We start from the raw sequence: 47,674 nt of genomic DNA, 5'->3' as shown, positions 1-47,674 counted from the left end.
CCGGGTAATAAGGACGAATGCCCGGTATTGGGTCAGTGGCCGTCAACGAAAATGGCCACAGGTAAAGAGGGTGTCTTTACCTGTGGCCACTCCCGTTTCAGGTTGACCTTGTCCAAACGTCGTTTGGCTTTGGTGCTGGTTTGATGTTGGCCGCCTTTACGTAACAGCGGATGGTTGTGAAGTGTATTTCGCGGCCCGCTCAAGCGAGGCGGCCGCTTCTTTTTGGCCATGTCGTTCTCCTTTTAATGTCCTCTCCAAACGTTCCTTTACCGTTTGCAAAGTATGGCATCAACAATTGTCATAAATTAACCTCAATTCGTGGCCCTAGGCCGCGAAGGCTGCGCACTATTGCCTTAAGCGGCAAAGTTGTCAAGAAAAACGACCGGCCGCGCGCTAGGTTGACTCGGTGAAGGGCATTGCGTGCTCCGCGTGCCGGGGGTACGGTTTGGAACCATTCACGGTCAGGGGCGAGCAGGCGGCAATGACGGCCAAGTGGCGAACACTGCGCGATTCCGCTTCCGCCCGAGGCGAACGACGCACTGATCTGTTCGTTCGAGTGCACGTTCTGCCGTGATTGCGTCGAACGGTTTAACAAGGTGTGTCCAAATTGTGGCGGCGGATTTGTACCCAGGCCCATCTGACCGACGAACGACTCGAAGAACGGGAGTTGGTTTATCAATCACCCGGCGACAACCTGTATCACGCACAAACCGGTCGACGCTGACGATCACAACGTATTGCAAACTAAAATCGACGATCGACCTCCTGAGCGGCGTTTTGCCGCTATGAAAAGACCTTTCTTTATAGGTGAACGATGGCCATGACTTCCTATGGGCAATCCCTTGCGCTGGTACTGACCGGTTTCTTGCTCGGTGTCATCGTCGCAGGCGCGCGCGCGCCGACGGTTGATGTCGAGTCGAAGTCCATAGCGCGTTATCCTCACCACACGTTACTCGCCCACACGCCGGTCTGGGATATCCTGCTCGACGATAGACACCCCGAGTCGGGTATAGCGTTGGCTCAGGCGGGTGTCATTCGCATACGAGTAATCGATGATGTGTCATCGCTGCATGTGATGACGTATAAGTTCGATGATGCCGTTTGGCAGGGACGCTTACTGGATGTCGGCAATGACGGCAGTGTGGAAGTGGCCGATATCACAAATGGGCACTGTGAGGCGTTTTAGCTCAACCAATCGCGTTCAAACATTATTAAGGCGAAGTTTATGCACACCACTTACTCCTATTGGTTACTGTCGTTACTGTTGTTCCTGACAAGCTGTGGTTCCCCGGATACCGAGCCGGTTGCCGCCGACACGCCGGACGATGAGGCGATGCGCGAACTCACGCATGAATTTCGTCAGCGTGTCGAGCAGGTGGCCGACGGGGTATGGGTTGCGGTGGGATTTGGGCTGGCCAACTCCATTTTGATCGAAGGGACCGATGGGCTAATCGTGATCGACACGATGGAGACGCTCGAGGCCGGCCTTGAGGTCGCCAATCGCTTTCGTGCGTTGAGCGATAAGCCCCTCGCGGCAATTATTTATACCCACAACCACGCCGATCATGTTTTTGGCGCGCAGTCGTTTGTTGATGTATTGGCGCATCCGGGCCGCCCTGTCGAGGTATTTGGCCACGAGACTACTGCCTATTACGTGCATCGTATCGTGAGTGAGTTTCGGCCGATTATCAGCGCGCGCTCCTATCGCATGTTTGGCACGAAGCTTGATCGTGGCGCACAGAACGACGGTATTGGGATTAGTCTGCGCATTAATGAGGAGAGTGACTTTGGCTTTATCGAACCCACGCGTACGTTCAGCGATACGTTGCTGGCGACCGTGGCGGGGCTAGAGATTCGTCTTCTGCATGCGCCGGGTGAAACCAATGATCAACTATTTGTTTGGATTGAATCTATGGGCTTGCTGGCGGTCGGTGACAACTTATATCGCGCGTTCCCGAATCTCTACACGATTCGCGGCACGCCGCATCGCTCGGTCAAGCAATGGGCGAATAGCCTAGACCTGGCGCGCTCGCTGCCCGTGGATCTGTTAGTGCCCAGTCACGGTAGTGCGATTAAAGGGCGCGAACACAGTTTGCAGATTCTGACGGATTATCGCGACGCGATTCGTTTTGTGTACGATCAAACCGTGCGCTACATGAACCAGGGCTATACGCCCGATGAAGCGGTCGCCGCAATCGAACTACCCCCTCATTTGGCTAAGTCGCCGTATCTGCGAGAGCTCTATGGCAAGATCGAATGGTCAGTCAAAGCCGTTTATGCCGGTAACTTGGGTTGGTTTGATGGTAACCCCTCAACGCTGCGGCCCCTGCCACCCCTTGAACGTGCGCAACACGTTCAGGCGCTTGCCGGTGGTTTTGATGCGCTGACGACGGCACTGGCCAACGCCGATGAGCGCGGGGAACACCAATGGGTGCTGGAGCTCAGCGATCATGTGCTGCGCCTCGATCCGACTCACGAGGCTGCCCGGTCAGCACGCGTTCGGGCGTTGATCGCACGCGGGCAGAATGCCTCCAATCCCAATGAGCGCCAGTACTATCTGAGTAGCGCACTGGAGCTGCGTGACGGCGTTCGCTTCACGCCGCTCGATACGTCCTCTGAAGTGCTGCTCGCCCAACTACCAATGACGACGCTGTTTGACTCACTGAGCGTCAACTTGCGCGCTGAGGACGTGCTGGAGACCGAAATCAAAGTAAACCTATTTTTTACCGACACGGAACAGTGGTGGTCGTTATGGGTGCGGCGAGGAGTACTCGAAGTGAAAAAAAGTGCGTTGGAGGGAGCTGACATTGAGGTTCACACCGACGAAATGTCGCTTAAGCGATTATTGGGCGGCAAACGCAATGTGGTGGCAGCACTCGCAACCGATTTTGATTTTCCAGTGGGCAATGCACTGGCGTTTGGATCGTTTCTAAAGCTGTTCGCGCCGGAACGTAAAGCGCCTGAGCCAGCCCCGTTTGCCGCTAACTGACCCGTTTTCACGTCCGATCACTGTAGGATGGAATCAACCTCACGCAAGGGAGCACAGAAATGAAATACGCAAGCATCGTCGACACCATTGGCCGCACGCCGGTGGTCCGACTCAATCACATGGCGCCCGACCACGTCGATCTTTACGTCAAGGTGGAATCGTTCAATCCGATGGCGTCGGTCAAGGATCGCCTCGCCATTGCGATCATTAAAGACGCCGAGGCAAGAGGTGTGCTGACACCCGGACAGACGGTGGTCGAAGCCACCTCCGGAAACACCGGCATTGCATTGGCTATGGTGTGTGCAGCGAGGGGCTACCCGTTTGTCGCCGTTATGGCGGAATCGTTCTCGGTTGAACGGCGTCGTATTATGCGTGCGCTGGGCGCCAAGGTGATTCTCACTCCGGCCGCCGAGCGCGGCTCGGGTATGGTTAGAAAGGCACGGGAACTGGCGGAACAGCACGGCTGGTATTGGGCTGAGCAGTTTGATAATCCGGCGAATCCCGCGTACCACGCGAGCACGACGGGGCCTGAGATTCTCAGTGATTTTGCCGGTGAACGTCTCGATTACTTTGTGAGCGGTTGGGGTACTGGGGGTACGGTGAGTGGCGCCGGCGCGGCACTCAAAGCAGCTCGACCGTCGATTCAGATTGTGGCTACTGAGCCGGAGGGGGCCGCTATGCTGTCAGGCAACGAATGGCAGCCGCACAAAATCCAAGGCTGGACGCCGGATTTTTTGCCGTCTGTGCTTGATCGTTCGGTGGTCGATTCGATTGTGTTGGTCGGTGATGACGAGTCTCGCGATACATCGCTCGAACTGGGGCGACGTGAGGGGATCTTAGTGGGCGTTTCGGCTGGGGGCACATTGTGCGCCGCGCTCAAGGTGGCTAACGATGCGCCGGAAGGAAGCGTGATTGTGGCGATGTTGCCCGATACCGGGGAGCGGTATATGAGCACGTTTTTGTTCGAAGATATCGCGGAGGGATCCGACGACGAGTGGCTCGCGTCCCTCTAGCCGATCGTTATACAGGTGGTTGACGCCCCGTACGGCCATGAGCGCAACGAGCGTTGTCGTCGCTGGACGGGGTGTCAGCGGTCGGCGAGTAGCGTCTGCAGCGACTGCCCGATCAATTCGAATCGCCAGGATTCGAGCAGTGGGCTGGGTTCGCCCCGCACAAGGTGTGTTACATCTTTGCGGGTGCCTAACAGCGACGGGCTGATGTCCGCTTGTTGAGCGGCCTCTCGCAGTGTTCCCATGCACAGTTTTATGCGGCGCATTTCTTCCGGATCGTTGCCGGTAAACGGCGGTTCAATCGGATCATCAAGCGCCTGTTGTAAGACCGCAAACAGGTCGTCACTGTGCTGACGCAAGTAGCGTTGCCGCGCATCCAATAGCTGCGTCAGCGTTTCAGGTGAGTCCGGTTCATGCAATGCGAGCGTCACGAGGTCTTCGTCACTCATAATCCATTTGCGCGGCTTGTCTTTGTTCCAAGCCTGCTCTTCGCGCCACGCCGCGAGGCGCTTCATGCCACGACGTTGTGACCGACTCAAAGGGCGTGTGCCTTTGACGCGCGTCCAGGCTGTGCCCGGATCGTGGGAGTACAGCGCGGGATTACCGAGTTGGTCGCATTCCTGCTGGTGCCAGGCGAGCCGATCGGTATCGATGAGGCGCTGCTTGAGCGGGGCGAGGAGCTTGAGAAGATAGCGCACATCATCCTCGGCATAACGCACTTGCGCTTCGGTGAGTGGGCGCTGAGCCCAATTGGTGCGTGTCTCGCCTTTGTCAAGCTCCACGTCGAGTACATTCTGGACCAGTCCCGAATAACTCACTTGATCGCCTAGCCCCGTCAGGCCGGCGGCAACTTGAGTGTCGAACAATGGCGTTAGCATGGTGCCGGTGGTCTGAAACAGTGCCTCGATGTCTTGACGTGCTGAGTGGATCACAATCTCCACGCCATTCAGCGCGGTCATTAAGTCGGTCAAATCGTCGAACGCCAGAGGGTCTACGCAGTAGATGTCATCGTGTACCGCGATTTGAATCAGGCAGAGTTGCGGACGAAAGGTGCGCTGGCGTATGAACTCGGTGTCGATGGCCGCATGCGTTGCCGTGCGAATGTGTTCGCAGACTTCGTCGAGTGTTTGGGGTGTATCAATAAGTGCGTTTGGCATGGGGTGATCGCGGCAGCAACGTGCGACCGAGCTTAGCACGATTTGGCCTGCCCATCGCTCGCGTTATACTCGTGACTGAACCATTTGGCTTCGACCGAAGTCGGCTAAACGCGAAGGAACGATCGTGCATATTCACATCCTGGGCATCTGCGGCACATTTATGGGTGGCGTGGCTCGCCTGGCCATCGAAGCGGGCCACACCGTCAGCGGCGCGGATGCCAACGTGTATCCGCCCATGAGCACGCAGCTAGCTGAGCTGGGCATTGACATTGATCCACTCGACGAGCGGTCGCAGTTCGCTCGCCCGATCGATCAGGTGGTGGTCGGCAATGCGATGACGCGTGGTTATCCCGCGGTGGAGTTCTTGCTTAACAGCGGATTGCCTTATCTGTCGGGACCGCAGTGGCTGGCGGAGAACGTATTAGTGGGTCGCCATGTGCTCGCGGTTGCGGGCACGCACGGCAAGACCACCACAACCTCAATGTTAGCGTGGATTCTTGAACACAGCGGCCACGCGCCAGGATTCTTGATTGGCGGTGTACCGACCAATTTCAATGAATCCGCGCGCAGCGGTACCGGCGATTGTTTTGTGGTGGAGGCGGACGAATACGACAGTGCGTTTTTCGATAAACGTTCGAAGTTTGTGCACTACCGGCCTCATACGCTGATTCTCAACAACCTCGAGTTCGATCACGCCGATATCTTTCACTCGCTCGCCGATATTCAGCGTCAGTTTCATCACGTGATTCGCACCGTTCCATCCGAGGGATTGGTGTTGTCACACGCGGGTGACAAGGCGCTTGAAGCGGTGCTTGAAATGGGATGTTGGAGTCAACTTCAGCGTTTTGGGCTGGATGCGCCCGAGGCAGATTGGCGCATTGATGGCAATCGACTGATACGGGGGGCCGAGAATCATGGTTGGTGCGCACCCATGCCGGGCCGACATAACAGTGGCAACGCGTTGGCCGCCGTTGCCGCGGCGCATCGCGTGGGTGTGTCGATTGAACAGTCTATCCAGGCACTGAGTCAGTTCGAAGGGGTCGCTAGGCGTCTCCAAGTACGCGGCCAAGTACAGGGTGTCACGGTCATCGATGACTTTGCTCATCATCCGACGGCAATTCGAGCCACGTTGGAGGGTGTGCGTACCCGTTATCCGACTGCGCGTCTAGTGGCGGTGCTCGAGCCTCGATCGAACACAATGAAGACGCACGTCGATACGGTGGGGCTCTCCGCTGCGCTTGCGCAGGCCGATGTCACCGCGTTGCTGGCACCCGAGGATTTGCAGTGGGATGTACCGCCGGTTCTGGCTCCGTTAGAGCATGCGGTGAGCGCGGCAACGGTCAGCGCCTTGCTTGACGCCTTACTTGACACAGTCAACGCCGGTGACGTTGTGGTGATAATGAGCAACGGTTCATTCGGCGGACTGCATGACCGACTGCTTGACGGCCTACGCGACCTTAGCGCTTGATCGCGCGCACTGGCGTCGCCTAATTTTGCGCAATGGCCGTGTACATTCAGCCACATGGCGCACGGTGCCACGCGCAACTGTTAATTAGTGTCATACTGCGCACTCACCGTAACAAAGGGTCCCGTGCACACTCCGATAGACCGCTATCCCGGTCTGGTTTTTGACGCATAACGCCAGGTTAACGTAATGAGTTATATGGAAATTCCACTGTTTCCGTTGTCCACCGTGCTGACGCCCGGTGGTCCGCTCTTGCTGCGCATCTTTGAGCCTCGCTATCTGGAGATGGTGGGTAAGTGCTTGTCTTCCGACTCTGGTTTTGGTGTGAGTCTTATTCAGGAGGGCAGCGAAACCGCCACGGACAAAGTTCATGCAATCGGCACATTTGCTAAAATCGCGGATTGGTACCAATATGATGATGGCCTTCTCGGCATTACCGCGATAGGCTTACAGCGTTTCAGGCTAGTCGATACTTCTGTTAAAAATAACGGCTTGCTTGTCGGCCAAGTGACCTTACTCAACCGCGAACCGGCTGTGCCGGTGCCGGCCCAGTATCGTCACCTTGCCGAAATAGTCGAACGCATTCTTGGGGAAACGGGTTCCCATTACGAACTGATTGAGCGCGACTTTGCCAACGCGTCGTGGGTCGGATACCGACTCATGGAATTTTTGCCTCTAACAAACGAGCAAAAGCAATTTGGCTTGGAAATTTGCGACCCCATTGAGCGACTTGAATTGTTGGTCGGTGTGGTAGAGAAAATGGACGATCGAGCATGAGTGATTTTAACAGTGGCGCCGTGCGCCGCTTCATTGACGATTCGGCGGCTTCCGTTATTTTTGACGATTCGCCATCACAGGGTGCGCCGGCCAATGACCTGCGCGTGCGCAAAGTCGAGTTAGTTGTGCGATGTCAAGAGCTCGCTCGTTTCTTGCGCGGTTTCGACGAGACGCATTGGGCAGTCTGGCTCGATGAATGCGTCACCGCGATTCGCAAAGACAGTCGTATCGGTGCCGAGGAGCTGCTCGAAGGTTATAGCGGCATCGGATCGATCAGCGACGTGTATCTTTGCCCTGAGGCGGGCCATCGGCTCGATGCGCGGGACGAAGTCGCCATCAACGAGCAATATTTGCTCATGCTCTCCAAAGTGAACAACCTCGCGCGCGAAATCGCCCTTTGGTAAGTGATCCGGTGGTATGCCCGATCGTCTCGGGGATTCACGCGCAACCCACAACGCTGTACAGAACAGTCGCCGGCTAGCCCGAAGTCGGGCTCCTTTAGCCTAAGACAAATAGCCCTTTTTCTTTGCGTTCAGTGCAAACCACACGAGAAACACGCAAATCGCGATAACCACAATGGGCATCACCATCGCGCTTTGACCCAATACGTCGAACGTATTGCTCATGAAAAAACTGTGATAGTGCTGCGCGAGTACGCCAATCAGCGAAACAATCAGCAACGGAATCGACCACGATTTTTTTAGCACAAGACCCAGCGCGCCGAGCGTTCCGCCAATGACGGCGCTGCCAAACGCGACATTGAGCCATCCGGGCGCATTGAGATAGAGCGCCTGCCGCGCCTCGGGCATGGCCGCGATGATGTCAGGCGTGATCAGTAGATGTGCCACAAAGGCGAGTAACCCTAGGATGTTCCAAATCAACGCGACGATCGCGATGACCTTGTAGGATGTCGGTGCGGCTTCTGCGTTCATGTGCTGTTCTCCCTAGCGTCGTATAGCGGTGGGTATCATTCTGTCCGAGTAGGAGCTCTCCTGCAGGGCGTGGCGTCGAGGCTTAATTTATCTCGCCGAATACGGCCCGGGCGGCTTTGATGGTTTCATCAACATCGGCATCGGTGTGAGCCGCACTGATAAAACCCGCTTCATAGGCCGATGGCGCAAAATAGTGACCGCGCTCGAGCATGCCGCGAAAGAATTGTTTAAATTGGTCAATGTTGCACGCCGTGACCTGCGCGTAGGAGTCGATCGCCTCGTCAGAAGAGAAAAACACGCCAAACATGCCGCCCAAACAATGAGCCTGTAGCGCGACTCCCTGATCTTTGGCGGCCTGCATCAGGCCTTCGGTTAGCCGCCGGGCTTTCTGCTCCAACGCGGTGTAAAAATCGGGCGCCTGTATGTGGGTGAGTGTTTCGATCCCAGCCGCCATGCCAAGCGGGTTACCCGAGAGCGTACCGGCTTGATACACCGGCCCAAGCGGCGCGATGTGCTCCATGATATCCCGCCGCCCACCAAACGCACCGACGGGCATACCACCACCCACTACCTTGCCCAGCGTGGTGAGATCGGGAGTTATCCCAAACACGGATTGCGCGCCACCGAGCGCAACGCGAAAGCCGGTCATCACTTCATCAAAAATCAAGATACTGCCATGGGTGTCACACAGCTCGCGCATCGCCGTAAGAAAAGCAGGCTTTGGCATCACCATGTTCATATTGCCCGCGATCGGCTCAACGATGACACAGGCAATCTGGCTGCCGTACTCGTCGAACACGGCGCGTAAACTGTCCACATCATTAAAGTCCGCGGTGAGTGTGTCCTGCGCGGCGCCGGCGGGCACGCCCGCCGATCCGGGGATGCCCAGCGTGAGTGCGCCGGAGCCTGCTTTGATTAACAGCGCGTCGGCGTGGCCGTGATAGCAGCCGGTAAATTTGAGCAGAAGGGGCCGACCCGTAAAACCTCTGGCGAGACGGATGGCGCTCATCGTTGCCTCTGTGCCCGAGCTCACCATACGCACGCGTTCAATCGACGGCACGAGCGTGCAAATGAGTTTTGCCAACTCGGTTTCCTGCACGGTTGGCGCGCCAAAGCTCAGTCCACTCTCGGCAGCGGACTGCACGCGTGACACCACGCGCTCATCGGCATGACCGAGAATCATCGGCCCCCATGAACCGACGTAGTCGGTAAATTCGCGACCGTCCTGCGAGCGCACTTTGGCGCCTTTGGCCGACGCCACAAACACAGGTGTGCCACCGACGCTGCCAAAGGCGCGTACCGGCGAATTCACGCCTCCAGGTATAACGGTTTGGGCTTCGGCAAAATAATCAGTGGACATCAGGATCTCCATGGCAAACGCGCCGTCATTCGGCAGGCAGCGGATCAAAGAGTTGGCGAAAGGCCGCAGCGGTGGCGGCTGGCTCGTTGGTCTTGAGCGCTGAGATCACGGCAACCGCATTGGCCCCAGCCTCTACAACGTTGGACGCATTGTCCAGCGTAATGCCACCGATCGCAACCACGGTTACATCGAGCATGTCGCGCGCGCTGGTTAACAGCGTTAGCGGGGCCGACGGTGCAAACGGTTTAATTGAAGAGGGAAACATCGCGCCAAACGCGACGTACGATGCGCCATGTTCCTGCGCCTGAACAGCACGACGCATCGAGGCGTAGCACGACACGCCAATCAACGCGTCGGCACCCAATCGGTTACGCGCTTCGCGAAGGGAACCATCGTGCTGGCCCAAGTGGACACCAGCCGCGTCGACGGTCGCGGCTAATTGGATATCGTCGTTAACGATCAATGGCACATTGAAGCGGGAGCACAAGGCGCAAAGCGCCGTTGCGTTGTGATAACGCCGGTCGTGGTCAGTAGACTTGTCACGGTACTGCACGATCTGAGCGCCGCCCAGGAGCACCTGTTCAGTATGGCTCAGAAGATCATCGGTTTCATGATGATCCGTAATGGCATAAAGGCCGTAAATCACGAAGTGCGCCAGCGCATGGGGATGCCGGTGTCAGCAGGCGCTCGCCGGATGGCATCCAACGTAAAGTCGAGCGCGTTATCCACCGCATTGTCCAGCGACTGCCCGTTCAGCAACAAGGCGGCAAGCGCGGTAGACAGTGTGCAGCCAGTGCCGCGAAAGTCACCGCTCACTCGGTCGTGCTCGATGCAACGTATGTGCCCGGCCGTATGAAGGCGGTGCACGCAGCGCTGGTCGGTCCCGTCGCCGTCGGTTTCCAATACCGCGCGACAACCGGCATCGATTAGCGCTTGACCGGTCGCGTCCGTCGACTTGGCAATGTGATCGGTGTCTGCGCTCAGCCAGTGCCGAAGTTCGTCACGATTGGGGGTCAGTATGGGATTCAGTGTCAGAATGCGACGGACATAGTCGATAAACGGCAGGCCGGTGTGAAGCGCTGCACCACGGGTCGCATTCCGCACAGGGTCGACCACCACGTATTCAGGTTCAAATCGATGTATTGCACTGACAATGACGTCGAGGCTGTCGCGAGTCGGGACGGCGCCAATTTTGACAGCGCGAACATCGACATCGTCGGCAATCGCATTCAGTTGTGCGTGAATGACGTCAGCGCTCACCGCATGGGAGGCATGGCAGCGTTGTAGCGACTGCACGGTCAATGTTGTGGCGATCACCACCGCATGCGCACCGAGTGTTGACGCAGTCTGGCTGTCGGCGATCAGCCCCGCACCGCCGCTGGGGTCAAGACCGGCTACGATAAGTAGGGCGGGTGGTTTGGGTTTGTCCGTCATGAGCTAAGTGTAACCAAGGGTTGAGCTCAGCCAAAGCGTCAACGTATAGTGGCCCGAAATGAAGATGTGTTCTTTGGGTTCATTATGAAAGTTTGGATGTGCATCGTCTGCGGCTACGTCTACGATGAGGCAAAAGGCGACCCCGATGGGGGGCTGGCCCCCGGCACGAAATGGGAGGACGTACCCATTTCCTGGCGCTGTCCCGATTGTGGCGTTGGGAAAGAGGATTTTGAAATGGAGGAAATGACCTGATCTTGCCGGGCCATTGAGCGATCACGCCCCCGAGTTGATCGCTTAAGTATCGTGCGCTACTCGGTTATTAGCGGTTTTTGCCGTCGCCGTTTCGATTCCGATCCACGCTAGAGTTGGCGGACCGTCAGACCCTGTTCGCGCAGCATGGCAATCACACCATCGTCACCAACCAGGTGCAACGCGCCAACAATAACCAACACATTGTCATCGCGCTCGGTCAGCGCCATGATCTTCGGCAACCATTCACGATTGCGTTTTACAAGCAGCGCCTCTCGCAGCGCCGGATTGTTTTTGAGGTCCTCTTCAAACAAGTCGAACAACTTGTCCGCTTGACCGGTTTTCCACGCGTCGATCATCCGGTCACCCTCGGCAATGAGTTCATCGCTCGGCACGAGCGCTTCGAGCAAAAATTGATTTTGCGCATCGATCGGCAGTGCATCCAAGATGCCGAGCTGCTGTTCGAAGGTCTCCAGCCCACTACCGGTTTTGTCGTCATCTTTTGCCTGGCGTTCGAAGTAAAATTCAACGCCGTTCTCAGCTTTAAAGCCGAGTTTGCCAAGCTGTACTTGAGTGATGGTCAATGCCGCATACCAGGGTTCAACGCGGTCAAATTGCGTAAGATCGACGTTTATGGCGCGTGCCTTTTGTTCGGCGAGCGCATAGTTTTTATCGCCCATTGCGTCACGCAACGTTTGGTTTTCCGGCAGCATCGCCAATTGCCGCGTTGTGGCCATCACCGTCATCGCGTCAAAGGACGAAAAATCGAGTTCCATGACGAGGTGCTCGGCGTCGTCATAGGCCTTTTGAAAAGCGTGTGGCAATGGATAATCTTCATCCCGTAAGACGTGAATCGACCCCAAAAGATATGTTCGGTTCTGGGCGCTCTCAATCACCCACAACGGGTGGCGTAGGGCGGTAGCCGATGGTCGATCGGGTGTCGCGGCAGGCGCCCGTTCCGGCGTCGCGGCCACAGCCGGCAGGGTGGGCGACGATGCGGGCTCTGCGGCGGTGGCTGAATCGTGCTTCGTGCAGCCAACGGTGACCGCGAGCAGTAGCACGATCAACACATTCGAAAAGGGCTTTTTCATGATGTAGACGACTCGAGCTGTTCAGAAAATTGGCGCGTGAGCGCGTTCGCGGTCTGGCGTAACCATACCACTTGAGTTTCGATCTTGCCCGAGGGCATGAGCGACATGATTCGGTAGCCCGGTGGACGGGTGTCCAGTCGAAAGTCGGTCTGATTTGGTTCGAATTGAACGCCGGTGGATGGGCAGCCAAGATACCGGACAGTGCTAAAAACGCGGTCAACGGCCTGGTGTATGTGGCCAAACACCACTGCGCGAGTACGTCCGTCTTGATGTAACAAGGTATTGAAGGCGTGGTGATCAAGCAGACCCACTTTGTCCAGCCAGCTATGGCCCAATGCGATAGCGTGATGATGTAATACAACGAGTAGGTGCTCGGCCCCTGTATGACGCAAGCGATCGGCCAGGCGCGCGAGCTCGTCATCGCCAAGCAAGCCCGATGCGTGCCCTGGATAACGCGAGTCGAGCAAGATCACCTCCCAATTTCCCAAGGTATGATGGCCGAGACACGAGAACGGCGATTCACTGAGCGCCTCTTGCATAAGAACCGGTGCATCATGATTGCCGGGTAGGCACCATACCGGTGTATGTGGCCCCACCCACTCGTTGATCCAGCTCTCACGCAAACGATCATAGGTGGCGCTGAGTTCGTCCTGTGCTATATCGCCCGTAAGCACTACCGCGTCCGCGTTGCGAATATGCGTTTGAGCTCGGCTTAGAACATGTGCCAATGACACCGATGTATTAACGGTGCGATGTGTCGCCAAGGGGTCTTCAAGCAAATGCGGATCGCTGATTTGAACTAGGCGAGCGGACGGCAGCTCGCCGCTAGACATTTGCGTATCATTCGCGAGAAATTGGGTTGGGGCGGTCGACGTAGACATGTGAGCATGATACCGCACCGAGCCAACGGGCTGGCTAATGGGCCACTATTTAACCGTAATGTGTCATGCGATGCCTGACTGGTGTTAATTCAGGGTCGAAAACCAATCAGGAAAATAAGCAGCGCAGGGAGTGCGGCACACAAACGCAGCCATTCTTTTATCATCTTCGTGCTTTGATCCTGCGCACGTCGATGCGACGCAAACAGCGCCAGATCGGCGAGAATGAGGCAGACCAGCCACAGCACCAACGATATGCCCAAAAACCGCCAGTCAGGTAGCGCCATCGTGTGTGCGCCTTGTATGGCGCTCTGCCAAGCCGCAAAAAACGCGATGACCGTCACGCCACGTAGCAAAGGTAAGGGCGACCACCAACCGCTCAAACCCGCACGATAGGACAACAGCGTGATGGCCACTGCGACGACCACCATTCCGAACACAGTGGCGGACGGCGACACGAGGCTAACTAGCAGTAACTCTGAGCTGACGAGCATTTCAATGAACGCCGATCCGACGAACATCAATGGTGCCAGCCACAGACACAGAACGATCGCACGCCGGCGCCGATTCGGGGCGGTTGGCGTGGAGTCGGGTGACGCCATCGATGCGAGCGTCGCGGCCATCCAGGCAAACAGCAGGTAGCCGGTAACCGCGATAAGGATGAATTTTTGCGGCATTATTGAGTCTATTGTAGGAATAAGGGCAAAGCCTACCTTTTATGGGGCGTAGCGCAAGCGGTCGATGTGCCAATCGCCATTATCCGTGGGTAAAGCGCGTGGCGTGTCGGGCGCGCAGTACCCATCGACCGCCGGCATGTTGTGACATTATGTGTCGTGCTTTGACTAACCACCTGTTCGATGGACAATATACTCATGAACTCCGATGACATTCGCCACCTGCTCCACCGAACTGGGTTTGGTGTGTCCAACTCGCAATGGCAGGCTCTGGCGCCGCTGGATTTTAACACCGCGGTCGATTTGCTGGTTGACGGCAAGTCGCGCGCAGACCTCATCACGCCGCCGAACTGGGTTACCGACAAGCCGCTTTGGACTATTTCTCAGCGTGGTTGGACCACCGAACAGCGGCGCACGCTGCGACTCGACAAACGCGCAAAGATTGCCGAGTTGAGGCGCTGGTGGATTGAGCAGATGCTCGCCTCCCCCACGCCACTCCAAGAGCGGATGACACTGTTCTGGTCGAATCACTTCACTACCCAGTACAGCAAGATTTATGCACCGATGTTGGTCTTTCGACAGCATCGTCAGTTGCGTCAGCATGCGCTAGGCCGTTTTGATCACATGCTGCAGGCCATGCTGCGGGATCCGGCCATGCTGCTGTATCTGGATAACGATAAGAACAGAGCCAATAACGTCAACGAAAATCTCGCTCGCGAATTGATGGAACTGTTTACATTAGGTGAAGGAAACTATACTGAAAAGGACGTGAAAGAAGCGGCGCGATGCCTCACTGGCCGCACCGTCGAAAGATCGACAGGCGACTATCTGTTCGCACGCAAACGGTTTGATCGTGGCACCAAAACCGTGCTTGGCCAACGAGGCAATCACGATGGCGATGACCTGGCGGCTCTGTTGCTTGCGCAACCGGCTACTGCCGAGAGAGTGGTGCGCAAGCTCTGGCTCGAATTCATTTCCCTTGAGCCAGACGAGTCACGCGTGGCGTCATTAGCGGCGGCGTTTCGCGCCAACAATTACGACATCGCGCGCCTCCTCAAAGCACTTTTTAAAACGCCAGCGTTTCGCGAAAATGCCAATCGAGGCGTATTGATCAAAAGCCCAGTCGAATTGTTTGTGGGTTTGATGAGGCCCGCAGTGGATGGATTGTCCCCCAAGGCGTTAAGTGAGCGCGTAAGCACGCTCAGGGCGGCTAAGCGTTTGCCAAACCTATTCAAACAAGCCGGTCAAGATTTATTCGATCCGCCTACCGTTGAAGGTTGGCCTGGCGGCTTAGAGTGGATTGACAGTCGCACGCTTTTGTCGCGCGAACAGACCGCGCGTAATCTCGTAGTGAATTTAGGTACCGACAGTCGCCGTACCAATCCCTACCTGAATCTCGAGGGCCCTCTCCGTGCTGACGGGCGCCGACGCGGATCGTTACTTGCCTATCTCAATGCGATTGACCCGGTCACCAATATTCCCGATTCCTACACGCAACAGCGGTTGCTTCTCGAGCTTATTCGGGATCCGACCGTGCATCTAAAGTAGCGCTATGAAACGTAAATTACCTTTTTCTAACGAGACGCCTTCGCCGCCCCAATCGCCGGAGCGTCGCCGCTTTTTATCCACACTCGCCGCGCTTTCTGTGCTGCCAGCCGGCTTGAGTTTTGCTCGGGTCGACAACGCCAGCAAAGGCGTGAGTCGTCGGCTCATCCTTATCGAACTTGCCGGTGGTAATGACGGTTTGAATACGGTGATTCCGTTTTCGCAAAAGCGATACTATGAAGCGCGGCCTGTTCTTGGTATTCCGCGCGAGCAAACAGTGGTGCTCAATGCGCAATTGGGTTTGCATCCACAGCTGGCGCCGCTCAACGACGCATGGCGCAACAACGATCTGCACATTGCACTCGGCGTGGGGTATCCCGATCCCAACCGATCACACTTCCGTTCGTCAGACATCTGGCACACTGCGAGCGGCAGTGACAAAGTGCTCAAGCGCGGCTGGCTGGCCGACAGTTTTCCGTCAGCGCAAAGCGCCGCGTTTAGCGCCGAAGGAATCGCATTTGGAACGGGCTACGGACCGTTCCTGGGTTCGTCGCAAAGCCTGGTGCTCGACAATCCAGTGGTGTTTGCCAAACAGGCAAAACTGATGCGGCCTGCCTCTGCTCCGCCGGGCAACCCAGCACTGACTCACGTGGTGAATGTACGTCAGCAGATAGCGCGAGGGCTCAAAGACCTATCGGCGGTTATCGATGCGCGCAAGGGCAAACAGATTAAGGGCTCTTCGTTGCACAAGCAGTTGGTCGTCGCCAGTGAAATGATCGCCCTGGGTGCCCGTGTGCCGATGTACAAAGCGACGTTGACGGGGTTCGATACGCACTTCTATCAACCCAATCGACATAACAAGCTGATGGAAGAACTCGGCACAGAATTGGCGACACTTCGAGAACGTTTAATGGCCTCGGGCGATTGGGAAAACACGTTGGTGATGACCTATTCGGAATTCGGGCGTCGGGCCGCCGAGAATGGTAGCCGCGGTACTGACCACGGAACGGCCGCGCCGGTCATACTCATGGGTGGGCGCGTTAAAGGTGGTTTCTCAGGCCAACAGCCTGTCTTTCCGGCGCATGACGATGAGGATTTGGCCTTTCACCTTGATTACCGACGCCTCTATCGAACCGTCGCCCAGCAGTGGTTGGGCGCGAGCGACGCGGCGGCGGCACTGCGCGGATTTGAACCCATTGATCTGATTCGGTAGCGGCCGGACTTACTCCTGTGGGGTGGGCAACCTGAGCACTCTGGCGTGCTCGTCGAGCGTCTCGACAAGTGGTCCTGCTGCCGACACACCTTTGGTCAGCGCCAAAACGCAAACAGGCAGCCCCACTTGGGCTGCCTGTTGTCGTGCGCGCTATGGGCCGAAATCAGTAGCGGTAGTAGTCGGGCTTATAGGGGCCCTCTTTTGCCACACCGATGTAGTCGGCTTGTTCTTTCGAAAGCTCGGTGAGTTTCACACCGATTCGATCAAGATGCAGACGCGCCACTTTCTCGTCCAAATGCTTGGGTAGCACGAACACTTCATCTGGGTAGCTCTCGTGGTTTTTCCACAGCTCGATTTGCGCCAACACTTGGTTGGTGAACGAGTTTGACATGACGAAACTGGGATGGCCTGTGGCGCAACCTAGGTTAACCAGGCGGCCTTCGGCCAGCAGAATAATGCGTTTGCCATCGGGAAAGATAATGTGATCGACTTGATCTTTGATCGGCTCCCAGGTGTATTGCTTCAACGAGGCGACATCGATTTCGTTGTCGAAATGCCCGATATTGCAAACGATCGCCTGGTCCTTCATGGCTTTCATATGGTCATGCGTAATGACGTTATAGTTGCCGGTGGCGGAAACGAATATGTCCGCTTCGCTGGCCGCATCGTCCATTGTCACGACACGATAGCCTTCCATCGCCGCCTGTAACGCATTGATAGGGTCGATCTCGGTGATCCAAACGGTCGCACCCAAGCCGCGAAGCGACTGCGCGGAGCCTTTGCCGACGTCGCCGAACCCGGCCACGATGGCGACTTTGCCTGCGATCATGACGTCGGTCGCGCGCTTAATGCCGTCCACTAGCGACTCACGACAGCCATAGAGGTTGTCAAATTTGGACTTGGTAACCGAGTCGTTAACGTTGAAGGCAGGTGCTTTGAGCGTGCCATCGCGCTGCATATCATACAGTCGTTTAACGCCCGTGGTGGTCTCTTCGGTAACCCCTTTAATGTCATCCATGAGCGCGGGATATTTGTCGTGCACGAGCTGGGTCAGGTCACCGCCATCGTCTAGGATCATGTTGGGTGTCCAACCGTTCGGGCCATGGACGGTTTTTTCGACGCACCACCAATATTCGTCTTCGGTTTCGCCTTTCCATGCGAACACCGGAACGCCGGCTTCTGCGATTGCGGCGGCTGCATTGTCCTGCGTCGAAAAGATGTTGCAGGACGACCAGCGCACATCGGCGCCCAACGCGACCAGCGTCTCAATCAATACGGCGGTCTGAATGGTCATATGCAGACAACCGGCGATGCGAGCGCCGTCCAACGGTTTGGCGTCCGCATATTCTTCGCGCAGCGCCATGAGGCCCGGCATCTCGGTTTCGGCAATCGCAATTTCCTTGCGACCCCAAGCAGCCAGACTGATGTCGGCCACCTTGTAGTCGGGGTGTAAATGTTCGGCTGGCTTGCTCATGATGTTCTCCGTGTTTGTAGCGTTGTAACGTTGATCAAATTCTCGGTAATGCTCGTTCTGGCGTCGGCGTTTCGCCGCTCAGCCCGCTCAGGCGCCACTCAGTCCCGCCGCATCGGCGAGCAGCGCAGCTTTGTCGGTCGCTTCCCAAGTAAACTCAGGTTCGGTGCGCCCGAAGTGACCGTAGCTCGCCGTATTACGATAGATCGGTCGAAGCAGATCGAGCATGTTCAAAATGCCATAGGGGCGCAGGTCAAAGTGTTCCCGAACCAGCGCTTCGATGCGGTCGGTGGGCACTTTTTCCGTGCCGAAGGTTTCGAGCGAAATCGAAGTGGGTTCGGCCACGCCAATGGCATACGACACCTGAATTTCGCAGCGTTCAGCGAGGCCGGCCGCGACGATGTTCTTGGCCGCGTAGCGACACGCGTAGGCGGCGGATCGATCCACTTTGGATGGATCTTTGCCTGAAAACGCGCCGCCGCCATGCCGTGCCATACCGCCGTAGGTGTCCACGATAATCTTGCGACCGGTCAGGCCACAGTCGCCAACTGGCCCACCGATAACAAATTTACCGGTCGGATTAATATGAATATGGTCAGAAGGGCAACTTTCAAGCCATTTAGCTGGCAGCACGGGCTTAATGATCTCTTCCATCACACCCTCGCGCAGCGCGTCAGCCGAGACGTCCTCAGCATGCTGAGTCGATAGCACGACCGCTTCCACCCCTACCGGTTGGTGATTCTCGTAGCGAAACGTGACCTGACTTTTGGCGTCTGGCCGCAGCCAAGGCAGCGTGCCATTCTTGCGCACTTCTGCCTGGCGCTGGACGAGCCGATGGGAAAACGTAATCGGCGCGGGCATTAACACATCGGTTTCATTGCTCGCATAACCGAACATGAGGCCCTGATCCCCAGCGCCCTGGTTCTCCTGCGATTCGCGGTCGACGCCCTGGGCGATGTCCACCGACTGCTTGCCAATCGCGTTAATCACCGCGCACGTGGCGCCATCGAAGCCGACCTCAGAGCTGTTGTACCCGATGTCGAGCACCACGTGGCGCACCAATTCTTCAAGATCTACCCATGCGCTGGTGGTGATTTCGCCCGCGATGACCGCCATACCCGTTTTGACCATCGTCTCGCAGGCAACCCGAGCTTGTTTGTCCTCGGCGAGGATGGCGTCGAGAATCGCATCCGAAATCTGATCGGCGACCTTATCGGGGTGGCCTTCCGAAACGGATTCAGATGTAAACACATAGTTATCGGACATAGCTTAGAGGTTCCTTCAAAAAGGGTGGGGAATGAGGCGCGTTGCCAGGCCAGTAAACCGCGCAATTATATCCCGGAGCTGACCATAAAGCACGAAGCTCAGGGCAGCGTGAAGAGGTGTCAATGGCGGATGGCATTTGCCGCGCACCCCGTCTTTGGGGGACAATTCGCGCCTTGAAACAGGGGGACTTCATGCCGACAAACAAACAATTGGCCAACGCCATTCGCGCGCTCAGTATGGACGCTGTGCAAAAAGCAAATTCGGGACATCCGGGAGCGCCGCTGGGCATGGCGGATGTGGCGCAAGTTTTGTGGGCCAAACACCTCAAACATAATCCTGCAAATCCCGCCTGGCCTAACCGTGATCGCTTCGTGCTATCGAATGGTCACGGTTCCATGCTCATCTATGCGCTGTTGCATTTGAGCGGCTACGATCTGCCTCTCGAAGAGTTGATCAACTTCCGGCAGCTTCACAGCCGCACGGCGGGTCATCCGGAATACGGCATCACGCCAGGAGTTGAGACCACCACTGGTCCACTGGGGCAGGGCATCACCAATGCGGTGGGCATGGCGCTCGCGGAGAAGATTCTCGCCGAACAGTTCAACCGCCCGGGGCACACGATTGTTGACAATCACACCTACGTTTTTCTCGGTGACGGCTGTCTGATGGAAGGCATTTCGCACGAAGCCTGTTCGTTAGCCGGCACGCACAAACTGGGAAAGTTGATCTGCGTTTACGACGACAACAATATCTCGATTGATGGTGAAGTCGGCGGGTGGTTCACCGATGACACGCCTGCGCGTTTCCGAGCCTATGGCTGGCAGGTGATTGAGGATGTGGATGGCCATGATGCGGAAGCGTGTGATCAGGCATTGATCGCCGCGCGAGCGAACGAAACACAACCCACCCTCATTTGCTGTAAAACAACCATTGGCTATGGCTCGCCCAACAAAGCGGGCAAATCTTCCTCACATGGTTCGCCACTGGGCGATGAGGAAATCGCGCTGACGCGCGAAGCGCTCGATTGGCCGCACGGTCCCTTCGATATCCCGGAGGATATCCAAGCGGCCTGGCACGCGGTTGATCAGGGCGAAGCCACCGAATCCAATTGGCGACGGGAATTTGATGCCTACCGTAAGGACCATCCGGAGTTAGCCGCTGAGCTCGAACGACGGTGGGGTCGAGGTTTACCTGACGGCTGGGATGAAGCGGCGACGCAAGTAATTGCGTCGCTGTCGGCAGAAGCCAAGAGTATGGCCACGCGAAAAGCATCACAGGCCGCGTTGGAAGGGCTAGGGCCCATGCTGCCTGAGCTCATTGGTGGCTCGGCTGACCTAACTGGGTCGAACAATACCTTTTGGTCTCAGTCGAAAGGCGTCACCCCCGATAGTGCGGATGGCAACTACATCTGGTACGGCGTGCGCGAATTTGGCATGTCCGCGATCATGAATGGCCTTTGGCTGTATGGTGGTTTTAAACCTTATTCCGGCACGTTTCTCACTTTTTCCGACTATGCGCGCAACGCGGTCCGTATGGCCGCGCTGATGGAAGTGCCGACCATGTTTGTATACACCCATGACTCGATCGGCTTAGGTGAAGACGGCCCGACCCACCAGCCGGTGGAGCATTTGGCCAGCCTGCGTCTGATGCCCAATCTGGACGTTTGGCGGCCGTGCGACACGGTTGAGTCGGCTGTCGCTTGGCGAGCGGCCATTGAGAGCCAACGTACGCCGCACTGCCTCGTGTTTAGCCGACAGGGTGTGCCGTTTCAGGCCCGCACCGAGGCTCAACTTGGGGATGTGAGCAAGGGCGGGTACGTCCTGCGTGATGTGGATGGCACGCCTGACGTGATTTTGATCGGTACTGGGACAGAATTGAGCCTGGCGATGGACGCGGCGGATTTACTCGCCGAGAAGAACATACAGGCGCGCGTGGTGTCTATGCCGTGTACCAGCGTGTTCGACCGCCAGGACTCGAATTATCGTGACCGCGTACTCCCCCCTAACGTGACTGCTCGAGTGGTTGTTGAAGCGGGCGCAACCGATGGCTGGTGGCGCATCGCCGGCTCTAAGGGTCAGGTCGTCGGTATTGATCGCTTCGGCGAGTCGGCGCCCGCGCCAGCGGTTTATGAGCACCTCGGCGTCACGGCAACGCGTGTTGCACAGGAAGCGGAAGCACTGCTCTAAAACACGGGTTCTGAGCGCGCTGACCAGGGCGTGAGAAAACGAATGCGGCCACCAGTGTGCGTCGGACGATTGTGCGTCAAGTGCGTCGTCGTCCTGCGTGTCTGACGCGCATGTTGGCAATCGATCAAACAGGGAGAAAACCGGGCGCGAGTCGCCCTTTACTCAGGAGAAACACCCATGACCATTAAGGTTGCGATCAACGGGTATGGCCGCATTGGCCGCATGACGCTGCGTGCACTCTATGAATCCAATCGTCGCGAAGAGATTCAGATTGTAGCGATCAATGATCTGAGCGACATCGACACAAATGTCTTGCTGACCCGGCGCGACACGGCGCACGGCCCGTTCCTAGCCGAGGTCGCCAAAGACGGCGATCACATGTTGGTCAACGGCGACCGTGTGCGAGTGTGCTGTGAACGCGACCCCGCCAATTTGCCTTGGAAAGAACTCGAGGTCGATGTGGTGTTGGAGTGCACCGGCGTGTTTCGTACCAAGACCAAAGCTAAAGCGCATCTTGACGCGGGCGCCAAGCGGGTGCTGGTGTCGGCACCGTCTGGCGGAGACATCGATGCGACAGTCGTGTTTGGCGTTAATCACGATGTGCTCAAAGCAGAACACCGCGTGGTGTCCAATGCCTCGTGCACGACCAACTGTCTTGCGCCGCTTGCTAAGCCACTCAACGATGCGATCGGTATCGAATCGGGCCTGATTGTCACGATTCATGCATATACCAACGATCAACGCCTAACCGACGTGTATCACAAGGATATCCGGCGCGCTCGCTCGGCCACCATGTCGATGATTCCAACCAAAACCGGGGCCGCCGCGGCGGTAGGGCTGGTGCTGCCGGAGCTGGACGGCAAACTGGACGGCTACGCGGTGCGCGTGCCCACGATAAACGTGTCGATGGTGGACCTGTCGTTTATCGCATCGCGCGACACCAGCGTGGAAGAGGTCAACCGTATCATGCGCACGGCGGCCGATAGCGGTCCGTTGAGTGCAGTATTGGATTACAGCGACGAACCACTTGTGTCCATCGACTACAATCACAATCCGGCCAGCTCCACCTATGATGAATCCATGACGAAAGTGAACGGTCGTCTAGTCAAAGTATGCTCGTGGTACGACAACGAGTGGGGTTTTTCGATGCGGATGCTCGATACGATGACCGCGATGCATCGCGCACTCTAACGCAGGTAAGCACTATGTTGAGAATGGACACCCTCGATCTTCGTAATAAGCGAGTGCTGATTCGCGAAGACATGAATGTGCCGGTCAAGAACGGCCAAGTGACCAATGATCGCCGCATTCGAGCGTGTTTGCCGACCTTGCGCTTGGCGCTCGAGCAAGGCGCCGCCATTATGGTCATGTCGCATCTCGGTCGTCCCCTAGAAGGGCAACCGGATGCGGCGTTGTCGTTGCGACCGGTGGCAGACCGGCTGGCCGCATTGCTCGAGCACCCCGTCACGCTGTCGAGCAATTGGCTCGAGGGCGTGGACGTCGCACCGGGTCAGATTGTGATGTGCGAGAACGCTCGATTTAATGTGGGCGAAAAGGCCAATGATGAGCAGTTATCGCGCAAACTGGCCGCGCTGTGCGATGTGTATGTAATGGACGCGTTTGGTACCGCTCACCGGGCGCAGGCGTCGACGCATGGGGTCGCTCACTATGCCCCGATTGCGTGCGCGGGCCCACTGCTCGCGGCCGAACTCGATGCGCTGGCTAAGGCGCTCGACAATCCAAAGCGCCCCTTGGTTGCCATCGTCGGTGGCTCCAAAGTGTCGACCAAGCTGACGCTCTTAGAATCCCTAATGCCGCGTGTCGATCAACTCATCGTTGGTGGCGGCATTGCGAACACGTTTATTGCTGCGGCGGGACATGACGTCGGCCAGTCACTCTATGAGCCCGATCTGGTTGATACGGCACGGACGCTTATCGAGCGGGGCAAACAGGGCGGTGCCACCATTCCCATTCCGCAGGACGTGGTGGTAGCCAAGTCGTTTTCGGCGGATGCCGAGGCCATCGTGAAGTCAGTCGACGCCATGGCGGAGGATGATCAAGCGCTCGATATTGGTCCTGAATCGGCCGAACAGCTTGCCGCGCTGTTAGAGGGCGCCGGTACGATCGTTTGGAATGGGCCGGTTGGGGTATTTGAATTTGCCGCGTTTGCCGAGGGCACCCGGGTGGTGGGCGAAGCGATTGCGCGCAGTCATGCGTTTTCAATTGCAGGCGGAGGCGATACGCTGGCCGCACTCGATGCATTTGGGATCGGCGACGGAATGTCGTACATCTCGACCGGCGGTGGCGCCTTTCTTGAATTTCTCGAAGGAAAGACGCTGCCAGCCGTGGCGATATTGCAGGAGCGTGCCGCCGAGTAACGCGCACAGTACGTCGCGAAGCCGGCATCGTCTTCACGTCATAGACGCATGGCTTCGTGCTACGAAGAACAACGTTAAGGAAACCGCTTGATGCGACGCAGAACCAAAATTGTGGCAACGCTTGGTCCGGCTACGGACGACCCGCAGCTGATGGGCGATTTGTTTGATGCGGGCGTGAATGTCGTGCGCCTGAATTTCTCGCACGGTGACCGAGACAGTCATCGCCAGCGCGTCGAACAGGTGCGGCGTATTGCGGCGTCGCGGGGTCACGACATCGGCGTGCTGGGCGATCTGCAGGGACCCAAGATTCGAATTGAGCGCTTCCGGGATGGCTCGATTGAGCTGGCAAACGGCGATGCGTTTGTGCTCGACATGGAGCTGGGCACCCATGACGGCGATCAGCAGCGTGTCGGCGTAACGTATAAAAATCTGTGCAACGACGTGCAATCGGGCGATCTACTGTTGCTTAACGATGGGCAAATTGCCATGCGCGTCGATCGGGTCGACGGCCCTCGCATTCATTGTGTGGTCAAGCGTGGCGGTGTGCTGTCCAACAGTAAGGGCATCAACCGCATGGGGGGTGGTCTTTCGGCCGAAGCATTGACCGACAAAGACCGAGCCGATATCACGTTGGCCGCTGAGTTAGGCGTTGACTATCTGGCGATCTCGTTCCCACGCTCCGGTGAAGATATTGAGCGCGCACGCACACTGTTGCGCGAGGCCGGCGGCGAAGGCTATCTGATCGCTAAGATTGAACGCGCCGAGGCCGTCGACAACATCGAAGAGATTGTCGACGCGTCGGATGCCGTGATGGTTGCTCGAGGCGATTTGGGCGTGGAGATCGGTGATGCCGAACTGCCGGGTGTGCAAAAGCACATTATTGAGTTAACGCGCGAACGCGACAGTGTAGTGATCACCGCCACGCAAATGATGGAGTCGATGATTAACAATGCGATTCCCACACGCGCTGAAGTGCTTGATGTGGCCAATGCGGTGCTCGATGGCACCGATGCGGTCATGCTGTCGGCGGAAACCGCAACAGGCCGTTTTCCACTGGAGGCGGTAAAAGCCATGGACCGGGTATGCCGTGGCGCGGAGCGGCAAAAGGTGACGCAAGTATCCCACCATCGCGTCGACAAGCGGTTTCGTCGGGTCGATGAGGCCATCGCCATGGCGACGATGTACACCGCCAATCATCTCAACGTCAAAGCGATTGTGGCACTGACCGAATCGGGCTCCACCAGTCTTTGGGCCTCGCGCATTCGCTCCGGCAAGCCGATCTTCGCGGTGACGCGGCACGAGGAAACACGCCGCCGCGTAACGCTCTATCGTGGCGTTTATCCGTTGGCTGCGGATTTTGGTCAATCCGCTCACGAGGACCTCAATCGCGACATCAAGGCCTTGCTGTTGGAAAAGAACATCGTCGAAGAGGGTGATTGGATCATTCTCACCAAAGGCGAACTATCGGGTGTGACTGGCGGTACTAACGCCATGATAATTTTAAAGATTTAGCCATTCCGTGGCGCCACCGCATACGCCCCTGGCGACCGCGCTAAGGGGCATGACTGCGTTGCAGCATTCTTCATGGTATCGTCGCGTTCCAGGCGCGCGCTGTCGATCTCGATGCGCGGCTTCCACCACGCGTGATAAACGCCAAACGAACAAGAGACTGGCATGACCGATCAGAAATTCAGTGGCACCGACCGCTACGTAGCCGATGACGAACTCATGATGGCGGTGAACGCCGCTGTGACGCTGCAGCGACCCCTGCTCATCAAGGGTGAGCCGGGCACGGGCAAAACCCAGCTGGCGATCGAGGTGGCTCGGGCGCTCGGAAAGCCACTTATCGAGTGGCACATCAAATCGACGACAAAAGCACGGCAGGGTCTGTATGAGTACGATGCCGTGGCCCGGCTGCGCGATTCGCAGCTCGGTGATGACAAGGTCAAGAGCATCGATAACTACATTGTGCCGGGAAAACTGTGGGAGGCCTTTGAGTCGGAACAGCAACCGGTTCTACTCATCGACGAAATTGACAAGGCGGATATCGAATTTCCTAATGACCTGCTGCAAGAGCTCGATCGCATGGAGTTTTTTGTGTACGAAACGCAGCAGACGATCAGCGCCAAACATCGGCCGATTATCATTATTACGAGCAACAATGAAAAAGAGCTGCCCGACGCGTTCTTGCGTCGCTGTTTCTTCCACTACATTCGCTTCCCATCCAAGGAAGTGATGGCCAAAATTGTGGATGTGCATCATCCGGGCCTAAAACAGGATCTGCTCAAAGCGGCTCTGAGCGCGTTCTACGATATTCGCGACGCGCGTGGTCTTAAGAAAAAGCCATCCACGTCCGAGCTGATCGACTGGATAAAGTTGCTGCTCGCCGAGGATATCCCGGCGGACGCGCTGCGCAATGACGACAAAAAACTCATGCCGATCATGCATGGCGCACTGCTTAAAAATGAGCAAGATGTGCATCTGTTTGAACAACTGGTGTTCTTGAATAAGCGCAATGCTCGTTAACTTTTTTTATCATCTGAAGCGTTCGGGATTACCGGTATCGACCACCGAGTTTCTGGCCTTGCTCGACACGCTCAAAGCGAACCTCGCCGACTCGAATCTGCACAATTTTTATCTGTTGGCCCGCACCGTGCTGGTGAAGGACGAGACTCGGTACGATTTATTCGACCGGGCGTTCGGCGATTTTTTTGATGGGGTTGAAGCGCTTTACAATGACGAGCTTCATCAAATCCCGGAGGAATGGTTGCGACAGCAGTTGGAGCAGTATTTAACCGACGAAGAAAAAGCACAAATTGAAGCGATGGGCGATTGGGACGAGCTCATGGAAACCTTGAGACAGCGCCTTGAGGAACAGCAGGAGCGGCATGAGGGTGGCAGCAAGTGGATAGGCACGGGCGGTACTTCACCCTTTGGTGCCTACGGTTACAACCCCGAAGGCGTGCGAATCGGTGGCGAGTCGCGTCACGGATCGGCCGTCAAGGTTTGGCAAGAGCGTCAATATCGCAACCTGGATGCGGATGTCGAGATCGGAACGCGCAATATTAAAATGGCCTTGCGGCGGTTACGCCTGTTTGCTCGCGAAGGCTCAGCCGATCAGTTTGACCTGGATGACACCATCGCCTCCACCGCGCGAAATGCGGGTTGGCTGGATATTAAGATGCGTCCCGAAAAGCGCAACACGATCAAGGTGCTGCTGTTTTTTGATGTCGGCGGCTCCATGGATCCGTATATCCGGCTTTGCGAAGAGTTATTTTCCGCTGCGCGCACCGAGTTTAAAAATCTCGAGTACTTTTACTTTCACAATTTTGTTTATGAGTCGGTGTGGAAGGACAACTACCGGCGCCACAATGAACGTCTGAGCGTTCATGAGCTAATGCGGACGTATGGTCGGGATTACAAACTCATTTTTGTGGGTGATGCGACCATGAGTCCGTATGAGATTACCTATCCCGGTGGCAGTATCGAACACTTCAATGAAGAGGCCGGCGCGGTTTGGCTCAACCGGTTGTTGCAACATTTTGGTAGCGCCGCCTGGCTCAACCCTGTGCGCGAAGCCGATTGGCACTACACGCCATCGATCGGCATCACGCGCGAGCTGATGACAGATCGCATGTACCCGCTCACGCTCGGTGGACTTGATCAGGCGGTAAAGGGCTTGCGAAAGTCGCAGATCACGACGCCACTTGTGCCCGCCTGAATGCGGTAATACTCAGTGTCCCTGAGTATTCGCGCGAGATCCTTCCGCTAGCGACTTGATGGAGTCAATCACGTCGGTGGCATGGCCCTTGGGCTCGACCTTGCGATAGTGCTTGGCAATCTTGCCATCTGGATCGATCAGAAACGTCTCGCGTGCCGAGTATTTTACGACGCCATAATTTTTGAGCACACCATAGGCATTGGCCACGTTCTTGTCAGCGTCGGACAGCAACGAAAACGGCAGGCTGTACTTGTCGGCAAATTCCTCATGCGAGCTGACGTCGTCGAGACTCACACCAAGTATGTTGATGTTGTTCTTGCGAAAAGCATAAATCTCGTCACGAAATTCACAGGCTTGCGTCGTGCAGCCCGGCGTATCGTCTTTGGGGTAGAAATACAGCACCACCCACTGGCCACAGTAGCGCTCGAGCTCGTGCCACTTGCCGTTTTGATCCTGTAATCGAAACGCTGGAGCCACCTGGCCTTCGGTGACGGTCTCGCCCAGAGCGGTGGCCGAGAAGCCTGCGCACAGCGCAGAGAAAACGATGAGTTGAAGTAATCGGGATGCGCGTTGTAAAGCCAGCATGTATTCTATCTCTTGTTGGTTGAACCGCTTAATTGTTGCCTCTGTGAGAGCAAAGATCAAACATGCGCGAACGTGACGAAACCAAAATTGGCCTGGTGTTGCCCGGTGGCGGCGCTCGCGGCGCCTATCAAGCGGGCGTTCTCAAAGCCGTGTCAGACATGTTGCCGGGGGACAGCAACCCGTTTCCCGTTGTGAGTGGCACATCGGCCGGGGCGATCAACGCGACCGTCGTAGCCAATAACGCCCTGAATTTTCATGCCGGTATTGACGATCTGGTTGAGGTTTGGGGCAACTTTCATTGCGCGCAGGTATACCGGTCCGACGCCCGATACGTGGCCAAAACCGGTGCCACCTGGCTGGCGGCGCTCACGCTCGGGGGCCTTGGACCGCGCAATCCGCATTTCTTGCTCGATAACGCGCCGCTGCGTGATCTGTTAGCCAAATACATCCAATTCGATCGTGTGCAGCGTGCCATCGATCAGGGGGCACTCGATGCGGTCGCGATCACCGCGTCTGGCTACTCGCAGGCTAAGGCCTTGTCGTTTTTTATGGGCGAGGCGTCGCTCGCTTGGGAGCGGGCGCGACGGGCCGGGGTGGCGACGGATTTGACGCTTGATCATCTCATGGCGTCTGTGGCTGTTCCCTTCGTGTTTCCGCCCGTCAAAATTGGTGAGGAGTACTTTGGCGATGGTGCTTTGCGTGAGGCGGCGCCACTCAGTCCAGCGATTCATCTTGGCGCTAACCGCCTGCTAGTGATCGGCACGCGTGACGAGCAGACCATGCGGCAGCCAAACCCGGCGGTGTTCGACGGCCATCCACCGTCCTTTGGGCATATAGCGGGGTACATTCTCGACACCATTTTTCTCGATGGACTCTATGCCGATCTTGAGCGGCTGACGCGCATTAATCGTCTCATTGAGGCGGGTGCGGAAACCAATTTCGATATTGTCGACATCCATATTATCGTTCCCAGTAAGGATATTCGCGAAATCGCGCACCGCCACAAACAACAGTTTCCGCGACCGGTCAAAGCGCTTCTGCGCGGTATTGGCGCCTACAACTCAGGCGGTCGTCCCCTCATCAGCTATTTGCTGTTTGAGCAGACGTACTGCCAAGAATTAATCGATCTTGGTTACCATGATGCGATGTTGCGAAAAGATCGCTTATTGCCGTTTTTGCAGGGCGACGAGGTGCCCGCGCTAGATGGGCCTCGCCATATTCGTGAGTCACTGATGTAACCCAACGGTGAGCGAGGCGTTGCCGGCCCGGTTCTCGCGCGCATCACACGCAATCGGTTGACTAGTGTCGACGGCCGCGAGTGAATCGCGTCGGTCGGGTCGTGTTTAGGTGAGAAACAGCGCGCCAAGCCCTAAAAAAGCGGCAAAGCCGACCACGTCGGTTACCGTGGTCAGCACCACGCTGCCCGCGAGCGCCGGATCAATATTTAGGCGTTTTAGAATCAGAGGAACCAATACACCGGCCGCCGCGGCGATCAACAGATTGATGATCATGGCGCCAGCGATCACAGCGGCGATGTCCCAGGTGCCCCACCACAGCACGGTGACCAGCGAGACCACAATCGCCCATGCAAAGCCGTTCAATGTGCCGATGGAAATTTCTTTAAGCAGCATCCAGCGTGCGTTTGATCGCTCGATTTGGCCCAGCGCCATGCCGCGGATCACCAGCGTCAACGTTTGCATACCCGCCACGCCACCCATGCTGGCGACAACCGGCATCAGCACCGCGAGCGCCACGACCTTTTCGATGGTCGCGTCGAATACACCGACCACGGACGCGGCGATAAACGCGGTCGCAAGATTAACACCAAGCCAGATGGCGCGACGACGCGCGCTGGTGGCCACTGGCGCGAACATATCTTCGGTTTCGTCGAGGCCGGCCATGCTCATCAGTGAGTGCTCGGCCTCTTCACGCAGAACATCCACGACATCGTCGATGGTAATGCGGCCCAGAAGGCGTGATTCCGCATCCACCACCGGGGCGGACACCAGGTCGCGCTTCTCAAAAATGTCGACCACAACGTGGGCGTCAGTTTCGGCCTCGATGCCTTCGATGCTCGTATCCATGATATCCGCCACGGTAACTGACGCATCGTGAGTTAGCAGTCGCGTCACGTACACCAGGCCAAGGTATTTGCCGTAACGATTGACAACAAACAGCGTGTCGGTGGTGTCTGGAACGTTATCGAGTGCACGAAGATAGCGCCACACGACTTCCAGTGTGACATCGGGACGGATGGTGATGGTGTCGATGTTCATCAGGCCACCGGCGACATCCTCCGGATAGCTGAGAACTTCGCGCAGGCGCGCGCGATTCTGCGAATCCATCGCTTTGAGCACACCTTGTGTGATCGCCTCAGGTAAATCGCCAAGCAGATCCGCCAGGTCGTCGACCTCCATGCCGTCAACAGCCGCCAGCAACTCGGTGTCTTCCATGCCGTCAATGAGTTTGATCCGCACTTCATCATTGACGTGAAGCAGCGTTTCCCCTTCATCATCGGGATCCATGAGTCCCCAAACAATATTGCGCTCATCGACGGGTAGCGCTTCGAGCAAATGCGCGATTTCGGCTGGGTGCAGACTTTGTAGTAGGCCTTGGATTGGCCGCAGTGCACCGCTTTGCAGCGCAGAACGCAACGTTTCAAGGCGAGTCGGTTGATGCTGAGTGGTTTCGGTGTTCACAGCGGCAAGTTTAGCCCCTATGTCCAACAAAGTCGCCTTTGCGGGATTACACTGAGTTGATGCGTTCGAGCAAGCGTTGCGATCGTAAGGGTGAGTTAGCGCGGATCATGGCCCGCGCAATTTTCTCGATCTTGCCGACGTCGGTGGAAATGATTTGTCGTTTCACCTCCAAAGCGCTCGACGGGTGCATGCTAAATTGACGCAAACCCAGTCCGAGCAGTAAGCGTGTATAAAGCGGATCGCCTGCCATCTCGCCGCACAGCGATACGGGTACGTCGTGTTGATCGCACGCCTTTACGGTTTCGCGAATAAGGTGAAGAATCGCTGGGTTAAGCGGATCGAGCAGCGGCTGAACGTTTTCATCATCTCGGTCCATAGCCAATGTGTACTGCGTCAGGTCGTTGCTGCCAATCGCCATGAAATCAACCAGGGGCGCAATCAACCGAGCCGAGATGGCTGCGGACGGCACCTCCACCATCACACCAATCGGCATGTTGGGGTTATACGCGAAGCGCTGGCGCTGTAGGTGTGCCTTGGTCACATCGACCATCTGCAGCAAATCGCGCACTTCCTGCACATTGGCAACCATGGGCACAAGCATCGATAACGGCCCGTAATGGGCGGCACGAAGCAGTGCACGGAGCTGAGGTAAGAAGAGTTCTGGATGCCGCAGACATAAGCGAATGGCGCGCAGTCCGAGCGCGGGTTGACGGGACATGGGTACGTGCTGTTCGAGCCCCGGTGCGCGGCGACTGGACCACACGTCCATCGTGCGGACGACGAGCGGATCGCCCTTGAGCTTGGTGATGAGTTTTCTGTATAGCTTGAAGTGCTCGGTCTCGTCGGGCAACTCATCGCGATTAAGATACAGCGACTCGGTTCGGTACAAACCGACGCCCTCGGTGCCCAGGCGCTTTGCTTTGGATATGTCGGCCGGTTCACTGCAGTTGGCCAGCACATGCGCTTGCTGCTTGTCTCGCGTGCGTGTTGCGCGGGCCTTCAGCGAATCGAGCTGCTTGCGCGCTTTCCGTGCGGATGACTGCTGAGACTTAAAGCTGCGGGTGGTGGCGGCGTCGGCGTTGACGATCACGGTGCCCTGGGCGCCGTCAATAATCAGTTTGTCGCTTTCATCGAGCAACGTCATAGCGTGTCGGGCGTGAACGATTAACGGAATATTGAGGCTCTTGGCGATGATCGTTGTGTGCGACAACTGGCTGCCGCCTTGGGTTACCGCGCCAATCAGGCCCGCATGTTGCTGCTGAATAAGATCGGAAGGAGCCAGGTTTTTACTCACGAGCACAAATTTTTGGGGCGACTGTGTGGTCTTCTTTTGTTTGGCGGGCCGCCGTTTAAGGTGTTTTAGAAGCCGTGCGATGGTTTCTTCAACGTCGAGCGATCGCTGGCGCAAGTACGGATCAGTGATCGCATCGAACATCTGAAACAACTCATCGCGTTGCACGGCGAGCGCCCACTCACACGAATAAAGATGTTCCGAAATGTAATTTTCGATGGGTTCAACGAGGGCCGGATCGTGAAGCATGGCGATATTGCTATCGAGAATACTGATGACTGTGCCACTACCGCTCGTTGGCAGCTGCTCTTTGGCCGTGCTGAGTTCCTCCTCAGAACGGCTCAGCGCTTTGCGAAACCGATTCAGTTCGGCGCGCTTTTGACTGGCGAGGATCTTCTTGCGGCGCGCCTGAGGCTGTATTTCATGCAGAAGCCTAACCGGGCCGATGGCGATGCCGCGACTGACGCCCGTGCCATTCATCAGCAGCGTCATGAGTCGCTCTTCGCGTCAAGACAAATCGTATCGCTACATTGCTCGAGCAACGCCTCAGCGGCTTCGGCGGCTTGCGGGCCCACCAGGCAGATGACCAGCCGGCTATTTTGAGTAGCGGCGAGTGTGAGAAGGCCCATGATACTTTTTCCGTCAGCGCTACGATCGGATGCGGTGACCGTTACGCGGCAGTCAAACTTCTTGGCCACCGACGAAAACTGCGCAGACGGTCTCGCGTGGAGACCGCGATCGTTACACACTCTGACAATGAGTTCCTTCATGGCGAATTCGCCTCTTTCTTGAACGCGCTTGACAGTATAAACGGTCTGCCGCGTGCGCGCCGAGTTGCGTGGGGGCCTGCCGATGAGGGTTGGATACGGCTAGGTACTCAGGGCCGAATGCCGGCAGCTTACCCGCTGATAGGTTTTGGAAAAATGCTCGGTGAGTTGATCGGCCACATAAACCGACCGGTGCTGACCGCCGGTGCACCCGATGGCAATCGTCAGATAGCTGCGGTTGTTGGCTTCAAAGTCGGGCAGCCACTTTTCGAGAAGGTCGATGATGTCGTTAACTCGCGCGGCGACTTTGTCTTGGGATTTTAGGTAGTCGATCACCGGTTTGTCGCGGCCATTGTAGGCGCGTAGTTTTTTATCCCAGTACGGATTGGGTAAGAAGCGAACATCAAAAACAAAATCGGCATCGGAGGGTACGCCGTTTTTAAAGCCGAACGAACCGATTTGCAACGTGAGTTTTGATGAGGCTTCCAGCGCAACACGAGAGCGTACGATTTCTCGCAAGTCGTGCACGCTCAGGCCGCTTGTGTCGATAATGTGATGGGCCTCACGACTGATTGGGTCGAGGAGCTCTCGCTCGGTGATCAACGCCTCGCGAAGACCAATACCCCCGCGACTAAGCGGGTGTTTGCGTCGTGTTTCACTGTAGCGAGTCAGTAATTCACTTTCACCGGCGTGTAGAAAAATCACTTTGTGTTCGATATTGAGTTCGCGCAGTCTGGCGAATAGGTCGGGCACGCGGGCGATGTCCGCGGCGCGATTGCGAGCGTCAATGCCGACAGCTGTTTTGGCGAACACGGGGTCATCAGCATCGATCGTGTGCTTGACGAAGGTTTGAAGAAGGCCGGCCGGAATGTTGTCGATGCAATAGAAGCCGAGGTCTTCAAGCATATGGAGAGCGACGGTTTTTCCCGAACCTGATAATCCACTGACGAAAATAAGCTGCGACATATTAAGTGTTGGCCGATAGTTCGATCAGCGCATCGTGAATATCAATGCTGCTCACCAAGTGACTGACTTTGCCGCGCACGTCCGTATTGGCCAGCAACTGTGCAATTGACGACAGATCTTTAAGATGTTCCTCGGCGCTGTCGGTCGGTACCGCCAGGGCAAATATCATATCGACACCTTCGCCGCCTTCGAGGTCAAAGTCGACAGGTTCGGTGAGCATAAGAAAGGCGCCGACACTTTCTTCGAGGTCTTCAACACGCCCATGCGGCAACGCGAATCCCTCTCCAAGGCCGGTGCTACCCAGCTTCTCGCGTTGATAGATGGTGTCGAAGACCTCGGACTCCGTCAGGCTGTCCTGATCGTTGGTCAGTAGGCGGGCAATGATTTCGAGGCAGTGTTTTTTCGAGCGCGCCGTGACATTGCACAAAACTCGCTCTGGTGAAATCAGATTGGCCAGCGTCGTAACGCTGGCCAAGTGAGAGTCTGACGTGCCCTCGGGCTCGTCATGAGTAATTGGATTTTCTTGCTTCCCTTGCATGGTGATTGGTGATTTTTTCTTTGGATTTTTTCACTCGTCGATCGAGTTTGTCGACCAGACTATCGATGGCAGCATACATATCCTGTTCAACCGAATCTGCGTAGATCGTTCCACCCCGATACTGCACTTTGGCTTCGGCCTTGTGGCGCAATTTTTCTACCGTCAGAATAACGTGCGCGTCGGTGACCATATCAAAATGTCGTTCAAGGCGCTCCATTTTATCCTCGACACTCGATCGAAGGGCAGCGGTAACGTCTACGTGGTGACCAGTTACTGTAATTTGCATTGATGACTCCTATTTGCCTCAGCGCAGCAAAGCAAGTTTCTTGCGTTCGCTAGACGCTGGTATGTTCATTGATTCCCTATACTTTGCGATTGTCCGTCTGGCGACGTTGATGCCGGCGTCCTGAAGGGTCTTGGCAATCTTGCTGTCGCTCAGCGGTTTCTTGGCCTCCTCTTCATTGATTAGCTTGCGAATTTTTGCCCGTATGGCTACTGACGATAGTTCATTCCCGTCGGCGGTGCCAATATGGCTCGAGAAAAAGTAGCGAAACTCAAAGATTCCGCGGGGTGTGCGCATGTATTTATTGGTCGTTACGCGCGAAATAGTCGATTCGTGCATGTCGAGTTCTTCTGCGACGTCGCGTAGAATCATGGGCGACATTGCCTCGTCCCCATCCTCTAGAAAACCTTGTTGCCTTGCGACAATGCAGCTGGCGACACGAAACAACGTCTCATTGCGAATTTCAAGACTGCGCACCAGCCAGCGTGCTTCTTGCAGCTGACTACGCAATGTACTGTGTTCGGCGCCACGGGCGAGTTGGCTGGCGTAGATTTGATTCACGCGCAGTGAGGGCGTGGTGCCTGAATTGAGTTCGATGATCCAACGACCGTCCTGTTTCTTAACATGGACATCCGGCACGATATACGCGGGCGGTACGGTGTTCACCGTGGAGCCGGGGCGCGGGTGCAGGCTGCGCACGAGTGCGGCAGCAATTTCCAGCGACTCTTCGTCCACCTTGAGGCGACGGCGCAACGCGGCGAACTGGCGCTCGGCGAGCAGTTCCAAATGGTTGGCCACCAGTTCGCGGGCGAGTTCGCGTTCGTCCGTGTCGTCGCTGAGTTGTTGCAGCTGTAAGTCGAGACATTCGGCGAGACTGCGTGCGGCAACGCCGGCGGGATCAAGTCGCTGAATTTTTTTCAGCACCCGCTCAAGATCGGCTTCGGTCGCGTGTACAGCTCCGCCATCGCGTGCAACCGCCAGTGTGTCAATGATGGTGTTCAAGTCGTCGATGAGATACCCGTCTTCATTGATGGCGTCGATGATGGCGCGCCCAATGGCGGCTTCAAACGCATCAAACTTTTCGAGCTCCAGCTGCCACAATAAATGCTCTTGCAGGGTTTGACCCGAGTGGTCAACAAAGTCTTGTTGTATGGGTGGCTCGCCGCCCGCGCTGTTGTAGTTGGGCTCGGCCGCGGTAATTTGCTTGTCCCAGGTTTCTTCGTATGTGGCCTCCGCAACCTGTGTGTCGCCATCGTTCTCTGGCTCAGCGGGTTTGTCCGGCGCCTCGAGCGCCTTGACCTCTACGGTTTGCTCTTCTTCAACCGCTTCGAGCATGACATTGCTCTCTAGCGCTTCTTGTATTTGGGTTTGGAGCTCCATCACCGGCAGTTGCAGCAGTCGGATAGCCTGCTGAAGCTGCGGTGTCATGGTCAAGGACTGACCGATTTTTAATTGAAGCGTTGGTTTCATGATTTGTTGTGGCTGATCGCTATGCGCTCAACCGAGACGCTGCCTAGCACGCCGTGTCGCGCGCTCCGAATGACAATCGAGGTTTGACGAGCGGGGAGTGCGGCCCGGTGACGGCAACCGTGTCCCTGTCCGTACACGTTCGATTGAACCTCTGTATTTATAATCGAAAATCCTCTCCCAAGTACACTTCGCGTACTTGCTGATTGGCCAACACATCGTTTGGCGAGCCCTGCGCGATCACTTTCCCGTCGCTTAATATGTACGCCCTTGAGCAAATTCCCAGTGTTTCCCTTACGCTGTGATCCGTGATCAAGACGCCGATGCCGCGATCGGTCAATTGCCTAATTATGCGCTGAATATCCAGCACGGAAATCGGGTCAACCCCGGCAAACGGCTCGTCGAGCAAAATAAATCGCGGTTCGGCCGCCAAGGCTCGGGCAATTTCTACTCGCCGCCGTTCACCGCCAGACAAACTCATACCGATATTGCCGCGAATACCGACTATGTTAAGTTCCTCAAGTAGCTCTTCGAGTATTCTCTCGCGATCGGCACGGCTTAAACCGCGACGTGTTTCAAGGATTGAGAAAATATTCTGCTCAACGCTGAGCTTGCGGAAAATTGACGCTTCCTGAGGGAGGTAGCCAATGCCCAGTCGGGCGCGCTTGTGCATCGGCGCGCGCGTGAGGTCTTTTCCATCGAGCACAATTTTTCCGTCATCGGCCGGTACTAAACCGACGATCATGTAAAACGCGGTGGTTTTGCCCGCGCCATTAGGGCCGAGAAGGCCCACCACTTCACCTTCATTCACTTCCATCGAAATGCCGCGCACGACAGTACGTGAGCGATAGCGCTTCTTAAGATCCGTGGCCTGCAATTTTGTCATTCGGTGCCCGAATCGTCCTGGTCGGACGTGATAGTCGTGTCACCCGTCGAAGGATTGATCGTGATGTGAACCTTGCGGTCCCCTTGTTCATCGGCCGCCGCGGTGACTTGCCGCGAGATCAGGTTGTAGGTGATCTGATTTCCGGTGATGCGGTTGGCGCCCTCGCCAAGTTCTGCGTTGCCCGTCAAGCGCAAATCGCTGGTCGACGCATCGTAGGAAATGGCATCGGCTTTGCCCTCGGTGCGCTGACCGTCCTCGTCGGCGGCGCGACTCAGCTCGATCGGCGCGCCGCTGAGTTCAACCGAGGCAACTGCATTGCGCGTAAAGCGGACGTCCGCGCGACGAGCCGTCACGCGTGTATCGCTATCGAGTTTGTCGGCGTAACGCAGCGGGCTGCCCGCGAACTCGGCGCTCTCCAGCCGTTTCTCGCGAAAGCGCAAGGTCATTTGGCTGGCACTGAGATTGGACTGCGGTGCGTCGAGTGTCACGTTGCCGCGAAACGTCCATGTGCTGTTGTCAAAACCCAATGCAGAGGACTCCGCGCGATCTGCGCGTATGGAGAGCGGGCCTTGTCGGATGGCGATGTTCGTGAACGTGACCTTACCGGTATTTGCATCCGCACCGGTGGAGTCGGCTTCCATCTCAATCGGTAACGAGGAGTTGGCAAACTGAGCCTGCGCGCCAGCGCAGGTGAAAAGCGCAATCAGCAGCATTACCAGTCTTATGTGCATCATGGTGTGGCCTCAAAGGATCCGCGCACGTTTGAGAGCAGATCGATCTGTTTACTTTTTAAGTCGGCGCGCATGCCTTGTGCAACAAGTCGACCACCGCGAAGATCGACGGTGACCTGACGATCGGTGCGCGCCTCGTTATTGATCATATCAAGCGTCAGCTGCTCGGTGCTGACCGCCGTATTCTGTTCAGGATCAGAGCGGATGGTGACGCCACCATTGAGGTCGAGCGATTCGCGAGCCGCACTCATTGTGCCGCGCTCGGCGGCGATGGTCCATGTGCTGCTGGCATCGCTGGTGTACAGCACGTTGAGTCCGTTGAGAATGACGCTGCCGTCATCGGGCACATGATCGATTCGATCGGCTTGCAGCGAGTAGACCAATTGGCCGTTTTCATCGGTATCACTGATGGTGGCATCGAGTAGATAGTAGCCGTCGCTGAGTTCGCGCTGTTGCGTCTGCAACGTTTCATTGGACGTAGGTTTGAGCAACCAGCCGCTGGCGATGGCGAGTGCGATGAGGATGAACAGCGCAATTCGGCGAGTGGTCATCGACCCTCCCTGGCCGCCAGCAGCGCGTCGCAGACCTCACGCACGGCGCCGCGACCGCCGGGGAGACTGGTCACCCAGTCGGTCTGGTCACGCAGCGCCGCCACGGCGTCGGCGGGCGCGATACGAATCGCGCCGAGTGCCATCATGGCAAGATCGGGTAGGTCATCACCCATCACGGCGGTTTGGTCGGGGTTGAGCTTCAGCGCCTGCTGGAGCTGGGTCAGAACCGCTACTTTGTCCCGACAGCCCAGGTGAATGTGCTCAATGCCGAGTTCACTTAAGCGCATCAGTGCGCCGTCTGAGCGACGCCCACCGATCGCGGCGATGTGCACGCCTGCGGTCAATAGGCGGCGTAGACCATAGCCATCTTTCACGTTAAACGATTTGCCAATTTCACCCTCCGCGCCATACAGCAGCTGACCGTCGGTCAGTACGCCGTCGACATCCAAGACCAGGAGTTCGATATTGGCCAGTGCGTTATGGGGGGGTGCCACTAGACAACGCCCGCGCGGAACAGATCATGGATGTTGAGTGCACCGATCACTTTGTTCGCTTCATCGACGACCGGTAGAGCCGTGATGCGATACGTTTCCATGACGTGTACCGCCTCAGCCGCCATCATAGAGGGATGGGCAGATTTGCATTCGCGAATCATAACCTCGCTGATTGCGACGCTATGAATGTCTGTGCGCGCGTCAATGACGCGGCGCAAATCGCCGTCCGTGAAGACACCGAGCATCGTCGAGTCATGATCCGTCACAATGGTCATGCCGAGTCCTTTCTTGGACATGTCCAGCAGCGCTTCGCCAAGATTGACGTCGGGTTGTACGGCCGAAATTTCGTCGCCGATGCGCATGACATCTGCAACCCGCATGAGTAGCTTTCGACCGAGTGCGCCGCCCGGATGCGACAGGGCAAAATCCTCAGAAGTGAAACCACGGCTTTCGAGCAGCACGACTGCCAGCGCGTCACCCATAGCCAGCGTGGCTGTGGTGCTGGCGGTCGGTGCGAGATTGAGTGGGCAGGCTTCTTCGGCCACGCCGACGTCGATGTGGGCGCTGGCCGCGCGCGCCAGCGTTGAATTCGGCTTGCCGGTCATCGCAATCAGCGGCACGCCGAGACGCTTGATCGTTGGCAACAACATCAGAATCTCCGCGGTTTCACCGGAATTGGACACCGCCAAGACGGCGTCGTCGTTGGTGATCATGCCCATGTCACCATGCGAGGCTTCACCGGGATGCACAAAAAAAGACGGTGAACCGGTGGACGCCAATGTCGCGGCGATCTTATTGGCAATGTGTCCGGACTTGCCCATGCCCGTCACAACGAGACGACCCGTGCAGTTCATACACAAGGCAGCCGCCTGATAAAACGCGTCGTCTAGACGCGCCAGCAAACCATTAATGGCTTTTGCCTCGATGTCGAGCACTTTCGCGGCGATCGATCGCACGTCGTCGAGGCTGCCCAGGCGGGCGGTGTTGTCGGCGTGGGCGCTCACGTCAGTTCTCCGTAAACGATATAAACCTGATAGACCACAAAAATCAGCAGCAGTGCGGCGCCTTCGGCTCGGTTAATGCGTTGTCCGCCCTGACGCCAGCCGTAAGACATGGCAAACAGCAGTACGGTCAACCCTATCATGACGGGAAAATCCCGCTCCAACACATGATTGCTAAGTTCCGTCGGGCGGACGAGACCGGCCAGGCCCATGACCGCCAATAAGTTGTACATGTTGGAGCCAATCACATTGCCGATGGCCAGGTCGTGTTCCTGTTTGAACACGGCGGCTATTGAGGCAGCGAGCTCCGGCAGACTGGTGCCAATCGCCACTACCGTCAGACCGATGACCAAATCTGAAATGCCCAGCGTTTTGGCCAGGCCCGTGGCGCCCCAGACCAGAAGCTGAGAGCCCGTGAGTAAGACCAGCAGTCCGAGCATCAATATGCCGACGGCCTGCATCAACGAGAGGTCGTGGCGAATTTCTGCGTCAGCCTCAGCGGACAGCTCGTCGGCACTACTACTGGTTGTTTCCAATCGTACGAGCCAATAGAGCATGAGCACCAAGCCGCCGAATAGACCAACACCCTCAAGACGACTGAGATAGGAATCGAGAAACGGCAGCAGCGCCAGTAGTGTGATCGCCAGCAGCATCGGTAACTCACGCCGCAGCGTTTGTGAGCGAACGACCAGAGGGGTGATCAGAGCCGTTACGCCTAAGATTAGGCCGATGTTGGCAATATTGGAGCCCAGCGCGTTGCCAACCGCCAGCTGCGGCGCGCCCCTCGCCGCCGCGCTGATCGAGACGATGATCTCTGGTGCTGAGGTGCCAAACCCCACCACCGTTAGTCCGATGAGCAAGGATGATACGCCCAGTCGGTGGGCGGTGGCGGCTGAGCCAATCACAAACCGGTCGGCACCCCAGATTAACAAGGCGAAACCAGCCAACAAGGCGGTGATCAGTAGCGGCATAAATTTATCGTTGTTCAGACTTTTGGGGAGCCAGACGATAACACAGCCGCCGAGGTGTGGACCACGCGATACGGACATGAAAAGCTTGGTTTTCAGCCACATTTCGCTACACTGGCTGCGCAAATGGGCCGGGCGACCGGCCGACAGACTGGAGACACCATGACACCCGAACAAGTAAGTGCATTAATTGAGGCGGGAATGCCCGACGCCCAGGTCATTGTAAAATCTGATGACAACACGCATTTTGAGGCGCAGGTTATCGATGCGGGGTTTGACGGTTTGCGCAGTCTCAAGCGTCACCAGCAGGTATACGCCACGCTCGGTGAGCTCATGGGGCGAGAAATTCATGCGCTGGCGCTGCAAACCTACACGCCCGCGGAATGGCAGGCGCTCTGAATAATCGGTCGTTTTGCGGCTTGGCAGGTGGCTACTGGTTGTCACCGTCATCCAACCACCTTGCAGGGGTAACTTGTGGACAGACTCCATATTGAAGGAGGCACGCGCCTCGATGGCGACATTCGCATCAGTGGCGCCAAAAACGCCACTTTGCCGATACTCGCCGCCACGCTGCTGGCCGAAGGTCCGGTCACCGTCGGCAATGTGCCCCATCTCGATGACATTACGACCACGGTCGAACTACTCGGTCAAATGGGGGTGTCGGTAACGGTCGATGAGAAACTGAATATCGAGGTCGATACGTCCACGATCAGCCAGTTTTACGCGCCGTATGAATTGGTCAAAACCATGCGCGCCTCCATCCTGGTGCTGGGTCCTCTGTTGGGCCGTTTCGGTGAGGCCGTGGTGTCGTTACCGGGCGGCTGTGCAATTGGTTTGCGCCCGGTCAACATTCATGTGGATGGCCTGCGCGAAATGGGGGCCGACATTAGCGTCGAAAACGGGTACATCAATGCGCGTTGCGAACGACTTCAAGGCGCCCATTTAAATCTCGACACGGTGACGGTGACCGGAACCGAGAATCTCATGATGGCCGCGGTGCTAGCAGAGGGCGAGACCATTATTGATAACGCCGCGTGCGAGCCCGAAGTGGTGGATTTGGCCAACTTTCTCAATAACCTCGGCGCGGACGTGCAGGGTGCGGGGACCAGTCGCATTGTGATCAACGGCGTGGAGCGACTCAGTGGTGGTCAATACGATGTGTTGCCTGACCGCATTGAAGCGGGTACGTATTTGGTCGCTGGTGCGATTACGCGCGGGCGGGTAAAACTGCGGGATGTTGACCCAAGTCACCTGGGCGCGGTACTCGATAAGTTGCGCGAAGCCGGCGCCCAGTTGGACATCGGTGACAACACGATTGAACTGACGATGGACGGTCGTCCGCAAGCGGTGGATATCTCTACCGCCCCGTATCCGGATTTTCCGACCGATATGCAGGCGCAGTTTGCGGCGCTAAATGCCGTAGCGGAAGGGCGTGGCGTCATTACTGAAACCGTATTTGAAAACCGTTTCATGCATGTGCTGGAGATGCAGCGCATGGGCGCGCAGATCACGCTCGACGGCAATATGGCCATCAGTGATGGCGTTGAGGCGCTCACTGCCGCGCCGGTCATGGCGACCGACCTTCGTGCTTCGGCCAGCCTCGTCCTCGCCGGTCTCGTGGCCGATGGCCAAACCGAAATCTCGAGGATTTATCACATCGATCGTGGCTACGAATGCATCGAAGAAAAGCTGCATCAGCTGGGCGCGCGCATCAAACGTGTGCCTGACTGACCGGTCATCGGTCCCGGCGCCGCGATACCACCGATCTTAATCCCCATTCACGGGCTGGCGAGCCATGCTATGGCTTCTGCCTAACCACCGCTCAACGCCGGTTGCTCGATGACACGCACGCGGGCTTCAATCGTCTGGCCTCCCCGCAAGATTCGCAGCAACACTTCGCCGCCCGGCGGGATGTTGCTAATGCGATTCACGGCATCTTTGACCCGAGGCACAGGCTGATCATTCACCGCAATAATCACATCGCCGGGGCCGATGCCCGCCAGTTCAGCAGGTGAGCCGCGTTGCACCGCGGTGACGATAATGCCGCCGGAGAGAATGCCCAGTCGGTCCACCAGGTGTGGCGGCACGGGTCCTGCTTGTAGTCCGAGCCAGCCACGGATCACACGACCGTGCTCAAGCAGTTGATTGGAGACGCCGCGTACCAAATTGACGGGAATGGCAAAGCTGATGCCTTCTGAGCCAGCGGGGTTAATCACGGCTGAGTTTATGCCAATGAGGCGCCCGGCCGTATCGACCAAGGCGCCGCCCGAGTTCCCGGGATTAATCGACGCATCGGTCTGGATAAACTGTTCGATGCGGTTGAGATTGAGTTCGTCGCGATCGGTCGCGCTCACGATGCCCTGAGTGACCGTTTGGCCGATGCCAAAGGCGTTGCCAATCGCGAGCACCACCTGTCCAATGCGCAAGGTATCAGAGCGGCCCATCTTTATGGTCGGTAGATCGGTGGCGTCGACATCCAGCAGTGCCAGGTCGGTATCCGCGTCGATACCGATGATGGTGGCGCGCAACACGGCGCCGTCACGCAGAACGACGTATATGTTTTCCGCATTGCGAAGCAGGTGCTCATTGGTCACGATCAGACCGTCATGACGAATGACGACGCCCGAGCCAACATTGTTCGGCACTTCCCGCCGTACCGGGATGTCGGTTCCGCCAAGTCGCTGACCGCGCTCGGCCAGGGACCGACTGGTATAAAGGTAGACGACAGCGGGTGCCGCGACGGCGACAGCATCGGCGTAACCATCGGTCGGCGGTTCGGCAAAGCCGCGGTTGAACCACACGACGATAAAGGCGGCCGCAAGGCCGACAACGGCGGCTTTGAGCCAGTAAATGAGCAGCGAGGGAGTGGCGGTCGAATCACGCATGATTTTCACGTCATTTAGAGGGTGAATGCCGGATACTATGCGGGTGTAGGCATCGCAGCAAATCGGTGTGTATAATGCGGCCAGACGCAGACACGGGCAGCGCAACACGGCGCCGACAAGTGCCTACGCCGATCCCTTAATTTAACCGGCTGATAATCAATTTAAACTGATATATCAGAGGCTTGGGCATCAGCGAAGGCGGCGTGGACAAAACGTGTAACGCACCGGTGGCGGTCGCCGCCAATTGGCGACTCAGGCAAGAGGACGGCACCTGTGCGGGCGTGATCACAACACTGGCTGACTCCCAGGGGAACATATTAATGAGTGATGGCGAAGTAGATTTGGGCCGACGGCGGCTGCTGACGGTGGCCACATCCGTGACCGCGGGTGTCGGCGCGGCCGCGCTGGCGGCGCCGTTTGTTTTGTCCTTCAAACCCAGTGCCCGTGCCAAAGCGGTCGGTGCCCCGGTTAAGGTCGATGTGACTAAGCTCGAAATGGGCGGACTTTTGCGGGTTGAGTGGCGCGGTAAGCCGGTGTACATCGTGCGCCGCAGTGAGCAGGCTCTGGAAACCTTACCGAAAGTGACCAGCGACCTATTCGATCCGGACTCTGATCAGTCCGATCAGCCCAACTACGCGAAGAATGCGACTCGATCGCGCGATCCTGAACTGCTGGTGCTGCTGGGCGTATGTACGCACCTGGGGTGTGCCCCCGAATACCGTCCCGAAGTGGGATCACCGGGAGCAGACAAAGAGTTAGTGGGCTTTTTGTGTGCGTGCCACGGTTCTGAATTTGATATTTCTGGGCGTGTCTTCAAGGCCATGCCGGCGGCAGCCAATCTGGAGGTGCCGCCGTATCGCAGCATCGAAGACGGCTGGTTGCTGATCGGCGACGACGGAGGTCAGGCGTCATGACAAAGCAGACAGCAACAGTGGGCGCAGGTCGATTGGAGCGCTTCGGTCAGTGGGTCGATGACCGCACCGGTTTCTCGGGGTTCTGGAAAGCGCACGTCAGTGAGTACTACGCGCCCAAGAACTTCAACATTTGGTATTACTTCGGATCACTGGCACTGGTTGTGCTGGTGATTCAAATCGTAACCGGCATTATGCTCACGATGAATTACAAGCCGTCAGCGGCGGGCGCGTTTGCATCGGTTGAGTACATCATGCGTGACGTGAGCTGGGGTTGGCTCATTCGGTACATGCATTCGACGGGAGCCTCAGCGTTTTTCGTGGTGGTTTACCTGCATATGTTCCGCGCATTGCTCTACGGCTCTTACCGCAAGCCGCGCGAATTGCTCTGGGTGATCGGGATGTTTATCTACCTGATCCTCATGGCAGAAGCGTTCATGGGGTATCTATTGCCCTGGGGCCAGATGTCGTACTGGGGCGCACAAGTGATCGTATCCCTATTTGGCGCGATACCGGTCGTTGGCGACGGCCTGGCTGAGTGGATCCGGGGCGATTACTTCATCAGTGACATCACGCTAAACCGATTCTTCGCGTTTCATGTGATCGCGTTGCCGCTGGTTCTACTGATGCTGGTGGTCTTTCACCTCGGTGCGCTTCACCAGGTGGGTTCCAACAACCCAGACGGGATTGAGATCAAGAAGCTCAAAGATAAGGATGGTGTGCCGTTAGACGGAATTCCGTTCCATCCTTATTACACGGTTAAGGACTTGTTTGGGCTCACCGTCTTCCTTTTCATCTTCTTCCTTGTGGTGTTTTTCGCGCCCGAAATGGGTGGTCTGTTCCTCGAGCACGCTAATTTTGAGCCGGCGGATCGGCTCAAAACGCCGGAACACATCGCGCCAGTTTGGTACTTCACGCCGTTCTACGCCATTCTGCGGGCGCTGCCTGAGAAGTTGGCCGGTGTGATCGCGATGGGCCTGGCGATTGTGCTTCTGTTTTTGTTGCCATGGCTTGATCGAAGCCCGGCCCGATCGATGCGATACCGCAGCATGGTGTCAAAAGTCATGCTGACGTTGTTCGTCATTAGCTTTTTGGCGCTGGGGTATCTGGGGCTACAGCCGGTGACCGATCTGTATACGATTTTGTCGCGTGTGTTCACCGCCTTCTACTTCATCTTTCTCATTACCATGCCGTGGTGGTCGAAGATGGGGCAGCATCAACCTGAGCCGGAGAGGGTGACGTATGAAAGCCATTAATCACGTGACCCGCCTCGTTGTTTTGCTGGGTCTGATTGGCCTTGCGGCGCCGGCCCTCGCCGCTGGCCCCGCCGCGGCGCTGCAGTCGGCGAATACCGAAATGGAAAACACGGCATCGCTTCAGCGCGGCGCGCGAAATTTCATGAACTACTGTGTGGGCTGCCATTCCATGCAATACGTGCGCTACAACCGGATCGCTGAAGATTTAGGGATGAGCGAGGATCAACTTCGCGAAAATCTGATTTTCGGTGTCGATAGGGTCAACAGTAACGTTCTGACCGCGATGACCAAGGAGCAGTCTGAAGGGTACTTCAATGCTGCGCCCCCTGATCTGTCCCTCACCGCTCGTTCGCGTGGCGTCGACTGGATTTACACCTACCTGAAGAGTTTTTATCTCGATGATAGCCGCACATTTGGTACCAACAATAAAGTGCTTCCTGGGTCCTCCATGCCCAACGTGCTGTGGGCGCTGCAGGGTCAACAAGTCGCCGTTTATCGTGACGAGGACATGCTCGACGACAATGGCAACGTAGTGATGGACGACAGCGGTAACGCCAAGAAGGTTAAGGTGTTTGATCGTTTCGAACAGCACACCGAAGGTTCAATGACGCCACAAGAATTCAGCAGTTTTGTGCGCGACACCACAGCGTTTATGGAGTACACCGCCGAGCCGATGAAGCTCAAAAGGCAGTCGATTGGCTTCATGGTGTTGGGTTTTCTCGTTCTTTTGGGGCTGCTCACTTACGCGCTAAAGGTCGAATACTGGAAGGACATTCACTAGGGGACCGCTGGACGTCCGTTCGGTCACCTCAACCCCGCCCGCCAGCAGTAGCTGTTGCGCCGGCGATCGGTGCCGACCGGGTGGTTCTCACCTTGTTTTCCAAGCCGGATGGGACGAGATGGCGCGACCAGCGCGATACGGGTGAGGTGACGTACTGATCCCGAGTAACCGATTGACGGTGTGTCGACGCGGTATTTTCGGTATCATCGCCTGATTGCGCGTCGGACAGCAACACGCCATACGGCGTGTGGATCCCTCGCAAACGGAAAAGCTGCACGCGACGATGCAGCCCGATCACAACAAAACGCTCGCGGAGACAGCATTTATGGCTATTATCGCCAACCGACGGTCCGTCATGACTCTTTTCTCAAAGCCCACGTGTCCGCACAGTCATCGTGTGCGCATTGTGCTGGCCGAGAAAAGCATCAACGTCGAAATCGTTGATGTTAATGGGCCTCGATTGCCCGAGGATTTGCTCGACCTTAACCCCTATCACAGTGTTCCCACGCTCGTGGATCGCGAGTTGGTTCTTTACGATTCTCGTGTAATCGTCGAATACCTCGATGAGCGATTTCCTCATCCACCGCTCATGCCCGTTGACCCTGTGACTCGCGCCCAGTTTCGTTTGGCGTTGTATCGAATCGAAAAAGACTGGTACAGCCTCGTCGAAGAAATCGAGGCGGCGGCTGATCGCAAGAAAAATGCTCGCGCTCGTAAAATCCTCAAGGAGAGTATTCTGGCGAGTTCCGATGTGTTCGCCGCCAACAACTACTTCTTGAGCGACGAGTTTTCATTGGTCGATACGAGTATCGCGCCGG

47 protein-coding genes and 1 pseudogene are annotated in these 47,674 nt (G+C 56.8%); 23 read left to right on the top strand and 25 right to left on the bottom strand.

Features of this window, described 5'->3' with window-relative positions:
- Positions 1–479: 479 nt before the first annotated feature.
- The 4 genes and pseudogenes from AAF465_12620 (at position 480) to cysK (ending at position 4,002) form a co-directional block, all read left to right on the top strand.
- A pseudogene (locus AAF465_12620) lies at positions 480–824 on the top strand (DUF1272 domain-containing protein).
- On the top strand, positions 815–1,186 hold the full coding sequence (locus AAF465_12615; protein MEM7083567.1) for a hypothetical protein: 372 nt from the start codon (positions 815–817) through the stop codon (positions 1,184–1,186). Before AAF465_12620 ends, AAF465_12615 begins: the two are co-directional and overlap by 10 nt.
- A gap of 39 nt (positions 1,187–1,225) precedes the next feature.
- The gene (locus tag AAF465_12610) at positions 1,226–2,989 is read left to right on the top strand and encodes an alkyl sulfatase dimerization domain-containing protein (protein MEM7083566.1); all 1,764 of its coding nucleotides are present in this window, start codon (positions 1,226–1,228) and stop codon (positions 2,987–2,989) included.
- Positions 2,990–3,048: 59 nt separating this feature from the next.
- Positions 3,049–4,002 (top strand): cysteine synthase A, encoded by a 954-nt coding sequence (cysK, locus tag AAF465_12605; protein MEM7083565.1) that lies wholly within the window; start codon positions 3,049–3,051, stop codon positions 4,000–4,002.
- Positions 4,003–4,076: 74 nt separating this feature from the next.
- Here the strand turns inward: cysK and rnd are convergent, their stop codons facing one another.
- Entirely contained in the window at positions 4,077–5,156 is a 1,080-nt protein-coding gene (gene rnd, locus AAF465_12600; GenBank protein ID MEM7083564.1) for a ribonuclease D, read from the bottom strand.
- A gap of 124 nt (positions 5,157–5,280) precedes the next feature.
- Here rnd and mpl point away from each other — a divergent pair, with 124 nt between their 5' ends.
- From mpl to AAF465_12585, 3 genes are all read left to right on the top strand, one after another.
- On the top strand, positions 5,281–6,624 hold the full coding sequence (mpl, locus tag AAF465_12595) for a UDP-N-acetylmuramate:L-alanyl-gamma-D-glutamyl-meso-diaminopimelate ligase (protein ID MEM7083563.1): 1,344 nt from the start codon (positions 5,281–5,283) through the stop codon (positions 6,622–6,624).
- 186 nt (positions 6,625–6,810) lie between these two features.
- Positions 6,811–7,398: an LON peptidase substrate-binding domain-containing protein gene (locus AAF465_12590; GenBank protein MEM7083562.1), complete on the top strand. Its 588-nt coding sequence runs from the start codon at positions 6,811–6,813 to the stop codon at positions 7,396–7,398.
- The gene (locus tag AAF465_12585; protein ID MEM7083561.1) at positions 7,395–7,802 is read left to right on the top strand and encodes a hypothetical protein; all 408 of its coding nucleotides are present in this window, start codon (positions 7,395–7,397) and stop codon (positions 7,800–7,802) included. Before AAF465_12590 ends, AAF465_12585 begins: the two co-directional genes overlap by 4 nt.
- A gap of 99 nt (positions 7,803–7,901) precedes the next feature.
- Here AAF465_12585 and AAF465_12580 read toward each other — a convergent pair whose 3' ends face one another.
- From AAF465_12580 to AAF465_12565, 4 genes are all read right to left on the bottom strand, one after another.
- Positions 7,902–8,330 carry a hypothetical protein gene (locus AAF465_12580; GenBank protein ID MEM7083560.1) on the bottom strand — a complete coding sequence of 143 codons (429 nt, stop codon included), beginning with the start codon at positions 8,328–8,330 and terminating at the stop codon, positions 7,902–7,904.
- A gap of 82 nt (positions 8,331–8,412) precedes the next feature.
- On the bottom strand, positions 8,413–9,690 hold the full coding sequence (hemL, locus tag AAF465_12575) for a glutamate-1-semialdehyde 2,1-aminomutase (GenBank protein ID MEM7083559.1): 1,278 nt from the start codon (positions 9,688–9,690) through the stop codon (positions 8,413–8,415).
- 25 nt (positions 9,691–9,715) lie between these two features.
- A complete protein-coding gene (thiE, locus tag AAF465_12570; GenBank protein MEM7083558.1) occupies positions 9,716–10,336 on the bottom strand; it encodes a thiamine phosphate synthase in 621 nt (206 codons plus the stop codon).
- Positions 10,333–11,124 (bottom strand): hydroxymethylpyrimidine/phosphomethylpyrimidine kinase, encoded by a 792-nt coding sequence (locus tag AAF465_12565; GenBank protein MEM7083557.1) that lies wholly within the window; start codon positions 11,122–11,124, stop codon positions 10,333–10,335. The genes thiE and AAF465_12565 overlap by 4 nt, the downstream gene beginning before the upstream one ends.
- An 84-nt stretch (positions 11,125–11,208) precedes the next feature.
- Here AAF465_12565 and AAF465_12560 point away from each other — a divergent pair, with 84 nt between their 5' ends.
- Positions 11,209–11,376: a rubredoxin gene (locus AAF465_12560; GenBank protein MEM7083556.1), complete on the top strand. Its 168-nt coding sequence runs from the start codon at positions 11,209–11,211 to the stop codon at positions 11,374–11,376.
- A 107-nt stretch (positions 11,377–11,483) separates the two neighbouring features.
- Here the strand turns inward: AAF465_12560 and AAF465_12555 are convergent, their stop codons facing one another.
- From AAF465_12555 to AAF465_12545, 3 genes are all read right to left on the bottom strand, one after another.
- Complete coding sequence (locus AAF465_12555; protein MEM7083555.1) at positions 11,484–12,464, bottom strand: TraB/GumN family protein; 981 nt, start codon at positions 12,462–12,464, stop codon at positions 11,484–11,486.
- The gene (locus AAF465_12550; GenBank protein ID MEM7083554.1) at positions 12,461–13,297 is read right to left on the bottom strand and encodes a metallophosphoesterase; all 837 of its coding nucleotides are present in this window, start codon (positions 13,295–13,297) and stop codon (positions 12,461–12,463) included. The genes AAF465_12555 and AAF465_12550 overlap by 4 nt, the downstream gene beginning before the upstream one ends.
- A gap of 137 nt (positions 13,298–13,434) precedes the next feature.
- Positions 13,435–14,019 (bottom strand): hypothetical protein, encoded by a 585-nt coding sequence (locus AAF465_12545; protein ID MEM7083553.1) that lies wholly within the window; start codon positions 14,017–14,019, stop codon positions 13,435–13,437.
- 195 nt (positions 14,020–14,214) lie between these two features.
- On the opposite strand from AAF465_12545, the gene AAF465_12540 reads away from it, so the two are divergent.
- Together AAF465_12540 and AAF465_12535 are read left to right on the top strand one after the other, a co-directional pair.
- Positions 14,215–15,564, top strand: coding sequence for a DUF1800 domain-containing protein (locus AAF465_12540; GenBank protein ID MEM7083552.1), 1,350 nt, complete (start codon positions 14,215–14,217; stop codon positions 15,562–15,564).
- Between the two features lie 4 nt (positions 15,565–15,568).
- Positions 15,569–16,774, top strand: a complete 1,206-nt coding sequence (locus tag AAF465_12535; GenBank protein ID MEM7083551.1) for a DUF1501 domain-containing protein — start codon at positions 15,569–15,571, stop codon at positions 16,772–16,774.
- 163 nt (positions 16,775–16,937) lie between these two features.
- On the opposite strand, the gene ahcY is transcribed toward AAF465_12535, so the two are convergent.
- Positions 16,938–18,248, bottom strand: a complete 1,311-nt coding sequence (gene ahcY, locus AAF465_12530; GenBank protein MEM7083550.1) for an adenosylhomocysteinase — start codon at positions 18,246–18,248, stop codon at positions 16,938–16,940.
- Between the two features lie 87 nt (positions 18,249–18,335).
- Positions 18,336–19,511, bottom strand: coding sequence for a methionine adenosyltransferase (metK, locus tag AAF465_12525; GenBank protein MEM7083549.1), 1,176 nt, complete (start codon positions 19,509–19,511; stop codon positions 18,336–18,338).
- Positions 19,512–19,702: 191 nt separating this feature from the next.
- Here metK and tkt point away from each other — a divergent pair, with 191 nt between their 5' ends.
- From tkt to AAF465_12495, 6 genes are all read left to right on the top strand, one after another.
- Positions 19,703–21,697: a transketolase gene (gene tkt / locus AAF465_12520; protein ID MEM7083548.1), complete on the top strand. Its 1,995-nt coding sequence runs from the start codon at positions 19,703–19,705 to the stop codon at positions 21,695–21,697.
- 177 nt (positions 21,698–21,874) lie between these two features.
- A complete protein-coding gene (gene gap / locus AAF465_12515) occupies positions 21,875–22,888 on the top strand; it encodes a type I glyceraldehyde-3-phosphate dehydrogenase (protein ID MEM7083547.1) in 1,014 nt (337 codons plus the stop codon).
- A gap of 14 nt (positions 22,889–22,902) precedes the next feature.
- Positions 22,903–24,075 carry a phosphoglycerate kinase gene (locus tag AAF465_12510; GenBank protein ID MEM7083546.1) on the top strand — a complete coding sequence of 391 codons (1,173 nt, stop codon included), beginning with the start codon at positions 22,903–22,905 and terminating at the stop codon, positions 24,073–24,075.
- A 90-nt stretch (positions 24,076–24,165) separates the two neighbouring features.
- Entirely contained in the window at positions 24,166–25,587 is a 1,422-nt protein-coding gene (pyk, locus tag AAF465_12505) for a pyruvate kinase (GenBank protein ID MEM7083545.1), read from the top strand.
- Positions 25,588–25,749: 162 nt separating this feature from the next.
- Complete coding sequence (locus AAF465_12500) at positions 25,750–26,601, top strand: MoxR family ATPase (GenBank protein ID MEM7083544.1); 852 nt, start codon at positions 25,750–25,752, stop codon at positions 26,599–26,601.
- Positions 26,591–27,796: a VWA domain-containing protein gene (locus AAF465_12495; GenBank protein ID MEM7083543.1), complete on the top strand. Its 1,206-nt coding sequence runs from the start codon at positions 26,591–26,593 to the stop codon at positions 27,794–27,796. Before AAF465_12500 ends, AAF465_12495 begins: the two co-directional genes overlap by 11 nt.
- A 12-nt stretch (positions 27,797–27,808) precedes the next feature.
- On the opposite strand, the gene AAF465_12490 is transcribed toward AAF465_12495, so the two are convergent.
- Positions 27,809–28,381, bottom strand: a complete 573-nt coding sequence (locus AAF465_12490; GenBank protein ID MEM7083542.1) for a peroxiredoxin — start codon at positions 28,379–28,381, stop codon at positions 27,809–27,811.
- 62 nt (positions 28,382–28,443) lie between these two features.
- Here AAF465_12490 and AAF465_12485 point away from each other — a divergent pair, with 62 nt between their 5' ends.
- Positions 28,444–29,619, top strand: coding sequence for a patatin-like phospholipase family protein (locus AAF465_12485; protein ID MEM7083541.1), 1,176 nt, complete (start codon positions 28,444–28,446; stop codon positions 29,617–29,619).
- Between the two features lie 105 nt (positions 29,620–29,724).
- Here AAF465_12485 and mgtE read toward each other — a convergent pair whose 3' ends face one another.
- From mgtE to AAF465_12420, 13 genes are all read right to left on the bottom strand, one after another.
- Positions 29,725–31,080: a magnesium transporter gene (gene mgtE / locus AAF465_12480; GenBank protein ID MEM7083540.1), complete on the bottom strand. Its 1,356-nt coding sequence runs from the start codon at positions 31,078–31,080 to the stop codon at positions 29,725–29,727.
- Between the two features lie 46 nt (positions 31,081–31,126).
- Positions 31,127–32,863, bottom strand: a complete 1,737-nt coding sequence (gene ptsP / locus AAF465_12475) for a phosphoenolpyruvate--protein phosphotransferase (GenBank protein MEM7083539.1) — start codon at positions 32,861–32,863, stop codon at positions 31,127–31,129.
- On the bottom strand, positions 32,860–33,141 hold the full coding sequence (locus AAF465_12470) for an HPr family phosphocarrier protein (GenBank protein MEM7083538.1): 282 nt from the start codon (positions 33,139–33,141) through the stop codon (positions 32,860–32,862). The genes ptsP and AAF465_12470 overlap by 4 nt, the downstream gene beginning before the upstream one ends.
- Positions 33,142–33,240: 99 nt before the next feature.
- The gene (gene rapZ, locus AAF465_12465) at positions 33,241–34,104 is read right to left on the bottom strand and encodes an RNase adapter RapZ (protein ID MEM7083537.1); all 864 of its coding nucleotides are present in this window, start codon (positions 34,102–34,104) and stop codon (positions 33,241–33,243) included.
- Between the two features lies 1 nt (position 34,105).
- Positions 34,106–34,579, bottom strand: a complete 474-nt coding sequence (locus AAF465_12460; protein MEM7083536.1) for a PTS sugar transporter subunit IIA — start codon at positions 34,577–34,579, stop codon at positions 34,106–34,108.
- 28 nt (positions 34,580–34,607) lie between these two features.
- Entirely contained in the window at positions 34,608–34,928 is a 321-nt protein-coding gene (raiA, locus tag AAF465_12455) for a ribosome-associated translation inhibitor RaiA (GenBank protein MEM7083535.1), read from the bottom strand.
- An 18-nt stretch (positions 34,929–34,946) separates the two neighbouring features.
- Positions 34,947–36,395 carry an RNA polymerase factor sigma-54 gene (locus tag AAF465_12450; GenBank protein ID MEM7083534.1) on the bottom strand — a complete coding sequence of 483 codons (1,449 nt, stop codon included), beginning with the start codon at positions 36,393–36,395 and terminating at the stop codon, positions 34,947–34,949.
- 157 nt (positions 36,396–36,552) lie between these two features.
- Entirely contained in the window at positions 36,553–37,278 is a 726-nt protein-coding gene (gene lptB, locus AAF465_12445) for an LPS export ABC transporter ATP-binding protein (GenBank protein ID MEM7083533.1), read from the bottom strand.
- A complete protein-coding gene (locus AAF465_12440; protein ID MEM7083532.1) occupies positions 37,275–38,012 on the bottom strand; it encodes an LptA/OstA family protein in 738 nt (245 codons plus the stop codon). The genes lptB and AAF465_12440 overlap by 4 nt, the downstream gene beginning before the upstream one ends.
- Positions 38,009–38,560, bottom strand: coding sequence for an LPS export ABC transporter periplasmic protein LptC (lptC, locus tag AAF465_12435; GenBank protein MEM7083531.1), 552 nt, complete (start codon positions 38,558–38,560; stop codon positions 38,009–38,011). The genes AAF465_12440 and lptC overlap by 4 nt, the downstream gene beginning before the upstream one ends.
- Entirely contained in the window at positions 38,557–39,054 is a 498-nt protein-coding gene (locus AAF465_12430) for an HAD hydrolase family protein (GenBank protein ID MEM7083530.1), read from the bottom strand. The genes lptC and AAF465_12430 overlap by 4 nt, the downstream gene beginning before the upstream one ends.
- Positions 39,054–40,058, bottom strand: coding sequence for a KpsF/GutQ family sugar-phosphate isomerase (locus AAF465_12425; GenBank protein ID MEM7083529.1), 1,005 nt, complete (start codon positions 40,056–40,058; stop codon positions 39,054–39,056). The genes AAF465_12430 and AAF465_12425 overlap by 1 nt, the downstream gene beginning before the upstream one ends.
- Complete coding sequence (locus AAF465_12420) at positions 40,055–41,026, bottom strand: calcium/sodium antiporter (GenBank protein MEM7083528.1); 972 nt, start codon at positions 41,024–41,026, stop codon at positions 40,055–40,057. Before AAF465_12420 ends, AAF465_12425 begins: the two co-directional genes overlap by 4 nt.
- Before the next feature lie 159 nt (positions 41,027–41,185).
- On the opposite strand from AAF465_12420, the gene AAF465_12415 reads away from it, so the two are divergent.
- On the top strand, positions 41,186–41,422 hold the full coding sequence (locus AAF465_12415; GenBank protein MEM7083527.1) for a BolA/IbaG family iron-sulfur metabolism protein: 237 nt from the start codon (positions 41,186–41,188) through the stop codon (positions 41,420–41,422).
- 75 nt (positions 41,423–41,497) lie between these two features.
- Complete coding sequence (gene murA / locus AAF465_12410) at positions 41,498–42,754, top strand: UDP-N-acetylglucosamine 1-carboxyvinyltransferase (protein MEM7083526.1); 1,257 nt, start codon at positions 41,498–41,500, stop codon at positions 42,752–42,754.
- Positions 42,755–42,834: 80 nt separating this feature from the next.
- Here the strand turns inward: murA and AAF465_12405 are convergent, their stop codons facing one another.
- Positions 42,835–43,908 carry a trypsin-like peptidase domain-containing protein gene (locus AAF465_12405; GenBank protein MEM7083525.1) on the bottom strand — a complete coding sequence of 358 codons (1,074 nt, stop codon included), beginning with the start codon at positions 43,906–43,908 and terminating at the stop codon, positions 42,835–42,837.
- 203 nt (positions 43,909–44,111) lie between these two features.
- On the opposite strand from AAF465_12405, the gene petA reads away from it, so the two are divergent.
- The 4 genes from petA to AAF465_12385 form a co-directional block, all read left to right on the top strand.
- Positions 44,112–44,822 carry a ubiquinol-cytochrome c reductase iron-sulfur subunit gene (petA, locus tag AAF465_12400; protein MEM7083524.1) on the top strand — a complete coding sequence of 237 codons (711 nt, stop codon included), beginning with the start codon at positions 44,112–44,114 and terminating at the stop codon, positions 44,820–44,822.
- A 32-nt stretch (positions 44,823–44,854) separates the two neighbouring features.
- The gene (locus AAF465_12395; protein MEM7083523.1) at positions 44,855–46,075 is read left to right on the top strand and encodes a cytochrome bc complex cytochrome b subunit; all 1,221 of its coding nucleotides are present in this window, start codon (positions 44,855–44,857) and stop codon (positions 46,073–46,075) included.
- Positions 46,062–46,856: a cytochrome c1 gene (locus AAF465_12390; protein MEM7083522.1), complete on the top strand. Its 795-nt coding sequence runs from the start codon at positions 46,062–46,064 to the stop codon at positions 46,854–46,856. The genes AAF465_12395 and AAF465_12390 overlap by 14 nt, the downstream gene beginning before the upstream one ends.
- Before the next feature lie 325 nt (positions 46,857–47,181).
- Positions 47,182–47,674, top strand: a 493-nt coding sequence (locus tag AAF465_12385; protein MEM7083521.1) for a glutathione S-transferase N-terminal domain-containing protein, incomplete at its 3' end; no start/stop codon positions are given.

Source organism: Pseudomonadota bacterium, assembly GCA_039028935.1.
GTDB lineage: Bacteria > Pseudomonadota > Gammaproteobacteria > Steroidobacterales > SZUA-146 > SZUA-146.
The sequence above is the reverse complement of the archived record's forward strand: the minus strand, read 5'-3'. Positions and strand labels throughout refer to the sequence as shown.

Bases quoted from the DNA above. Each gene is read 5' to 3' on its own strand.
- AAF465_12615 (MEM7083567.1), top strand. From the start codon at position 815: ATGGCCATGACTTCCTATGGGCAATCCCTTGCGCTGGTACTGACCGGT.
- AAF465_12610 (MEM7083566.1), top strand. From the start codon at position 1,226: ATGCACACCACTTACTCCTATTGGTTACTGTCGTTACTGTTGTTCCTG.
- cysK (MEM7083565.1), top strand. From the start codon at position 3,049: ATGAAATACGCAAGCATCGTCGACACCATTGGCCGCACGCCGGTGGTC.
- rnd (MEM7083564.1), bottom strand. From the start codon at position 5,156: ATGCCAAACGCACTTATTGATACACCCCAAACACTCGACGAAGTCTGC.
- AAF465_12590 (MEM7083562.1), top strand. From the start codon at position 6,811: ATGAGTTATATGGAAATTCCACTGTTTCCGTTGTCCACCGTGCTGACG.
- AAF465_12585 (MEM7083561.1), top strand. From the start codon at position 7,395: ATGAGTGATTTTAACAGTGGCGCCGTGCGCCGCTTCATTGACGATTCG.
- AAF465_12580 (MEM7083560.1), bottom strand. From the start codon at position 8,330: ATGAACGCAGAAGCCGCACCGACATCCTACAAGGTCATCGCGATCGTC.
- hemL (MEM7083559.1), bottom strand. From the start codon at position 9,690: ATGTCCACTGATTATTTTGCCGAAGCCCAAACCGTTATACCTGGAGGC.
- AAF465_12565 (MEM7083557.1), bottom strand. From the start codon at position 11,124: ATGACGGACAAACCCAAACCACCCGCCCTACTTATCGTAGCCGGTCTT.
- AAF465_12560 (MEM7083556.1), top strand. From the start codon at position 11,209: ATGAAAGTTTGGATGTGCATCGTCTGCGGCTACGTCTACGATGAGGCA.
- AAF465_12555 (MEM7083555.1), bottom strand. From the start codon at position 12,464: ATGAAAAAGCCCTTTTCGAATGTGTTGATCGTGCTACTGCTCGCGGTC.
- AAF465_12550 (MEM7083554.1), bottom strand. From the start codon at position 13,297: ATGTCTAGCGGCGAGCTGCCGTCCGCTCGCCTAGTTCAAATCAGCGAT.
- AAF465_12545 (MEM7083553.1), bottom strand. From the start codon at position 14,019: ATGCCGCAAAAATTCATCCTTATCGCGGTTACCGGCTACCTGCTGTTT.
- AAF465_12540 (MEM7083552.1), top strand. From the start codon at position 14,215: ATGAACTCCGATGACATTCGCCACCTGCTCCACCGAACTGGGTTTGGT.
- AAF465_12535 (MEM7083551.1), top strand. From the start codon at position 15,569: ATGAAACGTAAATTACCTTTTTCTAACGAGACGCCTTCGCCGCCCCAA.
- ahcY (MEM7083550.1), bottom strand. From the start codon at position 18,248: ATGAGCAAGCCAGCCGAACATTTACACCCCGACTACAAGGTGGCCGAC.
- metK (MEM7083549.1), bottom strand. From the start codon at position 19,511: ATGTCCGATAACTATGTGTTTACATCTGAATCCGTTTCGGAAGGCCAC.
- tkt (MEM7083548.1), top strand. From the start codon at position 19,703: ATGCCGACAAACAAACAATTGGCCAACGCCATTCGCGCGCTCAGTATG.
- gap (MEM7083547.1), top strand. From the start codon at position 21,875: ATGACCATTAAGGTTGCGATCAACGGGTATGGCCGCATTGGCCGCATG.
- AAF465_12510 (MEM7083546.1), top strand. From the start codon at position 22,903: ATGTTGAGAATGGACACCCTCGATCTTCGTAATAAGCGAGTGCTGATT.
- pyk (MEM7083545.1), top strand. From the start codon at position 24,166: ATGCGACGCAGAACCAAAATTGTGGCAACGCTTGGTCCGGCTACGGAC.
- AAF465_12500 (MEM7083544.1), top strand. From the start codon at position 25,750: ATGACCGATCAGAAATTCAGTGGCACCGACCGCTACGTAGCCGATGAC.
- AAF465_12495 (MEM7083543.1), top strand. From the start codon at position 26,591: ATGCTCGTTAACTTTTTTTATCATCTGAAGCGTTCGGGATTACCGGTA.
- AAF465_12490 (MEM7083542.1), bottom strand. From the start codon at position 28,381: ATGCTGGCTTTACAACGCGCATCCCGATTACTTCAACTCATCGTTTTC.
- AAF465_12485 (MEM7083541.1), top strand. From the start codon at position 28,444: ATGCGCGAACGTGACGAAACCAAAATTGGCCTGGTGTTGCCCGGTGGC.
- ptsP (MEM7083539.1), bottom strand. From the start codon at position 32,863: ATGACGCTGCTGATGAATGGCACGGGCGTCAGTCGCGGCATCGCCATC.
- AAF465_12470 (MEM7083538.1), bottom strand. From the start codon at position 33,141: ATGAAGGAACTCATTGTCAGAGTGTGTAACGATCGCGGTCTCCACGCG.
- rapZ (MEM7083537.1), bottom strand. From the start codon at position 34,104: ATGTCGCAGCTTATTTTCGTCAGTGGATTATCAGGTTCGGGAAAAACC.
- raiA (MEM7083535.1), bottom strand. From the start codon at position 34,928: ATGCAAATTACAGTAACTGGTCACCACGTAGACGTTACCGCTGCCCTT.
- AAF465_12450 (MEM7083534.1), bottom strand. From the start codon at position 36,395: ATGAAACCAACGCTTCAATTAAAAATCGGTCAGTCCTTGACCATGACA.
- lptB (MEM7083533.1), bottom strand. From the start codon at position 37,278: ATGACAAAATTGCAGGCCACGGATCTTAAGAAGCGCTATCGCTCACGT.
- AAF465_12440 (MEM7083532.1), bottom strand. From the start codon at position 38,012: ATGATGCACATAAGACTGGTAATGCTGCTGATTGCGCTTTTCACCTGC.
- lptC (MEM7083531.1), bottom strand. From the start codon at position 38,560: ATGACCACTCGCCGAATTGCGCTGTTCATCCTCATCGCACTCGCCATC.
- AAF465_12420 (MEM7083528.1), bottom strand. From the start codon at position 41,026: ATGCCGCTACTGATCACCGCCTTGTTGGCTGGTTTCGCCTTGTTAATC.
- AAF465_12415 (MEM7083527.1), top strand. From the start codon at position 41,186: ATGACACCCGAACAAGTAAGTGCATTAATTGAGGCGGGAATGCCCGAC.
- AAF465_12405 (MEM7083525.1), bottom strand. From the start codon at position 43,908: ATGCGTGATTCGACCGCCACTCCCTCGCTGCTCATTTACTGGCTCAAA.
- AAF465_12390 (MEM7083522.1), top strand. From the start codon at position 46,062: ATGAAAGCCATTAATCACGTGACCCGCCTCGTTGTTTTGCTGGGTCTG.